This is a genomic window from Nostoc sp. (genome assembly GCF_036917415.1).
Taxonomy (GTDB): Bacteria; Cyanobacteriota; Cyanobacteriia; order Cyanobacteriales; family Nostocaceae; genus Nostoc.
The window spans coordinates 1-57671 of record NZ_JBALDJ010000093.1 but is presented as its reverse complement, the minus strand read 5'-3'; the positions used below and the strand labels follow the sequence as shown (position 1 = coordinate 57671).

At 42.4% G+C, this 57671-nt stretch carries 42 protein-coding genes and 1 pseudogene (1 of these 43 running past the window's edge); 24 read left to right on the top strand and 19 right to left on the bottom strand.

The genetic code is table 11. The features are described from left to right. Positions 1–411, bottom strand: the 5' portion of a protein-coding gene (locus tag V7K41_RS20175) for a DUF721 domain-containing protein (protein WP_334850999.1). The gene continues 144 nt to the left of window position 1, outside the view; only the first 411 of its 555 coding nucleotides appear in the window; its start codon is at positions 409–411; its stop codon lies off the left edge, out of view. Between the two features lie 472 nt (positions 412–883). Between V7K41_RS20175 and V7K41_RS20170 the strand changes: the two genes are divergently transcribed. The 7 genes from V7K41_RS20170 (at position 884) to V7K41_RS20140 (ending at position 9278) form a co-directional block, all read left to right on the top strand. After that, complete coding sequence (locus V7K41_RS20170) at positions 884–2248, top strand: hypothetical protein (RefSeq protein WP_334850997.1); 1365 nt, start codon at positions 884–886, stop codon at positions 2246–2248. Between the two features lie 159 nt (positions 2249–2407). Further along, on the top strand, positions 2408–3157 hold the full coding sequence (locus V7K41_RS20165; RefSeq protein WP_334851186.1) for a PspA/IM30 family protein: 750 nt from the start codon (positions 2408–2410) through the stop codon (positions 3155–3157). Between the two features lie 162 nt (positions 3158–3319). Continuing rightward, entirely contained in the window at positions 3320–4096 is a 777-nt protein-coding gene (locus V7K41_RS20160; protein WP_334850995.1) for a PspA/IM30 family protein, read from the top strand. 173 nt (positions 4097–4269) lie between these two features. Continuing rightward, complete coding sequence (locus tag V7K41_RS20155; RefSeq protein WP_334850993.1) at positions 4270–4605, top strand: thioredoxin family protein; 336 nt, start codon at positions 4270–4272, stop codon at positions 4603–4605. Between the two features lie 59 nt (positions 4606–4664). Continuing rightward, positions 4665–5894 (top strand): LL-diaminopimelate aminotransferase, encoded by a 1230-nt coding sequence (locus tag V7K41_RS20150; RefSeq protein WP_334850992.1) that lies wholly within the window; start codon positions 4665–4667, stop codon positions 5892–5894. Between the two features lie 412 nt (positions 5895–6306). Next, positions 6307–7935, top strand: coding sequence for an NF038130 family PEP-CTERM protein (locus V7K41_RS20145; protein ID WP_334850990.1), 1629 nt, complete (start codon positions 6307–6309; stop codon positions 7933–7935). Positions 7936–8855: 920 nt separating this feature from the next. Then, entirely contained in the window at positions 8856–9278 is a 423-nt protein-coding gene (locus V7K41_RS20140) for a response regulator (protein ID WP_334850988.1), read from the top strand. A gap of 21 nt (positions 9279–9299) precedes the next feature. Here V7K41_RS20140 and V7K41_RS20135 read toward each other — a convergent pair whose 3' ends face one another. Then, positions 9300–9479: a hypothetical protein gene (locus V7K41_RS20135; RefSeq protein ID WP_334850987.1), complete on the bottom strand. Its 180-nt coding sequence runs from the start codon at positions 9477–9479 to the stop codon at positions 9300–9302. Between the two features lie 865 nt (positions 9480–10344). On the opposite strand from V7K41_RS20135, the gene uvrC reads away from it, so the two are divergent. The 3 genes and pseudogenes from uvrC to V7K41_RS20120 all read left to right on the top strand — a co-directional run. After that, positions 10345–12222 (top strand): excinuclease ABC subunit UvrC, encoded by a 1878-nt coding sequence (uvrC, locus tag V7K41_RS20130; RefSeq protein WP_334850985.1) that lies wholly within the window; start codon positions 10345–10347, stop codon positions 12220–12222. A 918-nt stretch (positions 12223–13140) separates the two neighbouring features. After that, on the top strand, positions 13141–13320 hold the full coding sequence (locus tag V7K41_RS20125; RefSeq protein WP_334850983.1) for a replication restart DNA helicase PriA: 180 nt from the start codon (positions 13141–13143) through the stop codon (positions 13318–13320). A gap of 118 nt (positions 13321–13438) precedes the next feature. Next, a pseudogene (locus V7K41_RS20120) lies at positions 13439–13644 on the top strand (IS630 family transposase); the annotation flags it as partial. Positions 13645–13832: 188 nt separating this feature from the next. Here V7K41_RS20120 and rfbB read toward each other — a convergent pair. The 4 genes from rfbB to V7K41_RS20100 form a co-directional block, all read right to left on the bottom strand. After that, complete coding sequence (gene rfbB, locus V7K41_RS20115; RefSeq protein WP_334850981.1) at positions 13833–14894, bottom strand: dTDP-glucose 4,6-dehydratase; 1062 nt, start codon at positions 14892–14894, stop codon at positions 13833–13835. A gap of 81 nt (positions 14895–14975) precedes the next feature. Beyond that, on the bottom strand, positions 14976–15971 hold the full coding sequence (locus V7K41_RS20110) for a glycosyltransferase (protein ID WP_334850979.1): 996 nt from the start codon (positions 15969–15971) through the stop codon (positions 14976–14978). 84 nt (positions 15972–16055) lie between these two features. Further along, positions 16056–16757, bottom strand: a complete 702-nt coding sequence (locus V7K41_RS20105) for a DUF6391 domain-containing protein (protein ID WP_334850977.1) — start codon at positions 16755–16757, stop codon at positions 16056–16058. Between the two features lie 540 nt (positions 16758–17297). Then, positions 17298–17561 (bottom strand): helix-turn-helix domain-containing protein, encoded by a 264-nt coding sequence (locus V7K41_RS20100; protein ID WP_292870113.1) that lies wholly within the window; start codon positions 17559–17561, stop codon positions 17298–17300. A 362-nt stretch (positions 17562–17923) separates the two neighbouring features. Between V7K41_RS20100 and V7K41_RS20095 the strand changes: the two genes are divergently transcribed. Then, a complete protein-coding gene (locus V7K41_RS20095) occupies positions 17924–18901 on the top strand; it encodes a carbohydrate kinase family protein (RefSeq protein WP_334850976.1) in 978 nt (325 codons plus the stop codon). On the opposite strand, the gene V7K41_RS20090 is transcribed toward V7K41_RS20095, so the two are convergent. Beyond that, entirely contained in the window at positions 18898–19170 is a 273-nt protein-coding gene (locus tag V7K41_RS20090) for a hypothetical protein (RefSeq protein WP_334850973.1), read from the bottom strand. The genes V7K41_RS20095 and V7K41_RS20090 overlap by 4 nt on opposite strands. Positions 19171–19214: 44 nt before the next feature. After that, complete coding sequence (locus V7K41_RS20085; RefSeq protein WP_334850971.1) at positions 19215–19877, bottom strand: polysaccharide deacetylase family protein; 663 nt, start codon at positions 19875–19877, stop codon at positions 19215–19217. Positions 19878–20255: 378 nt separating this feature from the next. Here V7K41_RS20085 and V7K41_RS20080 point away from each other — a divergent pair, with 378 nt between their 5' ends. The 3 genes from V7K41_RS20080 (at position 20256) to V7K41_RS20070 (ending at position 24435) form a co-directional block, all read left to right on the top strand. Further along, positions 20256–21647 carry a calcium-binding protein gene (locus V7K41_RS20080; protein ID WP_334850970.1) on the top strand — a complete coding sequence of 464 codons (1392 nt, stop codon included), beginning with the start codon at positions 20256–20258 and terminating at the stop codon, positions 21645–21647. A gap of 510 nt (positions 21648–22157) precedes the next feature. Next, complete coding sequence (locus V7K41_RS20075; protein ID WP_334850969.1) at positions 22158–23033, top strand: RnfABCDGE type electron transport complex subunit D; 876 nt, start codon at positions 22158–22160, stop codon at positions 23031–23033. A gap of 1 nt (position 23034) precedes the next feature. Further along, positions 23035–24435 carry a DUF2330 domain-containing protein gene (locus tag V7K41_RS20070; protein ID WP_334850967.1) on the top strand — a complete coding sequence of 467 codons (1401 nt, stop codon included), beginning with the start codon at positions 23035–23037 and terminating at the stop codon, positions 24433–24435. A 125-nt stretch (positions 24436–24560) separates the two neighbouring features. Here the strand turns inward: V7K41_RS20070 and V7K41_RS20065 are convergent, their stop codons facing one another. After that, complete coding sequence (locus tag V7K41_RS20065; RefSeq protein ID WP_334850966.1) at positions 24561–25400, bottom strand: GNAT family N-acetyltransferase; 840 nt, start codon at positions 25398–25400, stop codon at positions 24561–24563. Positions 25401–25664: 264 nt separating this feature from the next. Continuing rightward, positions 25665–26081, bottom strand: a complete 417-nt coding sequence (locus tag V7K41_RS20060) for a diacylglycerol kinase (RefSeq protein ID WP_334850964.1) — start codon at positions 26079–26081, stop codon at positions 25665–25667. A 544-nt stretch (positions 26082–26625) separates the two neighbouring features. On the opposite strand from V7K41_RS20060, the gene V7K41_RS20055 reads away from it, so the two are divergent. Further along, positions 26626–27276, top strand: coding sequence for a sigma-70 family RNA polymerase sigma factor (locus V7K41_RS20055; RefSeq protein WP_334850962.1), 651 nt, complete (start codon positions 26626–26628; stop codon positions 27274–27276). Between the two features lie 322 nt (positions 27277–27598). Continuing rightward, on the top strand, positions 27599–28063 hold the full coding sequence (locus tag V7K41_RS20050; RefSeq protein WP_334850961.1) for a hypothetical protein: 465 nt from the start codon (positions 27599–27601) through the stop codon (positions 28061–28063). Between the two features lie 55 nt (positions 28064–28118). Here the strand turns inward: V7K41_RS20050 and V7K41_RS20045 are convergent, their stop codons facing one another. Together V7K41_RS20045 and V7K41_RS20040 are read right to left on the bottom strand one after the other, a co-directional pair. After that, a complete protein-coding gene (locus tag V7K41_RS20045; RefSeq protein ID WP_334850959.1) occupies positions 28119–28748 on the bottom strand; it encodes a Uma2 family endonuclease in 630 nt (209 codons plus the stop codon). A 51-nt stretch (positions 28749–28799) separates the two neighbouring features. Next, positions 28800–31787: a beta strand repeat-containing protein gene (locus V7K41_RS20040; RefSeq protein ID WP_334850957.1), complete on the bottom strand. Its 2988-nt coding sequence runs from the start codon at positions 31785–31787 to the stop codon at positions 28800–28802. Positions 31788–32421: 634 nt separating this feature from the next. On the opposite strand from V7K41_RS20040, the gene ggt reads away from it, so the two are divergent. Then, a complete protein-coding gene (ggt, locus tag V7K41_RS20035; protein ID WP_442943240.1) occupies positions 32422–34170 on the top strand; it encodes a gamma-glutamyltransferase in 1749 nt (582 codons plus the stop codon). Positions 34171–34227: 57 nt separating this feature from the next. On the opposite strand, the gene V7K41_RS20030 is transcribed toward ggt, so the two are convergent. Next, the gene (locus tag V7K41_RS20030; protein ID WP_322730825.1) at positions 34228–34488 is read right to left on the bottom strand and encodes a hypothetical protein; all 261 of its coding nucleotides are present in this window, start codon (positions 34486–34488) and stop codon (positions 34228–34230) included. A gap of 934 nt (positions 34489–35422) precedes the next feature. Between V7K41_RS20030 and V7K41_RS20025 the strand changes: the two genes are divergently transcribed. Next, complete coding sequence (locus V7K41_RS20025; protein ID WP_334850954.1) at positions 35423–41143, top strand: PAS domain S-box protein; 5721 nt, start codon at positions 35423–35425, stop codon at positions 41141–41143. Between the two features lie 474 nt (positions 41144–41617). Here V7K41_RS20025 and V7K41_RS20020 read toward each other — a convergent pair whose 3' ends face one another. From V7K41_RS20020 to V7K41_RS20010, 3 genes are all read right to left on the bottom strand, one after another. After that, a complete protein-coding gene (locus tag V7K41_RS20020) occupies positions 41618–43264 on the bottom strand; it encodes an ABC1 kinase family protein (protein WP_334850953.1) in 1647 nt (548 codons plus the stop codon). Between the two features lie 32 nt (positions 43265–43296). Further along, positions 43297–43557: a membrane protein insertion efficiency factor YidD gene (gene yidD, locus V7K41_RS20015; RefSeq protein ID WP_334851181.1), complete on the bottom strand. Its 261-nt coding sequence runs from the start codon at positions 43555–43557 to the stop codon at positions 43297–43299. A gap of 114 nt (positions 43558–43671) precedes the next feature. Beyond that, positions 43672–44793 (bottom strand): mannose-1-phosphate guanylyltransferase, encoded by a 1122-nt coding sequence (locus tag V7K41_RS20010; protein ID WP_334850951.1) that lies wholly within the window; start codon positions 44791–44793, stop codon positions 43672–43674. 115 nt (positions 44794–44908) lie between these two features. Here V7K41_RS20010 and V7K41_RS20005 point away from each other — a divergent pair, with 115 nt between their 5' ends. The 3 genes from V7K41_RS20005 to V7K41_RS19995 all read left to right on the top strand — a co-directional run bounded on the left by V7K41_RS20005 (position 44909) and on the right by V7K41_RS19995 (position 47597). Then, positions 44909–46429, top strand: coding sequence for an LCP family protein (locus V7K41_RS20005; protein WP_334850949.1), 1521 nt, complete (start codon positions 44909–44911; stop codon positions 46427–46429). A 214-nt stretch (positions 46430–46643) separates the two neighbouring features. After that, the gene (locus V7K41_RS20000) at positions 46644–47150 is read left to right on the top strand and encodes a pentapeptide repeat-containing protein (RefSeq protein ID WP_334851179.1); all 507 of its coding nucleotides are present in this window, start codon (positions 46644–46646) and stop codon (positions 47148–47150) included. A 168-nt stretch (positions 47151–47318) separates the two neighbouring features. Then, entirely contained in the window at positions 47319–47597 is a 279-nt protein-coding gene (locus V7K41_RS19995) for a hypothetical protein (RefSeq protein WP_334850948.1), read from the top strand. 239 nt (positions 47598–47836) lie between these two features. On the opposite strand, the gene V7K41_RS19990 is transcribed toward V7K41_RS19995, so the two are convergent. Then, on the bottom strand, positions 47837–50854 hold the full coding sequence (locus tag V7K41_RS19990) for a GAF domain-containing sensor histidine kinase (protein WP_334850946.1): 3018 nt from the start codon (positions 50852–50854) through the stop codon (positions 47837–47839). Between the two features lie 455 nt (positions 50855–51309). Between V7K41_RS19990 and murJ the strand changes: the two genes are divergently transcribed. From murJ to V7K41_RS19975, 3 genes are all read left to right on the top strand, one after another. Next, complete coding sequence (gene murJ / locus V7K41_RS19985; protein ID WP_334850944.1) at positions 51310–52914, top strand: murein biosynthesis integral membrane protein MurJ; 1605 nt, start codon at positions 51310–51312, stop codon at positions 52912–52914. Positions 52915–53227: 313 nt separating this feature from the next. Beyond that, positions 53228–53740 carry an outer membrane beta-barrel protein gene (locus tag V7K41_RS19980; protein WP_292861206.1) on the top strand — a complete coding sequence of 171 codons (513 nt, stop codon included), beginning with the start codon at positions 53228–53230 and terminating at the stop codon, positions 53738–53740. 204 nt (positions 53741–53944) lie between these two features. Continuing rightward, positions 53945–54229, top strand: coding sequence for a hypothetical protein (locus tag V7K41_RS19975; RefSeq protein ID WP_334850939.1), 285 nt, complete (start codon positions 53945–53947; stop codon positions 54227–54229). A gap of 1 nt (position 54230) precedes the next feature. Here the strand turns inward: V7K41_RS19975 and V7K41_RS19970 are convergent, their stop codons facing one another. Together V7K41_RS19970 and V7K41_RS19965 are read right to left on the bottom strand one after the other, a co-directional pair. Next, a complete protein-coding gene (locus V7K41_RS19970) occupies positions 54231–57197 on the bottom strand; it encodes a DUF3769 domain-containing protein (protein WP_334850937.1) in 2967 nt (988 codons plus the stop codon). Positions 57198–57394: 197 nt separating this feature from the next. Then, entirely contained in the window at positions 57395–57511 is a 117-nt protein-coding gene (locus tag V7K41_RS19965; protein WP_041566417.1) for a photosystem II reaction center protein I, read from the bottom strand. Between the last annotated feature and the right edge of the window lie 160 nt (positions 57512–57671).

Below are 57671 nucleotides of genomic sequence, written 5' to 3'. Positions count from 1 at the left end.
TCCAAAAGCTGCATTTACATCTTTAGTGGGTGTAGCATCAGAGCGGTTAATCTCATCACCAAGGTAACTGGGATGCTCATGGGGCGAAATCGATTGTTGCTGTTTTCTCTCCACTGACGGATTCTGCCAGCCAGCAGTAGAGAAGCGAATATCAACTAAAAGCGTTGGCAGCTTTTTATTCAACTTTAAAAGTAGAGATGTGCGACCAAAAGTCAGGTTTTGCGCCCAAGCAGCACTAGAAGTTGCTACCGACAAAACATCGCGCTGAATCGACAATGGTCGAGTATTTGCAGCAACCACTGGGCCAACAACTTCTGCCCAACACTTGAGCAGGCGTTGAAATGGTTGCTCCTGCCATTTAGCCTGCTTTTCCAGAATCCTTAAAACATCATTAATTGATTTCAACGACATTATTCAAAGTGGTGAGTGGGGAGTGGGAGAGTGGAAAGCAGGGGAGCAGAGGGGACAAGGGAACAAGCAGGGTGGTTTCATACGAAAAAAGAAAAATACATAAGTCTTGATTTCTCGTGAAAGTGGCATGGCTTTTTCCCTCACTTCCATTCCTCTCCCCCACGGAGGGAGAGGCTTTGAAACCCAGTTTTAATTTTTCTTTGCTTGTATGAAACCACCCTAAGAGGGGACAAGGGAACAAGGGGGACAACGGGGAATTATTGAAAAAGTCTCTCCCTTGTCTCCCCCCTCTTCTTCGTCTACCTTGTCTCTTCTCCATGCCCCATGACGCCACTTGCTTTAAGTCGGCAGAGCCGCCCAACGCAGTGGCTCCCCAATGCCCACTCTATCTATTTAAATAATTTCCGCTACTATTGTCACAAAATATATCTAAAAGTTGATTCCAGTAATCTACGTTTGAGGCACAAAGGCAATGACTCAAAACCCCCTGAACGACTCCGGTACTCATCAATCGTCTAAAACACCTGGTTTGAAACCAGCACTAGCAGCAGCGCTAGCGAGTTTAGAGGTGCCGCTAGATCAAGAGTTAGCTCGATACCGACGCACGCGAACTGGTTTGGTGTCATCGAACCAATCCCGTGTTGCAAGTTACATGAGCGGACAACCCCAACCGTTAACTGCTATTCCGACAACATTGGGCGCAACTCAGTCATCAGCAACGGAAATTAAAACCAACGTACCGCCTGCATCTGTACCTGTGAATCCTGAGATGAACTCAGCGCCACCTACGGCAAAAATTGATGTACCACCCGCATCTGTAGCTGTGAATCCTGAGATGAACCCAGCACCAGTTACGGCAAAAATTGAGGAACTAAATAATCTTAATGTGTCCTCCACATCCAATGCAGCTAAAACACAAACTCAACTTCCACCACCCCCACCCAACTTTAATAGCAGCATCGTGCCAGCAATCGTTAAAAATACTAAAAGCGAAAATCACTTGCAGCCAGATGATAGCCCCAAGCACCCAGATGACTATTTAGAATCTAGTGAAGCACTGCTGCGAAGTTTGACAGAAGAACAACCAGAAACCAAAAAATCAAGGAATTCTAGCGACAGTCTGCTATCACCTTTGGGTATTGGCTCCATGTTACTGCTATTAGTGGCGAGTCTTACCTTGGGTTATGTAGTCTTCAATCCTAAAAGCCTGCCCCAATGGAATTTAGGCAACTTATTTAACGGCAACTCCTCTGCTACACCAGAAAATACTGTGGAAGTTGGCAGTAATGTCCAACCTCAAATCCAGCCACCAAGCACATCTATACCCAAATATCCCAATCTAGCTACTGAAGAGTTTCCTGAAGTAAGAGATCCCAATGATGTAGTTGGCTTAAAACCCAAAGTCCAACCAACCCCCCCAGTAGCGCCTAATCCAGTTGTTCCCCAAAACCCCGCAAATCCTCAAGCGGCATTGTCTGACCCCAATACAGCCCTAAAACCGACCAAACCGACCGCCTTAGCACCAATACCGACATTACAATCCTTGCCTTCCTTAAATTTACCTCCCACTTCACCGACAAAAACCTCGCCCAAGCCAATCGCAACCTCACCACAGCCAAATGCAGAAATCAAACCAGGAACAGATGGGTTTTATCATGTCGTGATCGATAATAAAGGCGCAGCTTTTGCCTCAGCACGGCAAGTAATTCCTGATGCTTATTTATCGCCTAACAAAGAATTGATTTATCTGGGTGCTTTTAAAACTAAAGAGCAAGTAAAACAACAGATGAAACTGTTAGAAGCGAAGGGAATCAAGGCACGAGTTCAGCAGCCATAAATTGCAAAAATCTACGATACCATGAGATAACAGTCCTGAGTCAATGAGTGTTAACAGCACTCATTGACTCAGGACTCAGGACTCAGCACTCAGCACGGGCTAAACGCCCCGCTACCGCTAACAGCACTTAGCACTGGATTTCGTGAATGGAGAGCCGACATGGAATTAATCAAGCGTATCCTGCGGGTGATTCGCGCTAATCTCAATAGTTTGGTCGGTGGTGCAGAAGATCCAGAAAAGATTTTGGAGCAAGCTGTCCTGGAGATGCAGGAAAATCTGGTGCAGTTGCGGCAGGGTGTAGCACAAGCGATCGCTACTCAGAAACGCACTGAAAGACAGGCAGCGGCTGCCCAGTCTCAAACGGAAGAATGGTATCGTCGCGCTCAATTGGCTCTGCAACAAGGCAACGAACCTCTAGCACGCGAAGCTTTGACTAAGCGCCAAGCCTATAAAGAAACCACTACAGCCCTCTTTTCGCAGATAGAGCAGCAAAACGAGATAGTCGCTAGGCTAAAAAAGGATATGCGATCGCTAGAGTTAAAAATTTCCGAGGCAAAAACTAAAAAAGATATGTATATTGCCCGCGCCCGTTCTGCTGAAGCTTCTTATCGCCTCCAGGAAATGCTCGGCGGAGTTTCTGCTACTAACAGTCTAAGTGCCTTTGAGCGCATGGAAGAAAAAGTTTCACAGATAGAAGCTCAATCAGAAGCCATAGCTCAACTTAGTAGCGACGACTTGGAAACACAATTTACTTCTTTGGAATCTAATGATGTAGATACTGAATTGGCAGCGATGAAGGTGCAGGTTTTCAAGCAGTCAGAAAACACACAGCACAAAAGTCTCCTAACTGAGGACCAAAAGACAGCACAGCCTCCCCAACAGCAGTTACCCAAAACTCAGGATTCTTGAAGTTCAACTAATTAACCCAGTTTGGCGATATCTTAACAATTAAGAGTTGTTAGGAGGTACTGATTCCAACTGGAAAGATTACATTGAAATAGGTAGCTATAAAAAAGTAAAAAAGCTAACTGTCCAAGAAAAAGCGTAAATCACACAAGGAAAAACAAAGTTATGGGATTATTCGATCGCATTAAGCGAGTAGTTAGTTCTAACCTCAACGACCTGGTTAACAAAGCCGAAGACCCCGAAAAAATGCTAGAGCAAGCCATCCTGGAAATGCAGGAAGACTTGGTGCAGCTGCGTCAGGGAGTAGCCCAAACGATCGCCGCTCAAAAACGCAGTGAGAAACAGTATAATGATGCCCAAAATGAAATCAATAAGTGGCAACGCAATGCCCAACTGGCGCTACAAAAAGGTGATGAAAACTTAGCACGACAAGCTCTAGAGCGCAAGAAAACTTATACGGATACCAGCACAGCCCTGAAAGCTAGTTTAGATACCCAAAGTACCCAAGTTGAAACCCTCAAGCGCAATTTAATCCAGCTGGAAAGCAAAATTTCTGAGGCTAAGACCAAGAAAGAAATGCTCAGAGCTAGAATTACCACTGCCAAAGCCCAAGAGCAACTCCAAGGCATGGTGCGTGGGATGAATACCAGTAGTGCAATGTCTGCCTTCGAGCGGATGGAAGAAAAAGTCTTGATGCAAGAATCACGGGCCCAGGCACTAGGAGAAATGGCAGGTGAAAATTTAGAAAGCCAATTTGCCCGATTGGAAGGTAGTAACGATGTTGATGATGAATTAGCAGCCTTGAAAGCGCAAATGCTACCACCCGCCACTCCACAAAGTCAAGCCCAACTGCCACCGCAACAAGAAACCACTGCTCCTAAATCTAATGAGGTGGTTGATGCCGAGTTGGATTCCCTACGCAAGCAATTGGATCAACTGTAAAATTGACAGAAAACTTATTTAAGCTAGTCCCACACCTGTTGGCTGTGGGATTTTACGTCATAAGTCAATAGTTAACAATCCTAATAACTATGAATTATTGATTATCGACTATTGACGACTTTGGGATAAAGTATTGTGTGTGCCAACTTTGATGCCACCCGATGGAGACTGCAATGAGTAAGGCTGTAATCACCATAACCGATGCTGAGTTTGAAACCGAAGTGTTAAAAGCCGAGCAGCCTGTATTAGTTTATTTTTGGGCTTCCTGGTGTGGGCCTTGTCAATTGATGTCGCCCGCGATTAACTCAGCTGCCAGCGAATATAGCGATCGCCTCAAAGTCGTTAAAATGGAAATTGACCCCAACCCACTCACTGTTAAGCAGTATCAAGTGGAAGGTGTACCCGCCCTCAGACTATTTCAAGACCAGGAGGTTTTGATATCCACCGAGGGAGTCATCGGCAAAGAGAAATTATTTGCTCTCCTAGATACCCACTTAAAGAGTAATTAGTCAATAGTTCATAGTTCATAGCAAATGACCAATGACCAATGACTAATGACTAATGACTAATGACTAACATACAGTTTGCAAAACGTTTACAACCCCTAAAATCGAATGTATTTGCTGATATGGACAGAGCCAAGGCAGTCGCTTTGGCCGCTGGACGAGAGGTAATTGATTTATCCTTGGGGTCTTCTGATTTACCAGCCGAGGCCCATGTCATTGAGGCGATCGCCCAATCTCTTGGCGATCGCAGTACCCACGGCTATCTGTTGTTTAACGGTACCCAAAAATTCCGCGAAGCCGCAGCCAACTGGTACGAACAAAAATTTGGTATCAAAGTCGATCCTCAAACTGAGGTACTACCTCTGATTGGTTCTCAGGAAGGCACAGCCCATTTACCCCTAGCAATACTCAATCCAGGAGATTTTGCCCTGTTGCTCGATCCAGGTTATCCTTCCCATGCTGGGGGAGTCTACCTAGCCAGTGGTCAAATCTACCCGATGCCACTACTGGCAGAAAATGGTTTTTTACCAGTGTTTGCTGATATTCCTGCCCCAGTCTTGGCTCAGTCGCGGATGATGGTCTTAAGTTATCCTCATAATCCCACCGCTGCGATCGCACCTTTATCTTTCTTCCAAGAAGCTGTCGCCTTCTGTCAAAAACACAATCTCGTGCTGGTTCACGATTTCCCCTACGTAGATTTGGTATTTGGAGAAACTGGGGAATGGGGAAAAGGGAGCAGGGGAGAATCACTAATGCCCCATACCCCATGCCTAGTCCCTTCAATTCTGCAAGCCGATCCAGAAAAAAGCGTCTCGATTGAATTTTTCACCCTTTCCAAGTCCTACAATATGGGCGGTTTCCGCATTGGCTATGCCATCGGTAATGCCCAGTTAATTAACGCCTTACGCCAGGTAAAAGCCGCCGTTGATTTTAATCAGTATCAGGGGATTTTGAATGGTGCGATCGCTGCCCTAACTGGCCCTCAAGCTGGCGTAAAATCTGCTGTTACTACCTTCCAGGGGCGGCGTGATGCTTTCATCAGGGCTTTACACCGCATTGGCTGGAATGTTCCCACTCCCCAAGCCACAATGTACATCTGGGCAAAATTGCCCTCACCTTGGAGTGAAAACTCTGTAGAATTTTGTTCCCAGCTAGTCAAACAAACTGGTGTAGCAGTTTCTCCCGGTGCTGGCTTTGGCAAATCTGGAGAGGGATATGTCCGTTTTGCCTTGGTGCATGAGCCACCTTTGTTAGAAATTGCTGTAGAAAGAATGGCTGAGTTTCTTCATTAAATTTCTTCTCAAGCTGAACGCCAAGGATTTTTGGCGGCAAAGTTTACCAATAGAACACGCGGTAGGGGCGCACATTTGTGCATCCCTACCAATCACCGTATTGTACAGAAATTAAAAAAAAAATTAAATGTAACTTTTATAACTACATATTTTATCTTAAATATGTAATTAAACGTATAAAACTCTCAAAACATTCTTCATCTTTTTATTGATAATCAGCAGTAACTTTACCCAATCAAGTCTCCCCGTTTCTTAAACTGGGTTTGTACGCTCAGATACCAAAGACGGCTAACAATGCAGGTCGTACTTTTAAGCAACTGTATTGCCAAAAAGCCTGTAGTCAAGACAGCCCAAGCCTAAAAACGGCAGTAGTTTAAAACTTAACTTCTAAACTGACAGAGACTTGAAAACAATGAAAATGACTTTTCAGAAACTTGTAATTGGTGCCTCAATGGCTATTGGTGTGAGCGCTCTTGCCACTGCTCCAGCACACGCTACATCTTTTAGCTTCGATAATAATGGAGAAATTAACACTTACACTGGTGGCTCAAATGGTACCTTCATTAACGGGAATGCACAAGATGGTACTAAAGCTGCCATCAAAGCTTTGACAGATAACGACCCCAGCTCTAACGTCGAGCTTTGGTATAGTAGCGAAACCCCAGATTCTAACGTTGGCTTCACCGCGACAAAAGGAAGCTACAAAGCCACCGTTAGCAGTGTCACTGCTAATGACTGGAATAGTTTTGGTTCCCAATGGTTAGGCGATTTATTAAGTAGCTACACACCATTTCAATCAGTATGGAACGGGTTTTCAGCTGAGAGCAAATCACTAGTAACTAGTTATTTTCCTTCTTTAGGAATGGGAGATCCTAACATTGGTGGTTTCCAATTCGGTCAGAATGGCGGTGTGGAACTGAAGTTGGTTGGTCACTTGGATGTAAAGACTAAACTTGCAACAACTATTTCTACTAAGGTTGATGAAAAGTGGAATGCAATTAAATCACAGTTTTCTCAACAAACAACTTCACCAACCCTTTCACAAGTTGAAAGTTTAATTCCACAGCTACAAACACAACTGAACGCAATTTCCGGACAAATTGCACCACTGCAAACAAAACTGGATGCAATTCCCGGACAAATTGTACCACTGCAAACACAACTGGACGCAATTCCCGGACAAATTGCATCACTGCAAACACAACTGAACACAACTGTTGGACAAATTGCACCACTGCAAACACAACTGGACGCAATTCCCGGACAAATTGCACCACTGCAAACACAACTGAACACAACTGTTGGACAAATTGCACCACTGCAAAAACAACTGGACACAACTGTTGGACAAATTACATCACTGCAAAAACAACTGGATACAACTCCTAACACTCTAGCCAATGCAGTAAAAAGGCAAACACTGACGAGTCAAATCGCTGCACTAAATATCACCAAAACTCAACTGACGGATCAAATCACTCCACTAAATACCAGCAAAACTCAACTGACGAATCAAATCACTCAATTAAATACCAGCAAAACTCAACTTACAGGTCAAATCACTCCACTAAATACCAGCAAAACTCAACTGACGAGTCAAATCTCTCAACTGAATACCACTAAAACTCAACTGACGGGTCAAATTACTGACTTGAACACTTTCAAAAATGTGACACTACCAGGTCAAATCTCTCAACTGAATACTCTCAAAAATCAACTACCGGGTCAAATTTCTCAACTCACATCATTTAAAGATATACTGACTCTGCAAGTTGCATTAGATGCATATGAAGGTGAAATTGCGGCTAGTGAGATTGCTAAAGTAGTTACTGGTGGTCAAACTTACTATGCCTATAGCTTTAACCCCACTGCATCCGGTATTACTGCTTCTGATGATGGTGTATCTTACAGTGCGATTTATACTTGGAGAACACCTAAGTATGTCCCTCACTCAGTACCAGAACCCTCAGTAGTATTTGGTATTTTAGGTGTTGCTGGTATCTTTGTTGCACAACGCAAGTTAAAAAAAGTCTCTGGTTGAAACTCCGGTTTCCATTCCAAAAAATAAGTAAAGGAGCAAAATTGCTCCTTTTTTTTACTTTTAATGTTTTTTCTGTATTATTAGACTTATCCGCAAATGAGTATAAAAGTCTTGTATAGCAAGGATAAAAACCTAATTTTTGGATCAGTCTATTGTAGTTACTTGTGGTCAAACCTACTACGCTTACAGCTTTAACCCTACTGTGTCAGGAATTACAGCCTCTGATGAGCAACAATGCATATTACACTTGGAACATACCTGGATATATCTCCTTCAAGTTCAGTTCAAGAACCATCAGTAATGTTCGGTTTGCTGGCGTCTTTATAACGAACGCAATGCAAATTTAAAAAAGCATCTATTCAAAATTGTGGGTTAAAAACTACAAATAAGTAAGGGAGCTAATATAACATCTCCCTTTTTTGATGAATATTTTCTTGCAGCTAGAAAATAATTTAATCTTCTAAGTTATAGTGTTTCTAAAAATATTTGCAAAAAATAAATCGGTTGCAAGATTTTATATCTGTATACCCCTACCAACTTTATTTGTTTGCAATATGGATATCGTACAATGGTATTACTTATCCTTACATCTTTAAGAAGGGCAATTCCCATAGTATTAGTTTCAGTATTACTTAAGTAGTTTTACTCATAAAAGTTAGGCAATTAAATTTGTAAAACAGATGTTAACTTAATACTCTAAATTATAAAAAATTCGTAAAAAAAGCTTAAATTTTTATTGAATTATCCTTAAATGATACTATTATTAAAGGATTGGAGTGCAGCTAAATTTATTTATTCAGATATTTGATTAGATTACATAAGTACAATTTTTATTTGTTTCACTGTTTAAATGCACTACTGTTTTAGTTTATGGTAATAATTGTTGATTTTTCATCAAGAGCATCAGATAATAGGTAGCAATGACAGTACAATTATTCAATATAAATCAGCCATTGCAGTCACACAAAGTTAGACGAATTTTGCTAGTTGAAGACCATTACCTCAATCGGATGTTACTTAGTGACTATCTAAGTTACTGTGGGTATGAAGTACAAAGTTTATCAGAAGGCTCTGCTTTTTTCTCAACCATTGAGAAATTCGAGCCAGATTTAATGTTATTGGACTTGAAATTGCCAGATATTGACGGTTATTCACTCTTAAAACAAGTCCAGCAAAAACCTGATTTGTCAAAAATACCTATCATTGTGGTTTCAGCCTTTGCTTTTAAAGCAGATCAAGAACTAGCTCTGAGTTTGGGCGCACGCAGCTATTTTGTCAAACCTTTAAAACTCAAGGATCTCATCCTTGCAATTGAAGAACAATTTACTTGTCGGCACAGATAAACTTTTTTGCTGGGCGTGTATTTATTCCGCTTTTTGGTCAGCAATAAACTCTTCAACGCACTCGCTAAGAGTTTGTACAGAACTGCCAATTGTTAAAATTTTCTGTTGTACTTGCGCTAATAATAAAACTGCTGTTTGCAGTTCATTGAGAGTTTCAGCCATAGCCTCACGATACTGGATTTCAAAATCTTGTAAATTCATAATTTAGTTCTCGTCTGAAATCATCATAATAAATATATTCTCAATCATAATCGTAAATTTAACTGACTAAATCCGTTGATTTGCTTAATATTATAATTTCAATAAATAAACATAAATAGTATCAATAAATAAAAATTTTATGTAATATTTATACAAGCAATAAACAAGCAAATTATTTATTAATAAAAATATAAATTAATCCAAAAATATTATCATCTACTCTAAAATATAAAGTTTCAAATAATAAAATTTTATCAATTTAAAAATATTAATTATAAATTCAAAAAGCAAAGTTTTTATTCTGACAGTAGCAGCCAATGACTAAGGTCGCAGCTAGACAAACTCTCGTCGGTTTCAAAGTTCTAATGCTTGCAGTAAGTTTTCTTGCGAACCTCTAGCTTGAAAGCCGAATATGGCGGTTCTCGTTTGAGTGCAGTACAGTTTTGACCTCACTTCCATTCCTCTCTCCTAAGAGGAGAAAGGCTTTGAATTTTACTCGCCTTCCTTGCTAGGGAAGGGGTTGGGGGTTAGGTCTGTATTGGACTCAACTGTAAACCGTTATAAGTGACTACAGCAGACTTCTCTTTGTGCAGACTAAGCCTACCTGGATTGATGCTGTTGGCGGGTAGGTAGGGCTTGTCCCGTGCTGTTAGCTTTCTTCTCTACGAGAGGCTGCGCCAACGGGGCGTTTAGCCCGTGCTGAGTTAGGAGTTATTATTCTTCGCTAGTCCCCAGCCTCTCTTTCATCTGTTTTGGTATATGCCATTCATGACTGCTACTTTATATTTACTTGATAAATAATTTGTTAAATCGGCACGAAAAAATAATTTTTCTTAAAATAGAGAAAGATTACCTAATTTTGGTTGTGACAATATCTACTCAAATATTACCACTGGTTAAAGAGCCAGAACGACTAGAAAACCGTCTAGCCGAAATTCCACCGGAACCGGGAATTTATTTCATGCGGGACGGGAGCGATCGCATTATATATATAGGTAAATCACGTAAGTTGCGATCGCGTGTCCGTTCCTATTTCCGGGATGGCTACAACAAGAGTGAACGTATCGCCACGATGGTCAAGTTGGTGACAGAAATTGAATTCATCGTTACTGATACAGAAGCCGAAGCTTTAGCGCTAGAAGCCAATTTGATCAAGCAGCACCAGCCATACTTTAACGTGTTGCTCAAAGATGATAAAAAATATCCCTATCTCTGCATTACTTGGTCAGAAGATTATCCGCGAATTTTTATTACCCGTAAACGCCAATTCGGTAAAGAAAAGGATAAATTTTACGGCCCTTATACTGATGCTGGTTTATTGCGAGAAATTGTCCGCATCTGCAAGCGCATCTTCCCACAACGACAACGACCTCAACCACTTTTTAAAGACCGCCCTTGCTTGAATTTTGATTTAGGGCGTTGTCCGGGTGTGTGTCAACAGATGATTTCACCAGAAGAATATCGCAAAATTGTCCAAAAAATAGCGATGGTTTTTCAAGGTCGAACTCAGGAACTGATTGATATTTTGACTCAACAGATGAACGCAGCTGCTGAGAACTTGAATTTTGAGTCAGCGGCGCGGATTCGCGATCAAATTTCTGGGTTAAAGTCGTTGACAGCCGACCAAAAAGTTTCGTTACCAGATGATACTGTTTCACGGGATGCGATCGCACTGGCAGCCGACGAACAGCACGCCTGCATTCAATTATTTCAGATTCGCGCTGGGCAATTGGTAGGACGTTTAGCCTTTGTGGCGGATACTCACGCAGAACCGGGAGCTATTTTACAACGAGCTTTAGAGGAACATTATCAAACTGCTGACTCCGTGGAAATACCCTTAGAAATTTTAGTACAGCATGAGTTACCAGATGCGGAGATATTGGCGGATGTCTTAACTCAACGTAAAGGAAAAAAAGTCACGATTTTGACTCCTTTACGCCAAACTAAGGCAGAATTAATTGAGATGGTTGAGCGAAATGCTCAGTATGAATTGCAAAGAATGCAGAAATTTGGCGATCGCAATCACCAAGCAATGCAAGATTTAGCCGCCATCCTCGATTTACCAGATGTACCCCACCGCATTGAAGGTTATGACATTTCCCATATTCAAGGGTCAAATGCTGTAGCTTCGCAAGTTGTGTTTATCGACGGATTACCCGCAAAACAGCATTATCGCCACTACAAAATTAAAAATCCCACGGTGACAGCAGGACACTCAGATGATTTTGCTAGTCTTGCTGAAGTCATCCAGCGGCGGTTCCGTAAATATGGGGAAGATCAGCAATTAACACGTTTGGGTAATCCTGACTGGCCTGATTTAATCATGATCGATGGTGGTAAAGGTCAGTTATCATCAGTTGTCGCCGTTTTGCAAGAGATGAATTTATTAGAAGACTTGCGAGTTGTAAGTTTAGCAAAGCAGCGAGAAGAGATTTTTTTACCAGGAGAATCTAAACCCTTGACAACTGATGCAGAACAACCAGGGGTACAGCTATTGCGGCGGCTGAGGGATGAAGCGCATCGGTTTGCAGTGAGTTTCCATCGTCAGCAACGCAGTGATAAATTGAAGCGATCGCGTTTAGATGAAATTCCTGGCTTAGGACATCATCGACAAAAGCAGCTACTAGGGCATTTTCGCTCAGTTGATTACATTCGGCAAGCGACAACCACGCAACTCGCTGAAGTAGCAGGAATTGGGCCGCGTTTGGCTCAAGAAATTTACGATTATTTTCATCCTGCTTGAAGTGACAACTGCCGTTCTCACCTTGAACTGAGATTGGGGACTAGGAATTGGGTAATCGAAAGGTAGTGAGCCTTGATAGCGGTTCCCATTCAGATGAGATACAACATTATACTGCAAGGTGTAAACGCACAGCATACCGTACCCCTGTGGGTGTATCTCACGGAAACGAGAATCCCTATATAGCGGTTTGCAGTTGAGTCCAATACAGACCTAACCCCAACCCCTTAAGAGCTAGCGTTGGGGAGTAAGATTCAAAGCCTCTCTCCTAAGAGGAGAGAGGTCAAAACTGTACTGCACCAAAACGAGAATCGCTATATATGTTCCCATAAGGGACTTCCAAGATGTTAAAAACAAACCGGTTATCAAAAGGATGCTAAATTTTGCTGTACTAAGATTCGGGTTTAATTACTAGCATTGGAGAGAACTTTGAGCGGCTCCCGAAGTTTCGACCAAAGGAAGCCGCTCCTCATGAAGTTTGGTAGTTTTAATTAAATATCTCACTAGAATTTCATCTGATAAATCCGATCGGCAAATATTAACTAAATCTTAAGATAGAGATTTTGTTACTAAATATACAGTAATTTATGTGTTTTCATTTTTGAATACAAGAACGGCTTTTTTTATATTCGTCTGAAATGACTATAAACAAGGCTCTCTCAAGGCATTAATCATAGGGATCAGTAAATCTCTAAACAGGATTTAATTAAAAAACAATTTATGTATCTAAAGTGGGAGGGTAAAATCACTTAAATTATAGAATAATAGATAAAGATATAACAAAGTTATCAAATCTGAAATTTTGTTTAAAATAATCGGTCAATATTACAGCAGTTTGTTAAGTTGGGTCGAACCAGATTTTTTCCTGGTTTAACTAGTAGCTTTACCAAATAAAAAATAATTACAACCAGGGGTTTTAAAATGCAGACAGTACAAAATATTTACTGCCCAAATTGTGGTAGTCATGCAGAGCGTTATTATATTTTTGATAGTCAATTAACTCGGACACAATGTCCAAGTTGCGATTATTTGATGATTAGTTGCACTCGCACTGGCAAAGTAATTGAGGCGTATGCCCCTGGCATTCATGCACACCGTTAGATAAGAAGAAAAAATTAAAAATTGGAGAATATTTTATCAATTAAGTTATAGCAACCGTCTAGTCTATCTAGGACATAGACTAGAAGTATTCTTATGACCTGCTCTCGTCTGATTTGCTATGGCTAAACCCTACAGTTACGACTTCCACTCTTATGGCGATCCAATCCATCGAGTTAGATGGATTGAAGAAAAGTGAAGCCAGTGAACTTTTCAACATCAGCCGCAACACGATCAACCTGTGGTTGCAGCGCAAAGCCGAAACCGGAGATGTTCTGCCGTTGCCCAACCACCCACCTGGTAATAACCACTTGCATCACAGACTGGGGACTGGGGACTGGGGACTGGGGACTGGGAAGAAGGAATATAAGGTGTACTGAGTTTTTTTCACGCAATCAAATATGAGTCCTATAGCATTAGATAAGTTTTTATTCATAAATTTACAGAAATTACTTATGTCAGCACTTGTTTTTAACTTGTCACTAATGGAATTAATCCAATTTTAGGTGATTATTTTACAGATAATTTTTGCGATAGTAAGCTTGATATTCCGCAGACAGCAGAGGTTCCCACCAATCACGACGATCGAGATACCATTCAACAGTTAAACGTAAACCCTCAGCAATTGTTACTGAAGGTGTCCAACCAAGCTGAGTTTTAATTTTGTTCGCATTAATTGCATATCTCCTATCATGTCCCTGTCTATCTTTGACAAAAGTAATCAACTGCTTTGCTGGATGTACTGGTAAATTAGGTGCTAATTCATCCATCATTTGACATAAAAGTTGGACGAGATTAATATTTTCTACTTCATTATTGCCACCAATATTGTACGTTTCTCCTGGTTGACCATGATTGATTACGACATCTAAAGCACGGCAATGATCGCCCACATAAAGCCAATCGCGGACATTTTTACCATCGCCATAAACAGGTAATGGTTTCCCTATCAAAGTGTTGATACACATCAGGGGAATTAGCTTTTCGGGAAACTGATAAGGCCCGTAGTTATTAGAGCAATTTGTGATAATAGTTGGAAGTTGATAAGTATGATAATAAGCCCGAACTAAATGATCGCTACTTGCTTTTGAAGCTGAATAGGGACTATTGGGAGCGTAGGGTGTGGTTTCACAAAAAGCTGCGTCATCTTTGCCCAGGCTACCGTAGACTTCATCAGTAGAAACGTGCAGGAAACAATAATCAGATGGCTGTGCTTTTGCTTCCCAATGTTGCCGAAAAGCTTCTAGGAGAGTGAAAGTTCCGACCACATTAGTTTGCACAAAAGCAGCTGGCCCAAGAATCGAACGATCGACATGAGATTCAGCGGCCAAATGGGCGATGGTATCAATATTTTCCGTTGATAATAGATTGTCTATGAGGGTGCGATCGCAAATATCCCCCTGCACAAACCGAAAATTCTCTCCACCCTCAACCAGCGCCAAATTCAGGCGATTCCCCGCGTAGGTAAGAGCATCTAACACTACCACGCGATCGTCTGGATAAACCTGACACCAGTGATGCACAAAATTCGCCCCAATAAACCCCGCACCCCCAGTAACTAATAACCGCCGACTCATCCAACTTCCTCTCTTTTCTCTGTATTCTCTCTGTATTCTCAGCGCCTCTGCGGTAGCCTGCGGCAAGCCGCTACGTTTTTATTACTTAAAATATTTCTTCTTCAGCTTCCCATATATCTTCTGAGCGAGTAATTTTGCCATACGTATTTTAGTCAAATCCTTAATATTAGATGGCTGCTGTATTTTATGGTCAAAAAACTCATTTAATTCATCCAAAATAACTTGGAAACGCTTAATAATATTTTCAGTTCGATGCTCAACAAAAAATTCTTCAGACAAGCTAAAATTTACTGAAGATTCAATCACTTTCAAAATACGTTGGACATCATACTCTTGGGAATATCCAGCAATTTTATAGCAATTAAATCCAGGATCTAAGTAATCAGCCAGTCCACCATTGACACTAGAAAATACTTGACAGCCACAAGCAAGAGCTTCCATTGGTTGTAGACCAAATCCTTCACTAACACGCTGTTGTGCCCAGTACTCAGCAGAATCATAGAGGTAAACCTTAGCTCGGTTGAATAGTCCAGGTAAATCCTCTATGTATGAGTCAACAACCAATACTTTACAACGTTTTTGCAACGCTGGAATCAATTCTTTAATTAAATACTCAGAAGACTTCCGAGCTTGAACTAAAACATCAATATCCCGTTCCAAACCTAAATTTTGAAACTCATCAGAAATTTGATTGGGCAAATAATAAATCAGAGAATTGGGTGATTTTTCTCCCCAATATCCCATTGTATAGCGGCTAACAGTCATGATTGGAATACTTGCAGGTAGTCTAAATGGATAACCTGCACTATGTGCATGGTAAACGACATTGTATTGCTTAAGTTTAGCCACGAGTTGAGCTATATCAAATCCCCAACTGATCGCAAAAATTACATCATTTAAATTTTTCTCTTTTAGCACATCATCAATAAAAAGCTTATCTTTTTCGCGTTGACGGTAAGTTACAACATCAGCACTACAGAAATTCTGGGCTAGATTAAGTGCTTTTAACTCAGCCCAAAGACCACCACAGGCAAATTTGCTATCTGTACCGGGAAGTAGGAAGTAAAGTTTTCTCATAATTTTATTAGGGCATTGGGCATTGGGGGAGTAATTTTGAATTTTGAATTTTGAATTTTGAATTGTTTCCCCCTCTTGCTCTCTTCATTCTTGCCAGCCTACTTTAACAAAATGTGCCTCACGCCCCCAAACGTCGCGTGTACGGGTAATATTTTCAATTGCTAGGTTAAAAGGAATGGCAGTTGTTAGGTAACGCTGTGCCACAGAACCTAAATCAGGTGCGAGTTCTGCGGCTGTCGTTGCCGCTAACCCCAAACCTATAAGTTGCTCGATTGGTCGGAATGGTAGCAATAGATGCACACCGACAGCTAGTCCAGCCGTTAAGAGCATTGCTACTGATAAATTTGTGCCACAACGGGGATGTACAGCCAAATCCCATTCTCCACTGGTAATGCGATGTCGAGCAAGTGTGACTGCACGCCGTAAATCACTAATATTTACCTCACCATAGAGGTAGAATCCCTGCTCAGTAGATAAACCGCCTAATAGTTCATTATCTAGTTGAACGTTAGTGGATTCTGCTGGGGCAGAATAGGCGCTTTTTGATTCGCTAAGAACCCAAACAGTAGCATGTTCTAAAGCGTGAATCTGCCGCAGCATCAAAATTTCTTTCAACCCTGGAATAAACGATAGCTGTCTGAGTAAGTCGGCATCTTGTGTGGGTTGCGGAAAGTCTGAAAATTGGTCTTCCAGACTCGGAACTTTCTCAGATACAGGTATCGTAAAATCAAAGTTAAAAAATTCAAAGGGAGACGAGCTACCTTGAAAAGAAGCGGAAGTATTCATTGGAACACTACTCCCAAAGCCGATGGGGCAACATAGATTTCTTTCAAATGTAACGCTTGCACTACTGAATTGTTGCTAATTTTTGTAGATGATTGTTTTGTTGGGGTATGGGCATGGGGGAGCCACTGCGGTGAGGCAGCCCCCGTCTTGGCGGTTCCCGTCGATAGCGCAGCGTTAGCGAGTCCTCTCCCAAGGGGAGACGCTAAGAGGGAACGAGCGTCTGGGGGACTGCCGAACCCGAAGGGTCTTAGGATCTCCCCAAGTGGACCAAGTGGCGTCATTGGGCAGAGGGGAAAGACTTACTGCAACTTCTCCCCTGCTCCCCAATCAATTTGGAAAAGAATTCCGATCTTTTTAGTTTCCGAGTCCGAGGGTCAGCTGGCTCCATTAACATAAACTCCGGCTGAGTGATGGACTCGGAACTTTTGGTAGAGTGTTCACACTGAAAACTTAGGCGTAAAGAGGGGAACAATCACTAAAACTCAAAATTGGCTTGTAATTTACTAGACCAAAGCAATTACGCTTCTACTAGTAAATTGTTTATTCAATCTGGTTAGGTAGAGTACAGCAATTGACATCATTCAAGCAGACTTTGCCCCACTGTAAAGCCCAGCGGACAAGAGCTACTCGATTATCTGTCTCAGTCTTAGTGAGAATATTACTGATATGGTTATCAACTGTACGCTTGCTAATCTCCAGTTTTGCTGCAATCTCTTGGTTAGTTAAGCCAGCGGCTACTAAGTCGATAATTTGCAGTTCTCTGTCTGACAGACTAACGGGGGTCTCAGACTTGCCACCAGCCATGACTATTTCTATCCTCCCTTGGTATATGTACTTAATCACTCTTTTTAATTCTAGAAGATTCTTTTCTTGGTAGGGGTTTCAAGTGTTAGCAGTAATACGATTGTCAATATTTTCTTTGGATTTCAAGTTGGCAAAAATCTAAACTATGCGAAACTTTATGTAATAAATATAGCTTATTTTAATCAATGTATTGTCTAAGCACTTAGTAAAAACAAGCGAGGATGAGAAGCATATATATACTATAGAGTAGTAAAAATTGCTATTTAATTCTATGAAGGACTGGCGACAGACTAGCAAAAACTATTGTAGATTTTATACTGTAAATTCCTAATCCCAAATCAAAATCTAAAATTGAAAATGAGATGAGCAATCCCCGTGTTTTGTGCCTTGGTGAAATTTTGTTTGATTGTTTAGCCGATCAATTGGGGCTAAAGCTGGAAGAAGTGAAATCTTGGACTCCTTACCCAGGAGGGGCACCAGCTAATGTAGCCTGTGCTTTAGTCAAGCTGGGAATGTCAGCAGGATTTATCGGATCTGTTGGCGAAGATGAGCCAGGAAATGCATTGGTTGAACTATTACAAGATGTAGGTGTAGAGACTACGGGAGTACAGCGCCATCCCACAGCACCAACGCGGCAAGTTTATGTTACACGTGATATGGCTGGCGATCGCACCTTTGCCGGATTTGGTCAGTACGATACCGCCGAATTTGCTGATACTCGCCTGCAAGCTAAACAATTGTCAGATTCACTGTTTCAACAGGCAGATTTTCTAGTTTTGGGTACTTTGGAATTAGCTTATCCTGAAACTGAAGAGGCAATTCACCGCGCTCTAGAGTTAGCAGAACATTACGACTTAAAAATTGTGCTGGATGTTAACTGGCGTCCTGTATTTTGGAAAGAGCCAAACATCGCCCATCAAAAAATTCCAGAATTATTTAAGCGAGTTGATTTCCTCAAACTCTCCAAAGAAGAGGCTGAATGGCTATTTGAAACCGCAGATCCCGGAGCCATCACTTACCGTCTAGCTTCAATTGAGGGAGTACTGGTGACAGATGGGGAAAACGGCTGCACTTATTGTCTGGGTGAGAACGAAGGCAAATTACCCTCGTTTTCTATCCCTGTAGTTGATACAACTGGTGCAGGAGATAGCTTTTTGGCAGGTTTTATCCACCAACTGGGTCAGTATGGTATCCACAGCTTGCGAGATGCAGAAACAGCAAAACGCATTGTCACCTATGCCAGTGCTGTTGGGGCACTGACTACTATTAAACCAGGTGCGATCGCTTCTCAACCTACTGCTGCTGAAGTCGAAGCTTTTCTCACCGCAAATCAACTCTAAGAACTAGCATAAGTCACTGGGATATCAGCCTTTAGTGGCTGATACTCCCGACTAGAAAATGGACGAAAATCTTCATGCCATTCTGCGGTCATATTGCACAATAAACGCAGTTTAAGAGGTGTCGGTACTGGGTTAACGCGCTTAATTTTTACTTTTAGAAGTTTTGAATTATCCTTAGTGCATAAGAGCAATGTACTCAGGTCAGATGGATTTTGAAATTCGTTAGCTAAATACAGCAGAATTTTGAGTACTAAACACGCCAATACCACATTTTTATTTAACTTGACAGGCTAATACTTTAGTTAGCCTGAGCTTACTGCCATAGAGTATCAACAGTTACAAACTCATAACCTTGTTGTAAGAGTTGCGGAATGAGAATTTGAATTGTGGCAGCAACATCTTGTCCACCACAAGCACCATCATGCAAAACAATTATTGAACCATTTTTCACCTGCTGCATAATTCGCTGTAGCACTGTGGTAACACCTGGGCGCACCCAGTCTTCTGGTACAACGCTCCACATAACTGGGCGGTAATTCCACTGAAAGAACAATTTTAAAGTAGCAGGTGTAAATAAACCATTGGGGGGGCGGACATCTCGCACTTGTTCGGGTTGCAGATTACAGGCATTGTAAATGGCAGCTTGGGTTTTTTCTAAACTGTCCTTCAGGTCATTTGGGGAAAGCATGGGAAAAGAGCGATGATCGTAGCCATGCAATCCGATCCAGTGTCCGCGATCGCTAACGGTTTTAGCAATGGCTGGTGAACGATTGACGCAAACACCCAACCAAAAAAAACTCGCTGTAATGTTGTAACGATCTAACACTGCCAAGACTTCGGGTGTGTATTGAGGATGAGGCCCATCATCGAATGTGAGTGCGATCGCTTTAGTATGGGGATTTCCACTCCAAAGGCAGTTGGGAAAACTCGGCTGGAGAATGCGGTAGAAAATTGGGAAGAGGGGAGCTAACTGCATAAAGTTTTTTGTTTTTCCGTAATCTTGCGTAACTAGACTGATTACTTAATATGGGGCTGTTAAGCGTTTGAATCACGCTTAACAGTCTTATATCTAGAACTTACACGCTGTACAAATGGACAGTTATATGAATTGGCACTCCTTCTAATATTAAGAAGTTTTCCCTTGTTCCTATTTCCAAGTTGGAAATGTAGTTTTCACTCACGATCTATTCCTGCCTAGCTGATTCAACTATTTTTTTAGTTGCCAGATCGACAGGAAATATCGCAGTCACAGAAGTAGGTGAAAAACAAAATTACAGCCTATTCATATAATTGTCTTTTTGTCAAATTGTAAGTCCTGATATTAACAATTACTCTTGATTAAGGATAAACTCTCGTGGCAATTAATTTTTCCGGAACTAATGGCAATGATGTTATTTTCGGCAGTAGTGACAACGATACCCTCAGAGGCTTGGATGGTGATGACAAACTGTTTGGTGGTGATGGCAATGACTTCCTAGATGGTGGCTTTGGCTTTGACACCATTAATGGCGGTGCTGGAACTGATACCACATCTTATGCTTTCTTTTCCGGCCCAATTGATGCCAATCTCTCCACTGGTGTAGTTAAGTTTCCGGGAAATTCTACTCTCACAGATACTTTAGTCAGCATTGAGAATTTAATTGGTACAGCTGGTAACGATACGATTGTTGGTAATGATGCCAATAATGTTCTCAGCGGTGGAGCAGGTAATGATTTCATAGATGGTGGCTTTGGCTTTGACACCATTGATGGCGGTGCTGGAACTGATACCACATCTTATGCTTTCTTTTCCGGCCCAATTGATGCCAATCTCGCCACTGGTGTAGTCAAGTTTCCGGGAAATTCTACTCTCACAGATACTTTAGTTGGCATTGAGAATTTAATTGGTACAGCTGGCAACGATACGATTGTTGGTAGTAGCGCCAATAATGTTCTTAACGGTGGAGATGGTGATGACAAACTGTTTGGTGGTGATGGCAATGACTTCCTAGATGGTGGCTTTGGCTTTGACACCATTAATGGCGGTGCTGGAACTGATACCACATCTTATGCTTTCTTTTCCGGCCCAATTGATGCCAATCTCGCCACTGGTGTAGTTAGGTTTCCGGGAAACTCTACTCTCACAGATACTTTAGTTAGCATTGAGAATTTAATTGGTACAGCTGGCAACGATACGATTGTTGGTAGTAGCGCCAATAATGTTCTTAACGGTGGGGCTGGTAACGATACAATCAGCGGTGACGGTGGCGATGATTACATGGATGGCGGTGCTGGTATAGACACCGTTGATTACACATACTGGAATGGTGGAGGCACTTACAACCTGGCAACTGGTGTTGCATCCTTCCCAGGCTTCTATAACGAGGACATTCTTAACTTCGAGAACATTCTGACCGGAAGCGGCAATGACAGTGTGATTGGCAGTGCAGCAAATAACACAATCATCACTGGGGCTGGTGATGACTATATAAAAGGTGGCAGCGGACAAGACGTACTGTATGGCGGTGCTGGCGCGGATAAATTTGTCTTCGATAGCTTCTACGACGGCGTTGACATTATCAAAGACTTTGAGTGGAAAGAAGGTGACAAAATCCAGATTTCTAAGTATGGCTTTGGCGCTACCTCTAACAGCCAGTTCAGCTACGACTACAATAATGGAAGTTTATCCTACAATGGAAGCCTATTCGCTACCATTGAGAACAAACCCTCTGGCTTTAGTACTAATCTAGACATTGTGCTGGTGTAACAACCTGTTGAAGTTATTAAAGAGAAAAGGCGGCAGGGGATGACTATAACAGGGGTAAAACTCGAACAAGCATTTTCAATAAATAAATTCTCCAATTCGGTTATAGTCCGATGAGACACTTTCAAGTTCTGTGCGCCCTTGATCTTGGCACAGCCATCTCAGCAAGCCTGAACCTGCTGACTTCTCTTCACCATGCAAGAAGTAATTAGATACTTTTTGATCTGGAAATCCCTAAACGATCGAGATTTTTTCTTATCCAAAAATCTCTCTGCTATTGAGCTTGTTCATCAATTAACTTCAAATGTTAGAGTGCGATCGCACTCTATTTTTTGGCTATTTTGACTTGGGGCATTGCATAAAAATTCGGCATCTAAGGTTTAAACATCAGAGCGATCGCTTTGGTCTGTCAATGCTTTATTTTGTAACAAAATCTGTAACAGCAATGCTATTTTACCTAGTACTCGTCTAAATTGATGAGAAATCTACGGGGAATCCCTGAATTAAGGGTTGATGTTGCTAAAAGATATACGAGATTATCAGATTTTATTTCTGGGCTTGTTCCTAGTCTTGGGAATCGGTACACGAGATTGGACGCTGCGACCAGAATTGATTGGGGTAGCGATCGCCACTTGTCTTGTAACTCAATGGATATTGTCATTAGTCATTGGTCATTGGTCATTAGCCAACAACAAAGGACAAAGCCTAAATTTGCGCAGTGCTTTAATTACCTCACTGGGACTGAGTTTACTTTTGCGGGCTGACCACTGGACGACAATGGCAATAGCCGCAGCAATTGCGATCGCCAGTAAATTTATCTTCCAAGTCGGCGATAAGCATTTTTTCAATCCTGCTAACTTTGGCATCATATCTGCCTTGATTCTCACCCCCGATGCTTGGGTTTCGCCGGGACAATGGGGTGAAGAGTGGTGGTATGGGCTATTATTTCTCGGCACTGGCGGCATGATTTTGCAGCGCATTGGTCGCTGGGACACGACAGCAGCTTTTTTGGGTTCCTACTCTTTGCTAGAGGCGATTCGCAATTTCTGGTTGGGTTGGACTTGGGATGTTTACTGGCATCGATTGATGAGTGGGTCTTTGCTGCTGTTCGCCCTATTTATGATTACAGATCCGCGATCGATTCCTAATTCCCGAATTGGGCGTGTAGTTTGGGCAGTTTGCATCGCTGGATTAACTTTTATCCTGCGAAATTATTTCTTTGTTTCCACAGCAGTTTTCTGGGCGCTGTTTGCCCTTGCACCGTTGAGCATCTTGCTAGATATTCTCTGGTTAGCCCCAAGGTTTGTTTGGCAAGAAGGAGATGAGGGAACAGGGGTAGAACTTCTAACTCCTAACTCAGCACTCAGCACTAAAAAAGTAGAGGTATAAAATGAAGTTTTTTCGACTTTTAACACCATTATTGTTAGCAATTGTCGCTGTTTTGTGCTTTGCACCCGCAGCTTGGGCATTTTGTGGATTTTATGTAGCCAAAGCTGATACAAAACTCTATAACAAAGCTTCTCAGGTTGTGATAGCGCGGGATGGCGATAGCTTCGCCAACACCAAGGGTGAACGCACTATCCTAACAATGGCAAACGATTTTCAAGGTGAAGTCAAAGATTTTGCAATGGTAGTACCAGTGCCAACGGTGTTGCAAAAAGAGCAAGTTCGCGTCACGGAACCGAAGATTATCGAGCGGCTAGATGCTTTTAGTGCGCCGCGATTGGTAGAATATTTTGACTCAGATCCTTGTGCCCCAGTTTATGATAGAGAGTTATCAGCAGCACCAGCGCCAGCAGCAGCGAGAAGTGAAGCGGGGAGTGCAAGGGGCGATGCTAGTTTGGGTGTGACGGTTGAAGCACGTTTTAACGTTGGGGAATACGACATTGTGATCCTCAGTGCGAAAGAATCTGGTGGATTGGAAACTTGGCTTAAACGCAATGGATACAAAATTCCCAGAGGTGCGAAACAGTTACTTCAGCCTTATATTCGCTCCTCTATGAAATTCTTTGTTGCTAAAGTCAACTTGGATAAATTCGAGCAATCTGGCTACCAGTTCCTGCGTCCGTTACAGATTTCCTATCAATCACCTAAATTCATGCTGCCAATTCGTTTAGGCATGATCAATGCTACGACAGAGCAAGATTTGATTATCTACATCCTCTCGCCCCAAGGACAGGCAGAAATCACTAACTACCGGACAGTGAAAATTCCCTCCGACGCGAACATTCCCTTATTTGTCAAAGATGAATTTGGTGAATTCTACAAATCTATGTTTCAAACTGTCTACACCAAAGAAGACAAGAAAGTTGGTTTTTTAGAATACGCTTGGGATATGGGTAGTTGCGATCCTTGTTCTGCTGAACCCCTGACCCCAGAGGAACTCAAGCAAGCAGGTGTATTTTGGCTAGATGATAATTCTACAAGTAATCTGCCAGTACCCCCCAGCTTTCGTCGTCCCTCTTCTAGAAGTAACGTCTTTATCTCTCGATTGCATGTCCGCTACACCCGCGACAAATTCCCTGAAGACTTGATATTTCAACAAACTGCCAACACTGAATCTTTCCAAGGACGTTATGTTTTACAACATCCGTTTCAAGGGGAACTCAAATGTCAGGCTGGTAGAGAATATAAGCAGTCTTTACCCAAACGTTTTGAACAAGAGGCGCAAACTCTAGCTAAACTAACCAACTGGAAAATCCAAGATATTCGCAACAAAATGAAGTTGAGTATAGGTAATCTGAGATATTCTTGGTGGGAAAATTTCTTATCCTGGCTGGAATTATATTAAGGAGAGTGGCAGGGCGAACGCATCTAAAGTACTCTCAATAGCAAACAAGATTAAGAACCAACCAAAAAATCAATATTTCTGGTTTGATTTATTTCCCAAGCCTCGAAGCGATCGCTTTATTATGCTTACTCCTTCGAGGTGAATGAGTATTCGTGCCAATCGCAAATGGGGCGATACCCAATCGCTTGATAAATATGATTGGCTGTGGGATTGGCTAAATCTGCTATGAGGAAACAATGGTGACATCCCCGGTCTAGCAGTTTTTGGCTTAACGCTGCGATACAGGCTGTGGCATATCCTTTGCGACGATACTCTGGTGGTGTATAAGCTAAATTGATCCGACCAATTGTAGGTAACACTTGTTTACTAGACGCAACTGAAACTGGAGTGCTATCAACCCAAAAATAAGTATTCTGCTGTTTCAACCGATTATCTACTTGGTGTTCGACATCTTCGCTCACTGCCTCATCTATCTCAGATAAAAATGCAGAAAGCCACTCGATCAAAACAGAGCGATCGCCTTCAGTTGCCAGTCTGAGATATCCTCTGGCCGTTGAGACTCTTTGCACTGCCGTTAATTGGTAAATTTTCATTACCACCGACCGTTGATAGAATTGTCCTGTCAAGGCTTGCCAAGTCTGCGAGAATATTTCTACCTCTTTAGCCAGTCCCATACTTCCTGGCAGTTGTTCTTGACGCAAATCTTGAGCAATCAACCGCAAGGCATCCATATTTTGGGCTTTGGATAGTATCAATTTTTGGGGTGGAGTACGGATGGCAACAGCCAGAATCTCACCACTTGTTTGGACAATTGCTAAATAAGGCTTACCCAGATAACGTTCTGAGTTATGCAACAAGGTATGCGAAATACTGAGCAAAACATTATTTTCTACCTGATGCTGGAGTAAGTAAGCCTGAGTGCAGTGCCAGAATTCCTGAATGTTGTCGAATCGATCTAGTTGCATGATCTAGCTAATTGATAATTTTGGATATTTTTGATTTGTTCTGTTTATCAGCTCATCAATTTTTGCAATTAAATAAATAATTTTGAAATATTTATTAGTTTTTATTAGGAAATAAGGTACTTTCTCCTGAAGAAAGTGGGGAGTGAGGAGTAAGATTAATTCAAAAAATCAAATCTGATAATTTCCTTTACTTATTTTTTATTAGCTAATAAGTCTTAGGATATTGTTGAAAATACTCCTCACACTATCTCGAATAATTGATATTCAAATTTTTAGCAATTGCCAGAGGTGACTTGCTTCAAGCATGAGTGTGACAGCCCACACAAAGATACTGATGCCAGCTGCGGCGGCTGCAATATCCTTAATCATCTTAATTCGGGTATCCTCTCCTTCCTCCACAAAATCACATAAGATTTCGATCGCACTGTTAAATAATTCGGCAACCAGCATCATCCCCGTTGCTAGTAGAATCAGAGTGACATCAACCCATTGGCGAAAGATAAATGAGAAGCCTAGAACTGGAACTGATAAAACAAGTTTGTAGGCAACGCTAAAGTCAGAGATAACGGCGACATAAAGACCTGTGAAAATAATCTTGAGCTTTTGGATGGGATGATAACCCGGTATGCGGTTTTTTTTATATTTTTTGCGATCGCTCATAGTTTTGTAACGAGAAAACATATATTTCACTTTCAAACTATTGTGTCAGAAGTCAGACGTTTACTAGTGTAGTGATACTTGCGAAATAACTGTTTTATAGTAATCTGCCGGAAAAATTCTGATTTTTATCTAAGTAAGTGGGCAAAATAAAACCGACCTGTGTGAAGAAAAGTAAATAAGGCTCAAACCCTTTTTCCCCCAGCTAAGAGCCCCCAGCAAGAACTGCCTTATCCTAACGATAATTATTTACGCCCACCTACTTAGTAGTGAACTCCTTACTTTGAATGTACTTATAGGGTAGAGATAAGAGCGGTAAATTGAGTGTATCACCAAGCTCTATGAGCAAACGCGGTGAGTTTGAGAACCTGAGCAACCAGGATATTAAGGCGCTCGGTGTCTTAAGAATCTCCGTCACTAAAGCCCGGAGAGTGTCAAATCTCCCAATAATCTATGCCCTTTCCCCACTCCATTTTCAAAAAGATCCAGTATTTTGACGAAAGGTAATTCTTTAGGATGTTGTTATACGCAATACTAAGATATTCTTGCTTTCTTCGCCAAGATTGTCATGGTTCAATTCGATGAACAGCTACGCCGCTTAGTTACAGAAGCCTGTGGACACCAACTTGGAAGCCCTCAGCGTCAGAAGCTGCTCACGCAAATTATTCGCTTGACAGCAAGTAGACTCTGGAGGGAATCTACTCCCTACTATCAAGACGCACTACAACAAACTTGGTTGTATTTCTGTCGCAATGTTTGTGAAGGTTTGACAGGCCAAACCTACGATCCCAATTATGGTAGTGTGACCACCTGGCTGAATGCTTACCTAAGACGGAGACTACAAGACTTCTACCTTAACCAGAACCGAGAACAAGCCACAACAGTTCCTCTGAAAATTCGTCAGTCTACATCTGGTGGAACAAGTGAAACTATTGATCCTGTAGATAACCTACCGGCTAGCCCCCAAGTACCTCCGATTTTGGAAGACTTGGAGATATGGGCAAAGACAGATTCGGATGGGGAACTGCGCGGTATTTACATTAAAGGGCGTCCAGATGTGAATTGTCAGGTGTTAATTCTCAAACGCTTACCTCCAGAAGTTAGCTGGAAAGATTTATCTGAAGAATTTGGGTTGTCAATTCCGACATTAAGCAGTTTTTATCAACGCCAATGTTTACCGCGTTTGCGTAAGTTTGCAGAATTGGAGGGATTATTATGATCGATGCTGTTAGCTCGACTTTATCCATTTTTCCCTACGGGTCATCACAAATGTAGGCGATCGCTAAAAGATATGGGTTTTGCTGCATACATAACATTTAAATACAGTCTTGGTGAATACTGGTGACACGAGCAATACACTGAGACTGAAGGATAATTGTGTGTATCTTCCGAAGGGGGCAAGATTACCCAATTTAGAGCAAGTGCTTGTAGACCCACAAACTCAATAGCAAACAATCAAGGTTAACCGTTGGTATGAAGAAGGAGAACGCCAGGTAGAAGTTTGTACTGAAACTGCGGTTTGGTATCACACAGGTTTACCTGTGGTTCCAATTCGTTGGGTATTAGTACGTGACCCACTGGGTAAATTTGAATCTCAGGCTTTGTTATCTACTTTCAAGGAATATTCTCCTAAACAAATCTTGGAGTGGTTTGTACGTCGCTGGCAGATAGAAGTAACTTTTAAAGAAGTGAGGAAACATCTAGAAATGGAAACTCAACTTTGTCTTTGGTCAGACCAGTCAATTGCTCGTACAACACCTACACTGCTGGGATTATTTTCCTTGGTTGTGATTTTGGCAGACTATTTACAAGCTAATTTTTCTTGGACAATTAAACAAACAATTTGGTACTCTAAAGCTTTGCCTACTTTTTCCGATGCACTGGCTTTAGTTAGGCGATTTTTATGGGCTAGCACTTTTTCCACATCTTCCGAAACCACTCAAATGATAAAAGTCCCTCGTCTTTTATTTGAGCGTTTGAGAGATATTGCTGTTTACGCTGCTTGATTGAATCAAAAATGGATAAAGTCGAGCTAAGGACTAAAGTCCTTTAAAGATTGTACTACTGTTGTCCGTGCAAAAAGCTCCTTAACCATCTAATGACTTCACTTGTTGTTTGTTCATTAGCCATTTGGAGACATTGCTGTACAATCTCTCTGATATTAGGAAAGTAGCTGCTTTCTGTAATTAGATAACTTTCTTCGTGCAATCGATAAATTAATAACCGATTACTCTTTAATATCCAAACTTCTGGCACTCCATAAGGCAAGTAATCATTAATGTCAGTGTAGCTTGTCACATCTATTTCAATTGCTAAATCTGGTGGTGGATCTGACTCCCAATCAATTCTTTTTTTGCCTACTACTGCTCTGCAATTTTCAATATAAAAGCAAAAGTCTGGTTCAATGCCACTAATTTCTGGCAAGCTCATGGTAATGGGCGTAAATGATTCGTATGCAAGGTTTAAACGATCCAGCAAAACCTTAGCAATATCTGCCAGTAAACTCGCATCTCTTCCATGCTCTGGTAGCGGTGCCATCAGTAAAATTTCTCCCCTTCGATATTTAATCCGAGGCGAGGAGCGATCGCCTAGTTGCTGACTCAATACTTGATAGTCTTTCCAGTTTCCCAAAAGCTTCAACACCGCGCCAGGTGGTAACTCGATTCTTTCTGGTGTAATTACGGTATCCATAATTAGCTCACATTTTAGATATTGGCGATCGCATTACATGGAGGATAACGATTAAACAACCACAAAATTGTTGTTCGTTAGTGACAACCCAGCAGATAATCCGGCAAATTGTACCTGAGTAAACTCGCCTGCACTACCATCAAGGTCATAGAACAATGCACCTGTAGTGGAGTTATAAATAAATCGCTGGCTGCTAGTGGTTGCAGATTCTCCAAGTGTAAACTGACTTGCCTGAAGTACACCTGCTGATAAACCGCCACCAAAACCAGCAGCCGATACCTGAATTAGTTCAAGTTCATTAGGTTCATTAGTGGCACCGAAGTCACGTATCAGATCGAGACCTTCATTGAAACTACTGAAAGCAAAGGTATCAGTACCACTTTCTCCAAAGAGCCTATCATTACCGTTGCCACCGATGAGGATAGCATTGCCATCACCACCTCTGAGGGTATCATCTCCATTGCCACCTTTGAGGGTGTTATTATCTGAGTCAGAAGAGCTTACCAGAGAATCATTACCATCGCCCCCATCTAATAGATAACTGCTGCCTGTTGAACCGTAAGCATTCAATGTATCGTCACCAACACCACCGTTGAGGGTATTATTACCTGAGGCAAAAACGGCAGAGAGAGAATCATTACCATCGCCGCCATCTAATAGATTATCGTCTGCTGAACCGTAAACATTCAATGTATCGTTACCAGCACCACCGTTGAGGGTGTTATTGCCAGATATGCTACCCTCAACAACATTTCCGAATTCGTCGTAAATGTAACTCGTGGCGCGTAAAGAATCATTGCCATTGCCTCCATTAAGGAGGTGATTCCCTTTTGAAAAAGTAATATCCAAGAAATCTTCACCAGCGCCGCCATCTACTGTATCGTTACCATTGCCTGAACGGAGCGTATCATTACCATTGCTTCCCAGAAGATAATCATCGTAGTCTGTACCTGTGATATTTAATTGTTCGATATTCTTGTAGCTAAACACTGTTGTGTCCGCCGTCGTCGAAATTACTGTAATGTTAGTAGTCGGATTGAAAGTCGAAGTAATTCCGGTGGTAGCACTGCTATAACTGAAAGACAAGCTGTCGTTACCTGTTCCCCCATCTACTGTTTGAGTCACTAATGTAGATAGGGAGTAGAAATTTAAGGAATCATCACCATTCCCTCCATTGAGGGTGTTATTGCCAGTGCCACCATTGAGAGTATCATTGCCATCGCCACCGTTAAGAATATTATTGCCATCGCCACCCCTCAAAATGTCATTGCCACTTAAGCCATCAATAATGTCATCACCTCCCTGACCATTGATGACATCATTTGAATTGTCAAATCCACTAATATTGTTGGATAGGTCGTTTAGGAAGGTGACTGTGTTTTTTCTAAAGACAGTGCTTTGGGTGAAGTTGGCATCGAAGACATCAAAGCTGTCGGCGATGGTAGTTTGCCCATAAAACAGAATATTGCCCAAATCTACGGTGGCTCCAGTAGATTTGGTGAGGTTATCAAGGTTGGACAGGGCAAAGTTTTCCAGGATGAATCTGGTATTACCATACCCTTGAAAGCTGATTTCCAGATTGTTACCATTTTGGGTGAGAAGCAAATTGTCGGCAGTGAAGCCACTATTGTCCTGAAATATCAGAGTATCCACTTCGCCAATGACTGCTGCTGTGGGGTTTGTTCCTTCACCTATTCCAGTAAAATCAGCGATCGTAGTAGTGCCATTATTAATCGTGTCGGTGATTCTGCCACTATTCATCGTGTCGTTGCTTAAGCCTTTATAAACAAATTTATCCTTACCACCGCCACCTATGAGGCTATCCTTACCACCGCCACCTATGAGGCTATCATTGCCATTACCACCGTTGAGGGTGTTATTACCACTGCCACCAGAGGCACTCAGAGTATCATTGCCATCGCCTCCAAAAAGCAGGTTATTGCCTGAGGAGGTAGAGTTGAAGTAGGAGTCAAAATATTGATAAAGATAGCCAGAGATGGAGAGAGAATCATTGCCGTCGCCTCCAAAAAGCAGGTTATCGCCTGATGAACCACTAGCGCTCAAGGTATCATCACCAGCACCACCGTTGAGGGTGTTATCGCCATGTGAGCGAGAGTCATCCGCTGTGTACTCCTCACTGCTTCCACTCCCAGAGATATCTAGAAAATCATTGCCATCGCCTCCAAAAAGCAGGTTATTGCCAAATGAACCGCTAGCATCCAAAGAGTCGTCACCAACACCACCGTTGAGGGTATTATTGCCTAAAGAGCGATCGTCGACATTTCCGCCGTAATAGGCGAAGTACGCGTAGTTGCCAGAGGCACTCAGAGAATCATTGCCATCGCCACCATTAAGCAGATTATTGCCTGAGGGGAAGTCAGCATCCAAAGAGTCGTCACCAATACCACCGTTGAGGGTATTATTGCCCGCACCACCTCTCAAAAGGTCATTGCCACTTAAACCTTCAATAATGTCATCACCCCCTTGACCATTGATGACATCATTTGAATTGTCAAATCCACTAACATTGTTGGATAGGTCGTTTAGGAAGGTGACTGTGTTTTTTTTAAAGACAGTACTTTGGGTGGAGTTAGCATCGAAGACATCAAAGCTGTCGGTGATGGTAGTTTGCCCATAAAACAGAATATTGCCCAAATCTACAGTGGCTCCAGTGGATTTGGTGAGGTTATCCAGGGTTTCTAGGGCAAAGTTTTCCAAAATGATTTTGCGAAAAGTAGACCCTTGAAAGTTGATTTGCAGGTTGTTACCATTCTGGGTGAGAATCAAGTTTTGGGCAGTGAAGCCACTATTGTTCTGGAAATTTAGGGTATCCACTTCAGCAATGACTGCTGCTGTGGGGTTTGTTCCTTTACCTACTCCACTAAAATCATTTATTACACTGATATAGAAACCTATTTCACTGCTGTAAGCAAATATATCCTTGCCACCACCACCAGTTACGGTGGTTTGGGTTTCGTAGAAAGGATCGGAAGCGCCCTGTAGGGTATCGTTACCGCTGGTTCCAATGATAATTGCCATAAGTTTTTCCTGATTGAATCGATTTTTGGAGTAACTTTAGTTGTCAATAATCGAGTTAGTGCTGTTTGAGCGCACAAATAATGTACCAAAAGTTGAAGCTTTCGGCATACTTTATTCAGTCTTTAGATAGAGTTGCAAATTGTTCATTAAAGATTTCCTCTTTAATTCACTTGCAAACATTACTTATCCCAGTATTGAGGACTATCTAAGTCTTAAGCACTGTACAAAATTTAGTTGGTTTGTCAATGCATAAGTCTTACTAATTTCACAATAGGGAACATTTAAGACAATAGAAAACAAGGAATCTTTATGCATTCGTTGTCAGCGTAGCTTGCCGCCGTAGGCATCGCCCTTGAATTTCTATCTGGAAAATAGGAAACATCAAAATAACCCGACAATAACTAAGTATCGAATATTTGCTTAGATGTCTATCTTTTCAAAAAATCTTTGCATACTCTTCATATTTGTAACGGTTCAAGGGGGGGGTAGGAGAGTGATGCCTACGGCGGTAAACTACGCAAACAATGGCGATCAAAATATGATAAATTAAGTACGCCAAGATGCTAAATATGTATAAGATTTTATGGATAATTGGATAAAAATGCTTACTGTTACTAAAGCCAAGCGAGTTGCGATGCCTGCGACGCGCGTAGTCTTCGCAATCTTTTCTTTCACTATCTTATTTTACAGCCAAGTAGCATCAGCCGCCTTAACTTTACCCTTACGCAGCAAGAAGGGAATGGTGGTTTCAGCCCATCCCCTAGCAAGTGAAGCGGGAATTTTGATGTTACGCAAAGGTGGTAATGCAGTGGATGCAGCTGTAGCCACAACCTTTGCACTTTCAGTAGTTGAGCCTTTTTCAGCAGGAATCGGCGGCGGCGGATTTTTGCTGATGCACTCGGAGAAAACTGGCGACATGAAAGCGTTAGATTTCCGAGAACGCGCACCTCTGAAAGCTACAAGAAATATGTATCTAGATGCAGCAGGAAAGGTGCGTCCGAATGCAAGTATTAATGGTTATTTGGCAGTAGCGACACCAGGAACGGTAGCAGGACTTTATGAAGTGCATCGTCGTTATGGTAAGCTTTCTTGGCAAGAGGTAATGAAACCTGCGATCGCACTCGCTAAAGATGGCTTTATTCTTGGCAATGTGCTAACTCAGAGGCTCAACCAGCGCCAGCAAGTAATTCTCAATAATCCCGCCGCGCAAGAAATTTTCACTCGCAATGGTGAATTTTACCAACCAGAAGAGAAGCTAGTGCAGCGTGATTTGGCACGCACTTTAACAGCAATTGCCGAAAATCCCCAAAGTTTTTACACCGGAAGTATTGCTCGTGCGATCGCTTCTGATATGGTAAAAAATGGTGGTTTAATTACTCTCGAAGACCTGAAAGTTTATAAGCCAATCTGGCGCACTCCCGTTTGTGGCAATTTCCGCAAAGCTAAAATTTGCTCAATGCCACCACCATCATCAGGAGGCGTTCACCTATTGCAGATTTTAAATATTATCGGTGACACCGATCTAAAATCTTTAGGCTGGCATCATCCAGACGCGATACATTTAATGGTAGAAGCAATGAAGATTGCTTACAGCGATCGCTCAAAATATTTAGGCGATCCTGATTTTGTCAAAGTTCCTGTACAAGAACTTCTCAGTCTAGCTTACGCCAAAAAACGCCGTCAAGAAATTAATATGCAAGTGGCTCGACCCTCCACCGAAGTCAAGCCAGTAGATTTAAATTCAAAATGTTTGCATCTTCCTTCATCTCCCCCTGTCTCATCCCCTTGTTTTCCGCATGAATCTCCCCAAACCACTCATCTGAATGTTGTGGATGAACAACACAACGCCATAAGTCTGACTTTCACGATTAATCTCAGTTTTGGTGCTGGTGTGGTGACACCGGGAACTGGAATTATTCTCAACAATGAGATGGATGATTTTGCAGCTGCGCCAGGAGTGCCTAATGCTTTTGGTTTAGTTGGTAACGATGCCAACAGCATTGCACCCCGCAAAACTCCTCTATCCAGCATGACTCCCACAATTGTCACAGAAAATGGTCATTTTCGGATGGCAGCGGGTGCGCCTGGTGGTAGCACCATCATCACCCAAGTTTTGCAAGTAATCCTGAATGTGCTGGAATACAACATGGATGTTGGTGCAGCTGTTTCTGTTCCACGCATACATCATCAATGGCTTCCAGATGAGTTGCGCGTCGAATCCTGGGGCTTGGATGCTCTAACTTTGCAAGATTTACGCAGACGGGGGCACAAAATAAAGGAAACTACTCCTTGGGGTAATGGTAACGCGATCGCTGTTACATCTGATGGAACTTTAGAAGGAGCCGCCGATCCTCGCGGTGAAGGTTCCCCTAGAGGTTTGTAAGCGAGTAACAAACTCAGACCAAAGAATAATTAATGACCAATGACCAATGACAAATGACTATTGGTTTTGGATTGTTGACTCTGCGTAACTGCTGCCAAACTCGTTTGCCCGTGCGCTAGGTACTAGTGTCCAACCTGCTTTCAAAAGTTTTTGATAAGTTGCCCAACCTTTAGAACCACCTGGTATTTGATAATCTGGGACTGCAAAATGTCCAAAAGCTGTGTAGGGACGCCAGGGTTGATTGGGTTCTGTCTGCAAATACAAAATTTTCTCTCCGTCGCCACCAGACTTAGATAACCAGCACATTTGTCGATGCATTGCAAACTCCTTTGCTTTCAGCTAATTATGCATAATAGCAGACTTTTGTCAAGTCAATTATCACTATTGGGGATAACTTTTTGCCTAATACTTTAAGACAAAATGTAATTAAGTTCTATCCACTGCGAGATAATTGCTTAACAACTCATAGCCTGGAAGACAGCTGCTAACGGGACATAAAGATAAACAGCTTTACCTCACCTTGTTTATCAGGTGAGATTTTTCTCATGTTATCCGCGTTTTTTGCGATCGTGTGTAACAATCACTACTGTTTTGACTGAGGTTCGCAATCAGATTATTTGTTTTCACTCTAGACAATTGGGGACTATGAAAAATCTCTTTTGGTTAATCAAGTCCTGCAACGTATAGCACCAAAGGCACTGTACAGACTCAGAAAAGTACCATTTGTCCTTGTTGCAATATTTCCCGCAGGTACAGCAATATCTGTGTTTTGCAGCGTTGCTGGTACTTTGGCCTCCAGTCACACATTGAGTCAGAGATTCAATAGACCTCTTGCATAAATCAAAAATAAAGAACCCCACCCCGCATTTGAGTAAAGCAAACACTCCCCTTACCGCAAACTTTTAGGGGTTGGAGGTGGGGTGTTAGGGACTTTTGCAAGAGGTCTAATGAATGTATTGTCAAGCAAAGACTGGGAACGAGTCAAGCCTCATCAAGCTAGGTTTTTTGGACTTGTGTGTACGCCGTAGCTTTGGCTGTTTGGGATTCTTGGGATTTAATTAAGTAATGAAGCAAATATGATATAAACAGTTATCCTACTTATCTGCAACTTTTACATACACCTGGCGCTGAAGTATGGTTGTAAACGACGATGATTTTATTTACAATCTGGTGGCGGAGTTTTGCTTTCTGATTTCATGTTCAGTTTTATTCAAGAACTTCTTCCTGATTTTAAATTAACTTATTAACTGATATGGATGCTCAAAAAATAAAAATTTTATTAGTTGATGACAACTTAGAGAATTTACATTTTTTATCAGACATACTTCAACACCAAGGTTATCAGGTAGAAAGTGTCATTTCTGGGCAATTGGCAATTAATACGGTACTCGCTTCTTCCCCAGATTTGCTTTTGCTAAATGTTATCATTATAGAGAGGGATGATTATGAAATATATCAATATTTGAAAGCTAACGATCGAACTCAAGAGATTCCGATAATTATTTTCGGAATTTTTGATGATTTTTTTAAAAAAATAAATGTCTTAATTTTAGGCGATATTGACTATATTACTCAACCATTCCAAACTAAAGAAGTTTTATTACGCGTCCAAAATCAACTCACTCTCCAAAGACTGAAAAAACAGTTAAAAGAAAAAAATTTCCAACTGCAACAGGAAATTCAAGAGCGTCAACGGATTACAGTTGAGTTAAATATTTGCAACAAACAAATAGAAGATATTTTTAAAGAAATTCCTGTTAGCATTAGCAAAACCTTTTGTAGAGAAATTTATCAAAGCGAACGCCTTGTAGTCGAAGCCGCCCTCAAGAAGAGTGAAAGTCAGTATCGCCTTCTAGTGGAGACATGCCAGGACACGATCTGGTCGGTGGACATTAATGGACTAATTACCTTTGTTAACCCAGCAGTCAAGCAGATTTATGGCTACGAACCCCAAGAAATGATCGGGCGTGCCTTGATTGATTTCATTTTGCCTATACAAGTTGCTCAAGATCAAGTAGCCTTTGAGCGTGTTCTTCAGGGAAAGTCTATCTTCCAGCATGAAACTATCTGTGTAGCTAAAGATGGTACCTTACTTTATCTAATGTTGAATGCGATCGCATTACGCAACGAAGAGGGTCAGGTTATAGGCATGACAGGTACTGCTAGTAATATTACACAGCGTCGAGGAGTAGAAAAATTACTCCAAGAAAGCGCGATTAAGCTCCGCAATCATAATCTAGTACTAACACAATTGGCACAAAATCAGACGCTTTATCAGGGTGATTTGAAAGCAGCCTTGAGTAAAATCACAGAAACAGCTGTCAAAAATATTGGCATGGAACGAGCTAGTGTCTGGCTGTATGACGAAACACGCATAAAAATCCAGTGTTTCGATCTATTTGAGGGTAGTTGCAATCACCATAGCGAAGGACTTTTATTATCAGCGGCAGACTATCCAGTTTATTTTACAGCTTTGCAGCAAGACCAACCAATCGCCGCAGATGATGCTCATACCGATCCCAGAACTAAAGAATTTTCTGCATTTTACTCAAGATTAAACATCACCTCTATACTCGATACACCCATTAGGCTGGAGGGAAAGACCGTAGGAGTTTTATGTCTGGAGGCAGTGGGAACTACTCATCATTGGACGTTAGAAGACCAAAATTTCGCTCGCTCTCTGGGTAATTTGCTATCCTTGGTATTGGAGGCAAAAGAACGCCAACGCGCAGAAGCAGCGCGACGGGCTTTTGAAGAAAAGTTAGCGTCAGCTTTCCGGTCATCTCCCGATCCAATTGCCTTAATTACTGTTCAGGGCAAACGCTACATCGAAGTAAACGACAGCTTTTGTCAGTTTTTTGGTTATTCTCGCTCTCAAGCGATCGATCGCACCGATAAAGAATTGAATCTTTGGGTGAATCCAGAAGAATATAATTTTCTCACCCACATTCTGCAACAAGCAAAAGCCATCCGCAACTATGAGATTGATGTCTGCACTTCAACAGGAGAAATTAGGACAACACTGTTGAGTGCAGAAATGATCGAGATTGATGGACAATGGTACGTACTCGGAACCGCAAAAGATATTACTGAACGCAAGCAGGCAGAAAATGAAAGCCGTTTGTTGCTGTTGACAACCCAAGCTATCACTCGCGCTAGTGATGTCAACAGTGCCTTAGCAGTGGTCTTGCGCTTAATTTGTCACACCATTGGCTGGGATTTTGGTGAAGCCTGGATACCTAATGAAGATGGGACTGTTTTAGAACACAGTCTGGGATGGTACGGAGAAGATAGCAGTTTAGAAGAATTTTGCTCCCAAAGCCAAACTGTGAAATTCCCTCTGGGAGTGGGATTACCAGGAAGAGTTTGGCAGAACCAAGAACCAGAATGGATCGAAGATGTTTCTAAAGTTACACGACCAATTTTTTTGCGATCGCCACAAGCTGCAAAGGTGGGATTAAAAGCTGGGTTTGGTGTTCCCATACTGGCTGGGAACCAAGTATTAGCTGTTTTAGTGTTTTTTAAACGTAGTTCAGTATTGATAGATCGGCGTTTGCTTTTGCTAGTCAGTGCTGTTGCTGCTCAGTTGGGTGGGTTGATTGAGCGCAAAACCTTAGAACAAGAACTAGCACTCAGAGAAGCTCGTCTCAATGCCTTTTTTAGCAGTGCTCCCGTCGGCATGAATATTGTAGATAACCAGCTGCGATTTGTGCAGATCAACCAACTGCTAGCGGAAATTAATGGACTACCCCAGCAAGATCATATTGGCAAGACTATCCATGAAGTCTTACCCCACATCGCCCCTTTAATGGAACCAATTTATCAACAGGTTCTGATAAGTGGTCAACCCATTCTCAATCAAGAATTAAGCGGCGCATCAATTAAACAACCGGATATTATCCGCCACTTCTTAGCTTCTTATTTTCCGATTGTTGGTGAAGACGATCGCCCCTCTGGTGTCGGCACAGTTTTAGTAGAAATTAGCGAACTGCAAGCAGCGTTGCGCGAACGCAAACGCGTCGAACAAGAACTACGTTCAGCCAACGAACGCCTACAATATCTGCTCACCTCTAGCCCTGTAGTCATTTATAGCAGCAAAACATCAGAGGATTTTAGCACTACTTTTATCAGTGAAAACGTTAAAGAAATGGTGGGCTACGAAGCGCAGGAATTTATCGATCATTCCAGTTTCTGGCTCCATCACGTCCACCCACAAGATATTGAACTCATCTCGGAAAAATTTTCCCACCTTGTTGAGCAAGAGTACATTTCTTATGAATATCGCTGGTTACACGCTGACGGAACTTATCACTGGTTCTACGAAAAGATGAGGTTAATTCGTGACGAAGCTGACTACCCGATAGAATGCGTTGGTTATTGGGCAGACATTAACGATCGCAAATTGGCAGAACTAGCTTTGCAGTCAGGTCAACAACGATATCAACTACTAGCAGAAGCCTCACCAGCTTGTATCTTTCATACTGATGTGGATGGCAATGTTTTATATTTTAATCAACGCTGGAGTGAAATTACTGGATGTAGTTTAGAAGGATCTCTGGGAACAGGTTGGGCAAATGCCGTACATCCAGACGACCGCGAACAGCTATTGTTGGCATGGAATCAAGCAACAGCCGCGAAGTCAAGCTATAAATACGAACATCGTTTCTTGCATGATGATAGTACAGTTGTCTGGGTAATTTGTCATGCTTTGCCAGAATTTAGAGATGATGGAGAAATTAAAGGCTACATCGGTACAATTACAGATATTACCGAGAGAAAATTGGCAGAAGAAGCCTTGCGTGAGAGTGCAGAGCGAGAAAGAGCGATCGCTCAAGTGATTCAAAGAATGCGCCAAACACTGGATTTAGAGACGATATTTGCGGCTACAACCGAAGAATTACGCCAAGTACTCAACTGCGATCGGGTTGTTGTCTATCGTTTCAATCCCGACTGGAATGGCGAATTTGTTTCTGAATCGGTGGGTAACGGTTGGATTTCTCTTATAGAGGAACACAACAACGATCCTCACCTCACAGAGGATGTCTTACAAGATGGGCGTTGCCTAGCGAAAATTTTGGATGGCGGGGATAACCACGTGGAATATCCCGATCTGCAAGTAACCCCAGGCGCAAGTTTCCTCTGTGTCCCAGACATTTACAACGCTGAGTTTCATCCTGCTTATATCAACCTCTTAGAGCGCTTTCAGGCCAAAGCATATATTATTGTTCCCATTTTACATGGTAGTCAGCTTTGGGGATTGTTGGCGAGTTATCAAAATTCCGATCCCCGCCAATGGAAACCAGGAGAAATCAACATCGTAGTTCAAATTGGCAATCAGTTAGGTGTTGCTTTACAGCAGGCACAATTGCTAGCACAAACTCAAAGGCAGTCACAAGCATTGCAAGAAGCTGTAATCGTTGCTGATGCTGCTAACCGTGCCAAAAGCGAATTTCTGGCCAACATGAGTCACGAACTGCGTACCCCACTCAACGCCATCCTTGGTTTTACCCAAGTCATGAGCCACGATCGTGAATTATCAACTGAACATCAGCAAAATCTAGCAATCATCAATCGTGCTGGCGAACATCTCCTGAATTTAATCAACGACATTTTGGAAATGTCTAAAATCGAAGCTGGCAGAATAACCTTAAATCTCAACAGTTTTGACTTAATTCGCCTCTTGGAAAACCTCGAAGAGATGTTGCGCTTCCGCGCCATCTCCAAAGGATTGGAATTGGTCTTTGAATATACATCTCACCTTCCCCAATATATCCAAGTTGACGAAAGTAAACTGCGTCAAGTCTTGCTTAATCTCCTGGGAAATGCAATCAAATTTACTGATACTGGAAGGGTGACACTGCGGGTGGGAATGGAGAGTGGGGAGTGGGGAGCAGGGGGAGCAGGAGAGCAGGGGAGGCAGAGGAGCAGGGGAGCAGGGGAGCAGGGGAGAATAATTAATCCCCAATTTCCAATGCCCAATGCCCAATCCCTAACCTTCGAGGTACAAGATACTGGCTGCGGTATTGCCCCACAAGAAATTGACTTGCTATTTGAAGCTTTTGGGCAAACTGAAACCGGAAGAAAATCACAACAGGGAACAGGACTAGGTTTAGCAATTAGCCGCAAATATGTGCAACTAATGGGAGGAAATATTAGCGTCACTAGCACTATTGGCGAGGGAAGTAAATTTGCTTTTGATATTCAATTTGGTCTAGCCGCAGCCAGCGAAATCCAGATCCAACAAACTAGACCCCAAGTTATTAGTTTAGCGCCTGCTCAAAGTGAATACCGTATTTTAGTGGTTGATGACTCCACAGACAGCCGTTTAGTGCTAATAAAAATTCTCACATCCATTGGTTTTGCAGTCCAGGAAGCAATAAATGGCATTGAAGCGATCGCACTTTGGCAGACATGGCAACCACATCTAATTTTAATGGATATGCGGATGCCAATTATGGATGGCTACGAAGCCACAAAAGTTATTAAAACTAGAGAAGAAACCTCAATCCAAAATACCGAATCCCAAACCCCCAATTGGAAGACAATTATTATTGCCTTAACTGCTCATGCTTTTGAGGAACAACGAGAGGCAATAATCAAAGCGGGTTGCAATGATTATATTAACAAGCCTTTCCGCGAGGAAGTATTAATAGAAAAGTTAAGCGAATATTTGGGAGTTCAATATATTTATCAAGAAGAAAGCTATCAGCTAACAAACCTAGAGCAACAAAGGCCAAAATCAATATTGACGCTCACGGATTTAGTGACTCTATTATCTGAAATGTCGCCGGAATGGGTGAAACAGGTATACACTGCCGCAGCTCAATGTAGTGATGACCTGATTTTAGAATTGATTGAGCAAATCCCTTCGGAAAATGCTGTATTGCAAAATTTTATTCAGAATTTAGCTCATGATTTTCAGTTTGAGAAAATTATGGAATTAACGAGTATTGCAAGAGTATTATCCAATTAATAAAAATTGATGGGTAAGCAAGTTCGTAGTAAGGACTTTAGTCTTTAATTTACTAAGCACTTTAGTGCTTACTACAAACTTTTCATTACTAGCTTAGACATTGTAAATAAGTGAGCAGAATAAAACCGAATTGTGTGAAGAAAAGTAAATAAGGCTCAAACCCTTTTTCCCCCTGCTCCCTGCCCCCTGCCCCCTGCCCCCTGCCCCCTGCCCCCTGCTCCCTGCCCCCTGCTCCCTGCTCCCTGCCCCCTGCTCCCTGCTCCCTGCCCCCTGCCTTATCCTAACGATAATTATTTACGCCCACCTACTTAGTAACGGATTGATAGCTATGGTATTGATGCAAAGCTGGAGACGCTCCGCCTCCGGTGAGGATGAAAACGGCAGGAGTCATTCAATTTTAAATTTTAGACTTCGGCGTGAGCGCTCAGTCGAACGCTTTTTCCTTCAATTCAAAGTCCAAAATTCAAAATGGTTTTATCGTAAACGTCCCGATCGCAATGTACTAATAATTAACCACAAACCCAATAAACTAGCGACTGCAAACAGTGTGGTGCTTAAAAAAGATAACTGAGTTGTCTGCGCTCTGGTGGAAATAATTGCCGCACCCATAATCAACGAACCCACTAAAATACTAAAAGATAGTCGGTTAGCCGCATCGTCCATAGTGCGCCGCACACCATCTAATCCCCGCAGCGAGAGATTCCACTGTAAGGTTTCTGAGGTAACTCGGTCTAATAACAGTTCGATTTGGCGGGGAGATTGGAGAGACAGACTTTTAATATCTAAGGCTGTCCTCAGGAGCGATCGCACTGGATTATCGCCCAGCAATTGCCGACGAAACAAGTCTGTAATTAATGGTTTGACTTCATCAAAAAAATTAAGCTCTGGGTTGAATGTCCGCGCTACCCCTTCTAAATTTGCTAGGGTTTTGGCATACAAACCCATATTACTAGGTAATCTAATTTTATTGTTGCGAGCAACTTGTAAAACTTCATAAATTATCTGACTGAAATTTATTTGCGTCAGGCTGACATTATGATACTTACGTAACATGCGATCGTAATCATTTTCTAACCGCGACAAAATTACTGGCTGACCAGAATCTGATAGCTGTAAAGTTAACTGAGCGCACCGTTGAGCATCTAAATCAACGATCGCTAGCAACATTTCCGTTAATATCTGCTGTGTACGGGGATCGAGTCTTCCCACCATGCCACAATCTAAGAGGGCAACACGACCATCTTTGAGATAAAACAAGTTTCCTGGATGCGGATCGGCGTGAAAAAAGCCATCAATATATAGTTGCTGGAAAAATACCCGAAATAACAAAGTAGTTATTTCTTTACGCTTTTCGGTAGGATCTTTAACATTGGGGTCACTATCCAAATCCGCCGCCAAGAACGGTATCCCATCCAACCATTCCATTACCAGTAACTTTGGTGTGGTCAATTCCCAGTTAATTTCCGCAACCACTATTTGTGTGGGATCGTACCAGCGACTCTTAGATAAGTTGCGCCGCAATTGGTCTGTAAAACCCGCTTCCCGTGTAAAATCTAACTCGGCTTCTAAAGCTTTGGTAAATTCTTCGGCGATGGATTTGATTTCGTAGGTTTGCCCAAAATCAGTTCGCGCCACTAAATCGGCAATACCTTGAATTAAAGCAATATCTTGGGCAATAGTCAGATCAATTCCCGGACGTTGCACTTTCAGAGCGACTTCTCGACCGTCTGCTAATGTAGCTCGATGTGTCTGGGCAATTGATCCGGCTGCGACTGGGATCGGGTTAACTGTACTGAAGGTTTCTGCTAGTGGAAGTTTTAATTCTTTACGGAGGATTATTTCTATTTCTGACCAAGGAACTGGTGGTACTTCATCTTGTAAAGTTGACAATTCCTCAATGTAAGCGGCGCTCAGTAAGTCAGGGCGGGTAGACATTAACTGACCAAGTTTGACGTAAACTGGGCCCAAGTCTACCAGGATATTTTTTAAAACCGCAGGTGTTGGAAGTTGAGGTTCATCAGCTTTGCCACCAGTAAGTAACCTTCGCATATAGTCCCAGCCATTGCGAAGGAAGACTTCAAGGATTTCTCGTTGACGGGGAACAGTTTGGGTGAGGAACATTTTTGTAAAATAACTGCAAAGAGGCAGAGGAGTTAAAGAGGTAGGCAGCAGGGGATGACAAGACAACGAAAATCGGCTTTAGTTTTGATGCTTGTTAAAGTTTTGCTAGCTGCCGCACATTCTTGAAATCTTTTTAAGGATGATCGTACGGCTTGGTGGAGCTTCTGTTCACTCAGCATCTGTTTGACGTAGTTTGAGCAGGAATCCCCGCCGTGTAATAAGCGATGGGAACAAGAAAATCCTTTGGACGGAGAAATATATTTTTGATAGGCAGTAATAGAATCGATTGCCATTGTCTTGGCCAGAGGCTCAAAGCTAATAATGTCCATAACTGTCAGATAAAATAACAGACTGTCAAGTTATAATGGGAAAACAGACTTTTTCGCCTCTGCCAAGGGTTCTAACTTTTATAGCAGGTCGGTAAATCGGGAATCGCTTTGGAGAATTTTAAGGATCTGCTTGATTTCCTGGGTACGTTCTTTTTTGACAACGAGGGTGATATTGCGATCGCGCACAATCACCACATCTTCTAAACCAATAGTAACAACTACATCCTCTGGATTTGAGGCGTAAATAATCGCCCCTTGCGTATCTAAACCTACGTGAGTAGCGAGTTCCACATTGGGACTCTCCTCTTTTTTCAGTAAGCGTTCGATCGCATTCCAATCTCCTAAATCATCCCAACCAAAATCAACTGGCAAAACGTATGCTAGAGTGGTCTTTTCCATTAACGCATAGTCTATACTCTTCTTAGGCAACTGAGGATAGATATCAGGACCATGTTGTTCTAAAGGTTCGATAATTTCTGGAGCATGGGTATGTAGTTCCTTGAGAACAACCCCCGCCCGAAAAACGAACATTCCACTATTCCAGCTAAAACGTCCCGTAGATAAAAAAGTCTCTGCCGTTTCTCGGTTGGGTTTTTCAGTAAAGCGGTTCACGTAATAAGCTGGCAACTCATTAAAGCTACCTATTTTTTCACCTTGTTCAATGTAGCCGTAACCGGTTGATGGAAAAGTAGGCTTGATCCCCAGTGTAACGATCGCTGCTGTGCTTGCTGCCAGTTGCGTAGCCGCACTTAATGTGTGTGCAAACGCCTCTTGGTCAGCAATCCAGTGGTCAGCAGGGAAAAAGCCAATCACAGCGTCTTCTCCATAGCGCTGTTTGATTTCTAAACTTGTCCAAGCAACGGCTGCGGCAGTGTCTCTGCCTTCCGACTCAATCAGCAAGTTTTCAACTGGTAGATCGGGTAGTTGTTGTCTTACGCCTTCAGCTATCTGACTAGAAGTGATGACCCACAGGGAATCCCACCCCGTTCGGGTTCGCCAGTCGCCTGCGGAGGGAAACCCTCCCGCAGCGCTGGACTCACCGCCACCGAGTTCAATCAATCGATCGGCGGTTGCTTGTAATAGACTTCTAGAGCTACCATCAAGACTTAAAAATTGCTTGGGTCGGTCTTTGCGGCTTAGGGGCCAAAAACGTTCACCTTTACCACCAGCTAGGATTACGGGGAACAATAAAGTATTCATGTTGTCATACACGCCTACCGAAGAACATTACAAGTTTACAGTGAGCTTTTCCACTGGCAATATTTGTAGCTTGGATTAACATACTTTTAGGGAGTGGTTGAGTGGGGAGATAATTGTGATAAAACAAGTCGAATGGTCGGAAAATCCGGTTACGTCTCAACAAGTAGTAGAGTTTGAAAGTGACGTGCGATCGTCGCAACTTCAACGGACAGAAAATCAAGTAACGCCAGCACCAGTAGCCGACTCAGAGGAGGAGGTTGAACTAAACCAGCCAGCGAATCCGAACCACCGTAGCGTCGTCGAATCTGTGGGCGCGATTCCCAATCAGCTTTCTGAGAGACTGGGCTTAACCATGCCTCGATGGCTGTTATGGTTTATGACGGTTGTCATTGGCATCATCTTATCTGGGCTGCTGGTGTCAACGTTAGCGCTGTGGACTCCTTTATGGAGCAATTTAGATCGAACAGACGAAGATTTAGGAACTGCTGCTAAAGACGAAGTAAAAATCCCATTACCAGGGGAGTTATGGAGCAAACTTTCCCAGTACAAGCTTTCACGACCGATGAATATTTTAATCATGGGGATTGAACCAGTCAGCGGTACCGTTGATGGCTCACCAGAAAGCTTTGCAGGCAAAAGCGACTCCATGCTACTGGTACGACTGAACCCTAGTGAAAAATCTGTACGGGTGCTTTCCATTCCCAGAGATACAATGATCGCCATCCCCGAAAAGGGAGAAAAGGGATTAACTAAGGTATCTGATGCCAATGCCAAAGGCGGCCCAGTCTTGGCAGCACGGGTAGTTAGCCGTACCTTAAACAACGCCCCAATCGATCGCTACATCCGCATTTCTACTAGCGGCTTACGCCAGTTAGTCGATCAGTTAGGCGGAGTAGAAGTCTTTGTTCCCCAATCAATGGAATATAAAGACTCCAGCAGTCGGCTGTCGATTAATTTAGTCAGTGGCTGGCAAACCCTCAATGGCGAACAAGCAGAACAGTTTGCCCGATTCCGCGAACCAGGTTTTGGAGATTTACCGAGAGTACAGCGTCAGCAAGCACTAACAGCAGCCCTGCTGCAACGTTTAAATAGTCCTACCGTTTTACCCAGGTTGCCTCAATTAACTCGCTTAATGCGAAAATATTTTGATACCAACCTGAAGATGGAAGAAATGATGGCGTTGGTCAATTTCGGACTTAACCTAGATCGGGATAATTTCCAAATGACTGTGTTGCCTGGTACCTTTAGCCGTTTTAGCAAAGACCCTGATAGCTATTGGCTGAATATGACTGGACAACAGAGCCTGTTGAATGATTATGTTGGGGTAAATGTACCTGGTCTAAAGCCAGATATGCGTCAGGTTCCTAACCTCAAAATTGCTATTCAAAATGCTTCAAATCAACCTCAGCTAACTGAAAAAGTTATTGCTTATCTCAAACAGAAAGGCTTTAATAATATTTACAAAGTGCCTGATTGGCCAGATACCCAACGTCAAACTCAGATTATTGTCCAAAAAGGCAACCGACGAGTTGGAGTTGATTTGCAAAAAGTCTTAGGCTTGGGTCAAATCGAGGTGTCTGCCATTGGTGATTTAGAATCCGATCTGACAATCCGCATTGGTAAAGATTGGAAATAGTCATTGGTCATTGGTCATTGGTCATTGGTCATTGGTCATTAGTCATTAGTCATTAGTCATTGTTAACTAACAAAGGACAAAGGACTAATGACAAAGCGCAAAGTCTGAACGCTGGAAGCCAGCGTTCAGACTTTGTAAGAGAGGACAAATGAGATAGACGCGCCAGCGGCTGACCGCAGGGTAGGACAAAAGACTAATGACAAATAATAAAGTTATGAAAAAGATTTTACTGCGCTTTTTGGGTTTGATTGTGATTTTATTACTAGCATTTGGGTGGATAATACTTAATCCCAAACCGGCTTTTGCTCAGATAAACACAATTAATTACAACAATATAAATTTAGAAAATCGTGACTTTTCTCATGCTGATTTGGCAGGTGTGACTTTTGTAGCAGCAGAAATGCGAGGGACAAATTTTCAAGGAGCGAATTTAACCAACGCAATTCTGACTAAAGGAGTTTTATTAAAGGCAAATTTGGAAGATGCGAACTTGAGCGGCGCTTTAGTCGATCGCGCCACTATGGATGGTGCTAACCTGAAAAATGCCATATTTACTGAAGCAACTTTGACCCGTAGCCGCTTTTATGATGCTGATGTGACTGGTGCTGATTTTACCGATGCTTTAATTGACCGCTATCAAGTCTCGCTAATGTGTGAAAGAGCCGATGGAGTAAATCCAGTTACGGGTATACCAACGCGAGATAGTTTGGGCTGTAAATAAAGAGTCTCAGTGTTGACATAAAAACAGAGACATTTTACCGAAAAGATGGAAAATACAAATTCCTTATTGAACTATGTATTATTTACTATCGATTTAATTTTAATTTGGGATTGAGTCAGAGATAAAAATATAAATATTTATGAGCAAACACAAAATAAACTTCAGTTTATGGTTCAACCGAAGTTGCTTAGATTTATTGGATTCTTTATTGGACAAATAGGGATCAGTAAATGGTTTGGGAAATTGGGAAAAGTGGTTTTGGTGTATTCGTTAAATGAAATTGTTGATATTAAAGTTAAAAGTTTTAATGGCGAAGATGGTACAGTTCATCAAATTACCTTAATCTTAGAATCTGGGAAAAGCATACCTTTGATTGGTTCTTATAGTTCTGGGTTTCAAGAGAAACAAGAAATAGTTAAAACGATCAAAAGTTTTCTCGCTGCATAGTACCTGTTTAGAGGTTATTTATAAAGTAAAAATAAAATTACTGTAGGGTGTGTTAGGCGAATATTTCTAGATAATTTGTTACAAAAAATGTTATCAAAGCGCCTAACGCACCGCCATGTAACCCGGTGCGTTAGGCTAAAGCCGTAACATACCCTAACTTTTGATTGACTTTATAAAGAGTCTCTTATCCTTATTTCCCTACTTAATACTGAGTGAGAATTATCAAATACCAGTCGCCTTTAACTACTGCTAGGAATTTCAATTAAAAACTCTGTTCCTTCTCCTGGTTTAGAGGAGCATTTAATCTGACCATGATGTTTTTCAACTATTATTTGATGGCTGATAGATAATCCTAACCCTGTACCTTTACCTGGTGCTTTGGTGGTAAAGAAGGGATCAAACATGTGCGATCGCACCTCTTCTGGAATCCCCAGACCATTATCAGCTATTTTAATTAGAATCTGGTTATTAACGGCTTGCGTACTAATCCAGATAGTTAAGGGTATTGTCGGACACCTTTTGGATAACTTCAAATACCTTTGCTGTATAGTTTTAAATTTTTCCTCTAATGCATCAATACTGTTGCTTAGAAGATTCATAAACACTTGATTTAATTGCGCTGGATAGCATTCGAGCAAAGGTAAAGTAGCATATTTTTTAACAATCTCAATAGCTGGGCGTTCATTATTGTTTTTGAGCCGATGCCCTAAGATTAGCAAAGTACTATCCAATCCTTGATGAATGTCTACTGGCTTCAATTCAGCCTCATCTGTACGAGAGAAGTTTCGTAATGATAGGACAATCTCACGAATTCGCTCTGTTCCTACTTTCATAGAATCAAGAGTTTTGGGTAAATCTTCGATGAGAAAGTCCAAATCATTCTTGTCAATTTGTTCTTGCACAGTTGGCAATAGAGAGGAGTTTTCACGGTAAAGTTTCACTACATTTAATAGTTCTTGACTATATTCATTTAAATGGATGAGATTGCCAAAAAGAAAACTCACAGGATTATTTATTTCATGAGCGACTCCAGCAAGTAGTTGTCCTAATCCTGCCATTTTTTCACCCTGAATTAACCGAGTCTGAGTTTGTTTTAATTCTTGCAGAGCTTGAGTAAGTTCTAAGGTTTGACGTTTAGTTTGTTCGAGTAATTCTGCTTGCTGAATCGCAATTCCTAATTGCACCCCTACTTGAGCTAGTAAATTAATTTCTTCCTCTTTCCAATAACGCGGCTGGGAATTTTGATAAGCAACTAATAATCCCCATAATTTTTCACCTTCTCGAATTGGAACAAAGGTTTCGTTACGCGGAAGTTCGTTATCGTCGTCTGTGTCCTCAAAAGTTTGTATAATCATTGGTTGAGCTTGTACAACAGGTTTCCAACCATCTTTAAAAGAATCTGCCACAAATTTACCGCTCCAATCTGAGTTGAAGCGGTAGATTGCAACTCGCTCGACTTCGAGCAACTCTCGTACAGCGTGAGTAGTGGTTCTAAAAATAGTTTTAATATCGAGTGACTGGCGGATTTTATCAATGGTTGCAGCCAGCAATTCTTGCCGTTCCATTGCTTTCTCGCGTTCAGTGGCTTCTGCTAACTGGACAACCTGTATTTGAACTTGCTTTAAATAAGAATCCTGTTTTAATGCGACTCCTAATTGCTCGGCTATTTGACTAGCAAATTCAATTTCAGAGGCTTGCCAGTGACGAGGAGCAGTGCATTGGTGAATACACAGCAATCCCCAAAGTTCACCTTTTTTTAATAGAGGTGCGACCATATTTGCCCGCACTTGAAATTTTTCTAGGATTTGGACGTAGCAACCTGGAAACTTTTCTTGATAAATGTCAGCGATCGCATTTACTCGACCTTGGGCGTAAAGGGATGCAAAGTTTTTACCGAAGCAATAATCATAAACTGTTTCTGCAATTACCGAGTTACATTCAGGTACAAAATCCTCAGAAATAAACTCTCCTTCCCAATCTTTTTGAGGGTCAAAACGAAAGACTGCCACTCTGTCTGCTTGCAGCATTTTCCGTGCCTCGGTGACAGTAGTTTGGAAGATTGTATCTAAATCTAGGGACTCCCGAATTCGAGTAATCACGCTAGTTAATGTCTTTTGTTGTTCTGCTTGGTACTGAGCGTATGCCAGCAACTTATGGTGCCGCACTGCTACACCAATTTGTGTGCCGATTTTGGTCAGTGATTCGACTTCATAAGATTGCCACTGTCTGGGTGAGGAATTTTGGTAAGCAGCAATGACTCCCCAAAGTTTGTCTCCTTGGAGAATGGGGGCAGTTGCAAAAGCTTTTGCCTGAAATTGCTCCAACAATATTACATGGCAGTCTGTTAATCCGGCTTGGTAAATGTCATTGGCTGTAAATGTCTGGTTGTTAGCGTAACGTCCACCTTGCGTCTGTTGTAAATAAGTATCAGCGATCGCAGGCTGAACGCCAACTAAAGGAGTCCAGCCTTCCGCAAATGATTCAGCGACGAAGTTACCACTCCAATCGTCATTGAAGCTAAAGATGGCAACTCGGTCAGCTTGCAGTAGCTGGCGTATTTCTTGAGTTGTTGTTTTAAAGATGGTTTCAATATCAAGGGGTGAGCGAATTTCATCGACAATCCGAGCAATTACTTGGTCGCGTTGAGCCGCTTGAGCCAATTCTGCAGCTTGCAATTGCACTTCATGGAGATGCTTCGCTTGTTGAATCGCAACGGTAAGATGATCGGCAATTTGACGAATAAACTCAATTTCCGATTCTTTCCAGTCACGAGCCTCACTGCACTGATGAATGCAAAGCAATCCCCACAGTTCCTTCTGGCGCGATAGAGGGACAACGAGGTTGGCCTGTACCTGAAATTTACTCAAAATTGCGGTGTGACAATCACTCAGTCCCGCCTTATAAATATCTGCTACTGCTTGCACTCTACCTTGTTGATAACTCGAAGCAAATTGTTCTCCAAAGCAGTGGTCATAAACTTTTACTGCCAGTGCTGACTCCCAGCCAAGTGCAACATCCTCAGAAACAAATTCTCCTTCCCAGTCTTTTTCTTGGTCAAACTGGAAGACTGCTACACGATCGGCATTTAGCAACTGACGCACTTGTGTAACGGTAGTTTGAAAAATTGTTTTTAAGTCAAGAGACTCCCGAATTCGGACAATTACACTCGCTAGAGCCTTTTGTTGGTCTAGTTGCTCTTGAAGTTGAGCGCTTGACAAAAGAAGTTGATTTTCCGTGAAATTTGAATTGGGTTCCATTGCTCTGGATTATGTCGTTTAATGATTCCTCATACCAAACTTCATGGAGTCAAAGGGCGTCAAAAATATGACAAACTACAAATTTTTGCAGTGTTCAACAATTTTCCCGAAGATGGTTATTGTTATAGTTCCCCTTTCTTGATCTATCCTCATAACGGGTTAAAAAATAATTTTGGCTTGTACACAACAGAGGACATGACTAAGTTAGTGTTGTCGTAATCAGGTTCAGTTAAGATCCCCCTGCCTATGGCGACCTACTTAAAAAGGGGGTAAAAGAGGGGCAGTAATTTCGTTTTGAGCGATCGCTTTGCCAATACCTGCCGTAGGATGCTCAAAGGGCTATAGGGCGAAAGTATGTAAAATAAGTAATTTGTCAAAATTTACCTGACAGACTGCGGAATTTCAGGTTAAATGTTTTAAAGTATGCACTCTGCAAGAGTTGTCGGGTATTATTCGTGACACAACAAGATCAAAAACCCTCTCGTTCTTTCGCTGGAATTGCTGGCATAGTTGCCGCAGCCACATTAATTAGTAAAGTCTTCGGTTTAGTGCGGCAGCAAGCGATCGCTGCCGCTTTTGGTGTTGGTGCTGCTGCCACCGCCTATAGTTATGCTTATATTATCCCTGGCTTTCTATTGATATTACTCGGTGGTGTCAATGGGCCGCTACACAGTGCAGTTGTCAGCGTTTTAGCCAAGCGGCGGCGAGAAGAAGCGGCTCCCCTAGTAGAAACCGTGACAACGCTGGTAGCTGGATCGCTGTTGCTGGTGACAGTTGCTCAAGTTTTATTTGCGGATGCGATCGTTGATTTAGTTGGTCATGGTTTGGAAGAGACAACTAGAGCGATCGCCATTCAACAACTCCGCATTATGGCACCAATGGCTTTATTTGCCGGATTAATTGGCATTGGCTTCGGTACTCTCAATACAGCCAATCAATATTGGTTACTCTCTATTAGCCCTTTATTATCGAGTATTACCGTTGTTGGCGGTCTTGCTATCTTGGCGATGCAACTGGGTAAGAATATTATTAAGCCGGAGTACGCTTTAATCGGGGGAATGGTATTAGCTTGGGGAACTTTGGCAGGAGCAATTCTCCAGTGGTTAGTGCAGCTAATTGTCCAGTGGCGGTTAGGATTAGGCACATTACGCTTGCGGTTTGATTTTAAATCCCCAGGCGTTCAAGAAGTCATTAAAATCATGACTCCGGCGACAATTTCCTCTGGAATGATGCCAATTAATGTCGCCACTGACCTTTATTTTGCTAGTCCTATCCCTGGTGCTGCCGCAGGATTTAACTATGCCAATCTATTAGTCCAAACTCCCTTGGGGATTATTTCTAATATCATTTTACTGCCTCTATTACCGATATTTGCCAAACTTGCCGGCCCCGAAAATTGGCAGGAGTTAAAATTACGCATTCGCCAAGGACTCCTACTCACTGCTTTTACCATGCTACCGCTAGGAGCGCTGATGGTGGCGCTATCTGTCCCCATTGTGCAGGTGGTATATGAGCGCGGTGCTTTCAAGCCAGAAGCCACACAGCTAGTTTCGTCCTTGCTAGTAGCTTATGGAATTGGGATGTTTGTCTATTTAGGGCGTGATGTTTTGGTGCGGGTATTCTATGCTTTAGGCGATGGACAGACCCCTTTTCGCATCAGTATTTTTAACATCTTGCTCAATATTTTATTAGATTGGTTTTTCGTTAAACCTTTTGGCGCTCCCGGTTTGGTATTAGCAACAGTGGGTGTAAATTGTAGCTCAATGTTAATGCTGTTATGGTTGCTCGATCGCAAACTCAATGGTTTACCTTGGCGCGAGTGGAGTTTGCCGATTCTGGGTTTGACTGCTGGTAGCGTAGTTGCTGGGGTAGCAAGCTATGGGACTTTGGTTGGTTCTCAGCAATTGTTAGGTAAAACGGGTTTAGTGATTCTGGTGTTGCAATTGTGTGTATCTGGTTTCGTGGGAATTGTAGTGTTTGCTGCGATCGCTTCATGGCTGAAAATACCAGAGGTAAATATTTTTATATCTCGTCTGCGTCAGCGCTTTTTGAAGAAATAACTGTTATCTACAGCAGTTTGCAACAAGCGTGAGGTACAAAACCGAGGACTCAAAAATTAAATTATTCTTCTCCCTCCAGCATAGCTGCCTCCTGCCTCCAGCATAGCTGCCTCCTGCCTCCTGCCTCAAAACTAGTGACTTTGTACTTCATCCAAACGAAAACTGCTGTAAATATTTCAGTTGTTACACCCAGGTGGGTGAGAAATAATTCAACTACTTGGGTGAACCAGGTGCGTGAGGTTACATTTTGTAAAAAAAGAGATTCTAGTACTAGAGAACATTGATTTTACCTAACTCTAGTGAGAATAATCCTATGAAACTTACAAAATTAGCTGCTTCTTTCCTTGCTGTTGCTTCCATTGTCCTCTCAGCCGGCGTTGCATCTGCTCAAACAGCAGGTACTAACGGTAACTACATCGGTGCTGGTGTTGCTGTTGGTGCAACCAGTGGCGGACAAGGAAACGATGAAGCACAAATTGGTGGTAATATTCAAGGACGATACGCCGTTCCCAATGCCCCTGTTTCACTGCGGGGTTCTGTGCTGTATGGTGGTGATGCTGCTGCAATTATGCCCATAGTGACTTATGATGCACCCATCGCCAAAAATACTAACGTTTACTTCGGTGGTGGTTATTCTTTTGTAACTGACGAAGGTCAAAAAACTCCATTGGGCAATCGTAATTCACCTGTAGTCACCCTTGGAATTGAATCAGAAGTTAGCAAAAATGTCATTGCCTATGGCGATACTAAATGGGGTATTGACGCCTACAGAAATAGTGATGCTGATGCTGTCAGCTTCCAAGCCGGATTAGGCTATCGCTTCTAGTAATTACGAGCTAGAAAACGGCCTATTCAGAAGCTAAAGCAATGATGTTTACCAGCCGTAATAGAATTCTTTCATACCTGAATAGAATACTCAGGTATGAATAATTTTTATTGATGATTTTGATAAAAAATGATATTGGCTAGTATTGATACTTTCTTTTAAAGTGAAATGAGTAATTGGAAATACACGTATAAGATATTACTCATGAAAAAGATTAATCCCATTTCAGAAATAGTTGGTGAAACAACTGACGTGGAATCTTGGCTACTTCGAGCAGGGCTAAAATTTTCAGACTTAGGTGACGATGCTGCAAGTATTGCAATCCGTAAGCAATGGCGAGAGTACCAAGCCGCAGTTCATAGATGCTGTGTTACCCTACACCAACCACCATTACGCGTTCAACTAAGTGGCGACTATGCCAGCTTGAGAATACCTGGTGGGGCATTAACCAATTGTGCGATCGCCTGTCGAGTCGTCCCCAGTCCCTAAACTAATAATCCTGTTGCACGCCGTTCACTACTGGCTTAATTTCCGAAAATGGATCGGTGCCGCCACCCCAGTTAAAATCACTAATTCGGATGCTGAAGCCGCCTAACTCCAGCACTGGATTGTAACGTAAGGTGATGCCATAGGTGCGACGGCTATATTCCAAAATGTAGTCGGTGCTAGTTTCTCTACCAGTATCTAAGTTAACAGATGTTTGGAAGCCTAAGCGAAAAGGGCCGTAGATTTGCTGTGATATTCCAGCGGTCAAAACTTTATTGTCCACAGAGCGATCAAACAAAAAGGGTGATAATCCGTTATTTAAGCCTTGAGAGAAACTGACATTAAAGGCGGTATAGTCTAAAAAAGGTCGAGAAAAATGACCAATTTGCCCTTGTAAGCCAATTGTACCAATTAGGGTGCTTTGGTTATCACCATTGCTGTAATAACTGGTAGTGCCTGTGACGCTAGCGATCGCTTGCAAGTAAGGGACTACAGGGGTAGCCGTGTATCGTAATCCCTCAGTGGCAGTGGGTGGTAATGGTTTTCCCTGCCACAGCAATAGCCCTCTACTGAGGGTAGCACTGCCTTGTAAACGACCAAGTGAAATGCGATCGTTTTCCCGCACTGGTTCTAGCAAGTCTGGGCGATCGGTGTTGGCATCAATATACTGGGCACTGGCCTGGTAGTTGAGGTTGATGCCACTCTTGCCTAAAGGAATCACCGGAGAGGTAATAATGCCGCCAAAACTGCTCTGGACGGTTTGAAAGCCAAGGGTACCGTTGTAAAGACGCTCACGGTAGATATACTCCAGATTCAATACGTGGGGAAGGGAAGTCCCTAATGTCTGGCGTAATCCCAACCTCACCCGCAAATTGTCTTCCACATTGTTCAAGTTAAAACTAGTTAACTCCCCAGTTCCCTGAATTATCGACCGTGGACTCAAAACAGAATTTATCTTGGTCTTCACACCAAACAGTGCGCCTAAGTCACCCGTGCCTTCTTGCACACCTCTCTGTAATAATAACTGGGGCGTAATTGTCCAGCGTGTCTGCTCTGTATCGATTACTGGAAAGCCACGCTCAATATACAAACCACCCCGATCTTCTCCATCGTAGCCGGGAGAAACTATTGCAGGTGTAACGTCCCGCTCTCGGCGGTCAATAGTACGCTCATTCAGCGGAATTGGTAAGGAGACTCTTTGATCGAATACTAAACGCTGTCGCTGTGTCCTAATGCGGTCTACCAAGGGTGATTCCCGCGTCAAAGTTACTTTATCTGCGCGTAATTCTAATTCAGGGGGCGAAAAAGGATCGTTGGTGATGCGGACATTGCTTGCTTGCCAGCCTTGCGGATAAAAGTCAATTTGTTCAGCTTCAAATCTCAGCCGATTGACTGCACCCCCTGTTTTCGGTGGCGGGATGTTGCTAGCATCTGCCTGACCACCAAATCCCACATCAATTCCTCCAGGACTACTCACACCAGAAACGGGCTGATTGGCTCTAATGCGATCGCTAGGCGGACGTTTTGAAACTCCACCAGCATTTACAGCTGTGGGTGAAAAAGCAAAATCTGTTTGTGCTGAGGGTACGTAAATTTCTCCTCTACCATTTTCCAGTTCCCCACTATCTTGAACAAAGTTATAGGTGAAGCGTTGTCCACGCAGTATCTGATCGCCCCGTGTTAAGGTTACGTTGCCTTCACCCGCAGCGATCATGTTGTCCAAATTAACTTGCAAGCGATCGGCATCCACCACCGCTCCATCAAATCGCACAATTACATTACCTACAGCTGTAATAATTCGCTGTTTCTCGTCATACTCTTGCCGATCTGAAGTGACTTCTACAATTCTTTGTCCGGCTGGCGGTGTGGTAGCTGGTGCAGTTGTAACAAATGGTTGAGCTTGTGGCTGAGTGGTATTTACTTGTGGTGTAGGCGTTGGTACTTGGTTTGGTTGCTGGACTTGAGACTGAAATTCTACAGTGATGGGCGCTGAGAGTTGGTTTGTGGGCTTACGAGACTTGAATGTTATAAAATTTTGTACTGATTGAGAACTCGGTGCAAGATCGGCAGCAGATACAGAGATATTGTCTTTTTTTAGAGACTCTTGTGTAGTAATATCGCGTTGCTGTTTTTGTTGGGTTAACTTCTCAACTAAAATTTCTGCTTTGGACTTGACTAACTTGTTGCTGTTTGTAAGAGTTGGGGCAATTTGAAGAGGGGGCGGAGATTGGGCGACAAGGGGACTTGGAAAAACTCTAAAGCTAAAGCTAGAAGAGTCCAAAAAGGTTGGTTTTTCTCCACCACTAGAGTTTGGATTTAGCGTAGACGCAAAGCGGTGAGGGGGTCGCAGTCTTGGCGGTTCCCGTCGATTGCGAACCCCCGAACCCGTTGGCGCAGCCTCTCGTAGAGAAGGGCTTGTCGTCAGACATCGCTGACTGAGTTTTTGAGAAGGTTGATCTTTTGCGTTTTGGTCTGAAGCCTCCGCTTCGACTTTTCTTTGCATCTCCCGTTTACGCAGCGCCGACATCAGGAGAAGTTCCGAGCGGTGGGGTTCGACGCTCGGACTTGTCTTTGTATCTTCTTTAACTTGGCGATTAGAGGTTGTAACTTTCTGCGTAGGATAACCAACAACCAGCGGCTGCCCCAAAAGCCCAGCAGTTGCAGAACCGATGATTGAGGAACTTTCTGGTGGAAAGGTTTCTGGTGAATGAGGTACAGAGGAAGTTTTAGCAACTACCAAGCGATCTTGAGTTGAGTCGATCGGAGTTGACAATAAAGGATTACTCTTGGTGTTACCCGAAATTGCCAACTGAGCCAAATCCTTGGGCTGCTTGGATTTGTCTGTTTTTTCGTGTATTCCAGTATCTACACCTGAAAGAAACTTTGTATGACTAGCAGATGAGGCGGGATTTACAGGTTGTAAAGATTCAACGATAGGAGGCGGATTAGGTGGCAGAACTGGATGAAGCATAAGTGAGCAAAATCGGGCTAACAAACAGCCAAATGACAAAGGGAAGGATTAAACATACATTTTGCCTTCCGACTGTCGCCTTCTGCTACCTACAGCAAGCTACTTGGAGAAAGAAACTTACTAAATTTTCGCTTAGTAAGTTTCTGTGGCGTTTAGTATTTTCCGCCTTCCAAAGTCGCGGATGATTTATCGCCCTTTTACTCTAAGTCCCGACGGCCGGGGTTACGAGCTGGATCGTTCGACAAAAATCCGAAGATGAAGATAGTTACGAAGAAGGCAACAACAATATAAACAGCGATTTTTAAAGTCAGCATAGAAATATCTCCAACGGGTAAAACAAAGAAAGCTTTTCTTTGAGTATCTGCAATGCAGAAAAGATAGCTACTTTATATTACCCAAATCTCGTCCCTTTTTTAGAAGACTCTGGGAACTGGGGAAGGTGGGGCCCCCTCTGGGGATAAGGGGTAATGGGGA

Coding starts and splice junctions, on each gene's coding strand:
- V7K41_RS20135 (WP_334850987.1), bottom strand. CDS start 9,479: ATGAATTTACAAGATTTTGAAATCCAGTATCGTGAGGCTATGGCTGAA.
- V7K41_RS20155 (WP_334850993.1), top strand. CDS start 4,270: ATGAGTAAGGCTGTAATCACCATAACCGATGCTGAGTTTGAAACCGAA.
- V7K41_RS19980 (WP_292861206.1), top strand. CDS start 53,228: ATGAAACTTACAAAATTAGCTGCTTCTTTCCTTGCTGTTGCTTCCATT.
- V7K41_RS20070 (WP_334850967.1), top strand. CDS start 23,035: ATGAAGTTTTTTCGACTTTTAACACCATTATTGTTAGCAATTGTCGCT.
- V7K41_RS19995 (WP_334850948.1), top strand. CDS start 47,319: ATGGTTCAACCGAAGTTGCTTAGATTTATTGGATTCTTTATTGGACAA.
- V7K41_RS20060 (WP_334850964.1), bottom strand. CDS start 26,081: ATGTTTTCTCGTTACAAAACTATGAGCGATCGCAAAAAATATAAAAAA.
- V7K41_RS20040 (WP_334850957.1), bottom strand. CDS start 31,787: ATGGCAATTATCATTGGAACCAGCGGTAACGATACCCTACAGGGCGCT.
- V7K41_RS19990 (WP_334850946.1), bottom strand. CDS start 50,854: ATGGAACCCAATTCAAATTTCACGGAAAATCAACTTCTTTTGTCAAGC.
- V7K41_RS20165 (WP_334851186.1), top strand. CDS start 2,408: ATGGAATTAATCAAGCGTATCCTGCGGGTGATTCGCGCTAATCTCAAT.
- V7K41_RS20110 (WP_334850979.1), bottom strand. CDS start 15,971: ATGAGAAAACTTTACTTCCTACTTCCCGGTACAGATAGCAAATTTGCC.
- V7K41_RS20125 (WP_334850983.1), top strand. CDS start 13,141: ATGCAGACAGTACAAAATATTTACTGCCCAAATTGTGGTAGTCATGCA.
- V7K41_RS20085 (WP_334850971.1), bottom strand. CDS start 19,877: ATGCAGTTAGCTCCCCTCTTCCCAATTTTCTACCGCATTCTCCAGCCG.
- V7K41_RS20030 (WP_322730825.1), bottom strand. CDS start 34,488: ATGCATCGACAAATGTGCTGGTTATCTAAGTCTGGTGGCGACGGAGAG.
- V7K41_RS20105 (WP_334850977.1), bottom strand. CDS start 16,757: ATGAATACTTCCGCTTCTTTTCAAGGTAGCTCGTCTCCCTTTGAATTT.
- V7K41_RS20170 (WP_334850997.1), top strand. CDS start 884: ATGACTCAAAACCCCCTGAACGACTCCGGTACTCATCAATCGTCTAAA.
- V7K41_RS20095 (WP_334850976.1), top strand. CDS start 17,924: ATGAGCAATCCCCGTGTTTTGTGCCTTGGTGAAATTTTGTTTGATTGT.
- V7K41_RS19965 (WP_041566417.1), bottom strand. CDS start 57,511: ATGCTGACTTTAAAAATCGCTGTTTATATTGTTGTTGCCTTCTTCGTA.
- V7K41_RS19975 (WP_334850939.1), top strand. CDS start 53,945: ATGAAAAAGATTAATCCCATTTCAGAAATAGTTGGTGAAACAACTGAC.
- V7K41_RS20160 (WP_334850995.1), top strand. CDS start 3,320: ATGGGATTATTCGATCGCATTAAGCGAGTAGTTAGTTCTAACCTCAAC.
- V7K41_RS20145 (WP_334850990.1), top strand. CDS start 6,307: ATGAAAATGACTTTTCAGAAACTTGTAATTGGTGCCTCAATGGCTATT.
- V7K41_RS19970 (WP_334850937.1), bottom strand. CDS start 57,197: ATGCTTCATCCAGTTCTGCCACCTAATCCGCCTCCTATCGTTGAATCT.
- V7K41_RS20140 (WP_334850988.1), top strand. CDS start 8,856: ATGACAGTACAATTATTCAATATAAATCAGCCATTGCAGTCACACAAA.
- V7K41_RS20045 (WP_334850959.1), bottom strand. CDS start 28,748: ATGGATACCGTAATTACACCAGAAAGAATCGAGTTACCACCTGGCGCG.
- V7K41_RS20010 (WP_334850951.1), bottom strand. CDS start 44,793: ATGAATACTTTATTGTTCCCCGTAATCCTAGCTGGTGGTAAAGGTGAA.
- ggt (WP_442943240.1), top strand. CDS start 32,422: ATGCCTGCGACGCGCGTAGTCTTCGCAATCTTTTCTTTCACTATCTTA.
- V7K41_RS20000 (WP_334851179.1), top strand. CDS start 46,644: ATGAAAAAGATTTTACTGCGCTTTTTGGGTTTGATTGTGATTTTATTA.
- V7K41_RS20025 (WP_334850954.1), top strand. CDS start 35,423: ATGGATGCTCAAAAAATAAAAATTTTATTAGTTGATGACAACTTAGAG.
- V7K41_RS20100 (WP_292870113.1), bottom strand. CDS start 17,561: ATGGCTGGTGGCAAGTCTGAGACCCCCGTTAGTCTGTCAGACAGAGAA.
- V7K41_RS20065 (WP_334850966.1), bottom strand. CDS start 25,400: ATGCAACTAGATCGATTCGACAACATTCAGGAATTCTGGCACTGCACT.
- rfbB (WP_334850981.1), bottom strand. CDS start 14,894: ATGAGTCGGCGGTTATTAGTTACTGGGGGTGCGGGGTTTATTGGGGCG.
- yidD (WP_334851181.1), bottom strand. CDS start 43,557: ATGGCAATCGATTCTATTACTGCCTATCAAAAATATATTTCTCCGTCC.
- V7K41_RS20075 (WP_334850969.1), top strand. CDS start 22,158: ATGTTGCTAAAAGATATACGAGATTATCAGATTTTATTTCTGGGCTTG.
- V7K41_RS20020 (WP_334850953.1), bottom strand. CDS start 43,264: ATGTTCCTCACCCAAACTGTTCCCCGTCAACGAGAAATCCTTGAAGTC.
- V7K41_RS20055 (WP_334850962.1), top strand. CDS start 26,626: ATGGTTCAATTCGATGAACAGCTACGCCGCTTAGTTACAGAAGCCTGT.
- V7K41_RS20150 (WP_334850992.1), top strand. CDS start 4,665: ATGACTAACATACAGTTTGCAAAACGTTTACAACCCCTAAAATCGAAT.